At 62.8% G+C, this 56,207-nt stretch carries 53 protein-coding genes and 2 tRNA genes (1 of these 55 running past the window's edge); 23 read left to right on the plus strand and 32 right to left on the minus strand.

The annotated features are described in order from the left end of the window. Window positions 1-324 precede the first annotated feature (324 nt). The 7 genes from JAB8_RS20930 to hisC all read right to left on the minus strand — a co-directional run bounded on the left by JAB8_RS20930 (window position 325) and on the right by hisC (window position 7,304). Window positions 325-1,335, minus strand: a complete 1,011-nt coding sequence (locus JAB8_RS20930; protein ID WP_070291275.1) for a porin — start codon at window positions 1,333-1,335, stop codon at window positions 325-327. Window positions 1,336-1,426: 91 nt separating this feature from the next. Continuing rightward, window positions 1,427-2,242, minus strand: a complete 816-nt coding sequence (locus tag JAB8_RS20935; protein ID WP_070225017.1) for a thiazole synthase — start codon at window positions 2,240-2,242, stop codon at window positions 1,427-1,429. 24 nt (window positions 2,243-2,266) lie between these two features. Continuing rightward, window positions 2,267-3,586 (minus strand): D-amino acid dehydrogenase, encoded by a 1,320-nt coding sequence (locus JAB8_RS20940; protein ID WP_070291276.1) that lies wholly within the window; start codon window positions 3,584-3,586, stop codon window positions 2,267-2,269. 16 nt (window positions 3,587-3,602) lie between these two features. Then, window positions 3,603-4,667: a YeiH family protein gene (locus JAB8_RS20945; protein ID WP_083287284.1), complete on the minus strand. Its 1,065-nt coding sequence runs from the start codon at window positions 4,665-4,667 to the stop codon at window positions 3,603-3,605. A gap of 206 nt (window positions 4,668-4,873) precedes the next feature. Beyond that, a complete protein-coding gene (locus tag JAB8_RS20950) occupies window positions 4,874-5,743 on the minus strand; it encodes an NAD(P)-dependent oxidoreductase (protein ID WP_070291277.1) in 870 nt (289 codons plus the stop codon). A 63-nt stretch (window positions 5,744-5,806) separates the two neighbouring features. Next, a complete protein-coding gene (locus JAB8_RS20955) occupies window positions 5,807-6,244 on the minus strand; it encodes a GNAT family N-acetyltransferase (protein WP_070291278.1) in 438 nt (145 codons plus the stop codon). A gap of 4 nt (window positions 6,245-6,248) precedes the next feature. Continuing rightward, complete coding sequence (hisC, locus tag JAB8_RS20960; protein ID WP_070291279.1) at window positions 6,249-7,304, minus strand: histidinol-phosphate transaminase; 1,056 nt, start codon at window positions 7,302-7,304, stop codon at window positions 6,249-6,251. An 87-nt stretch (window positions 7,305-7,391) separates the two neighbouring features. Between hisC and JAB8_RS20965 the strand changes: the two genes are divergently transcribed. Next, window positions 7,392-7,673, plus strand: a complete 282-nt coding sequence (locus JAB8_RS20965) for a hypothetical protein (protein WP_070291280.1) — start codon at window positions 7,392-7,394, stop codon at window positions 7,671-7,673. A 167-nt stretch (window positions 7,674-7,840) separates the two neighbouring features. Here the strand turns inward: JAB8_RS20965 and JAB8_RS20970 are convergent. From JAB8_RS20970 to JAB8_RS20990, 5 genes are all read right to left on the minus strand, one after another. Further along, window positions 7,841-7,930: transfer RNA gene (locus JAB8_RS20970), tRNA-Ser, on the minus strand. 341 nt (window positions 7,931-8,271) lie between these two features. Further along, a tRNA-Ser gene (locus tag JAB8_RS20975) sits at window positions 8,272-8,361 on the minus strand. A gap of 113 nt (window positions 8,362-8,474) precedes the next feature. Next, window positions 8,475-9,764 carry a serine--tRNA ligase gene (gene serS, locus JAB8_RS20980; protein WP_070225012.1) on the minus strand — a complete coding sequence of 430 codons (1,290 nt, stop codon included), beginning with the start codon at window positions 9,762-9,764 and terminating at the stop codon, window positions 8,475-8,477. 135 nt (window positions 9,765-9,899) lie between these two features. Then, window positions 9,900-10,103: a hypothetical protein gene (locus tag JAB8_RS20985; protein ID WP_070291281.1), complete on the minus strand. Its 204-nt coding sequence runs from the start codon at window positions 10,101-10,103 to the stop codon at window positions 9,900-9,902. A gap of 149 nt (window positions 10,104-10,252) precedes the next feature. Further along, on the minus strand, window positions 10,253-11,674 hold the full coding sequence (locus tag JAB8_RS20990) for a PLP-dependent aminotransferase family protein (protein ID WP_070291406.1): 1,422 nt from the start codon (window positions 11,672-11,674) through the stop codon (window positions 10,253-10,255). Between the two features lie 180 nt (window positions 11,675-11,854). On the opposite strand from JAB8_RS20990, the gene JAB8_RS20995 reads away from it, so the two are divergent. Together JAB8_RS20995 and JAB8_RS21000 are read left to right on the plus strand one after the other, a co-directional pair. Continuing rightward, window positions 11,855-12,145 carry a DUF2917 domain-containing protein gene (locus JAB8_RS20995; RefSeq protein ID WP_070291282.1) on the plus strand — a complete coding sequence of 97 codons (291 nt, stop codon included), beginning with the start codon at window positions 11,855-11,857 and terminating at the stop codon, window positions 12,143-12,145. Further along, window positions 12,142-12,879: an NAD(P)-dependent oxidoreductase gene (locus JAB8_RS21000; RefSeq protein WP_070291283.1), complete on the plus strand. Its 738-nt coding sequence runs from the start codon at window positions 12,142-12,144 to the stop codon at window positions 12,877-12,879. The genes JAB8_RS20995 and JAB8_RS21000 overlap by 4 nt, the downstream gene beginning before the upstream one ends. A gap of 1 nt (window position 12,880) precedes the next feature. Here JAB8_RS21000 and JAB8_RS21005 read toward each other — a convergent pair whose 3' ends face one another. The 3 genes from JAB8_RS21005 to JAB8_RS21015 all read right to left on the minus strand — a co-directional run bounded on the left by JAB8_RS21005 (window position 12,881) and on the right by JAB8_RS21015 (window position 17,294). Then, complete coding sequence (locus JAB8_RS21005; protein ID WP_070225008.1) at window positions 12,881-14,200, minus strand: replication-associated recombination protein A; 1,320 nt, start codon at window positions 14,198-14,200, stop codon at window positions 12,881-12,883. 72 nt (window positions 14,201-14,272) lie between these two features. Beyond that, window positions 14,273-14,902 carry an outer membrane lipoprotein chaperone LolA gene (gene lolA, locus JAB8_RS21010; protein WP_099410692.1) on the minus strand — a complete coding sequence of 210 codons (630 nt, stop codon included), beginning with the start codon at window positions 14,900-14,902 and terminating at the stop codon, window positions 14,273-14,275. Between the two features lie 31 nt (window positions 14,903-14,933). Next, entirely contained in the window at window positions 14,934-17,294 is a 2,361-nt protein-coding gene (locus tag JAB8_RS21015) for a DNA translocase FtsK (protein ID WP_070225006.1), read from the minus strand. Window positions 17,295-17,509: 215 nt separating this feature from the next. Between JAB8_RS21015 and trxB the strand changes: the two genes are divergently transcribed. The 3 genes from trxB (at window position 17,510) to JAB8_RS21030 (ending at window position 19,910) form a co-directional block, all read left to right on the plus strand. After that, window positions 17,510-18,463 carry a thioredoxin-disulfide reductase gene (gene trxB, locus JAB8_RS21020; RefSeq protein WP_034786153.1) on the plus strand — a complete coding sequence of 318 codons (954 nt, stop codon included), beginning with the start codon at window positions 17,510-17,512 and terminating at the stop codon, window positions 18,461-18,463. Window positions 18,464-18,470: 7 nt separating this feature from the next. Beyond that, window positions 18,471-19,145, plus strand: coding sequence for a Smr/MutS family protein (locus JAB8_RS21025; protein ID WP_070291285.1), 675 nt, complete (start codon window positions 18,471-18,473; stop codon window positions 19,143-19,145). 135 nt (window positions 19,146-19,280) lie between these two features. Then, window positions 19,281-19,910, plus strand: coding sequence for a trimeric intracellular cation channel family protein (locus JAB8_RS21030; protein WP_034786156.1), 630 nt, complete (start codon window positions 19,281-19,283; stop codon window positions 19,908-19,910). 144 nt (window positions 19,911-20,054) lie between these two features. Here JAB8_RS21030 and JAB8_RS21035 read toward each other — a convergent pair whose 3' ends face one another. Together JAB8_RS21035 and JAB8_RS21040 are read right to left on the minus strand one after the other, a co-directional pair. Beyond that, entirely contained in the window at window positions 20,055-20,393 is a 339-nt protein-coding gene (locus JAB8_RS21035; protein WP_034758685.1) for a P-II family nitrogen regulator, read from the minus strand. 59 nt (window positions 20,394-20,452) lie between these two features. Then, complete coding sequence (locus tag JAB8_RS21040) at window positions 20,453-22,069, minus strand: NAD+ synthase (protein ID WP_070291286.1); 1,617 nt, start codon at window positions 22,067-22,069, stop codon at window positions 20,453-20,455. A gap of 88 nt (window positions 22,070-22,157) precedes the next feature. Here JAB8_RS21040 and JAB8_RS21045 point away from each other — a divergent pair, with 88 nt between their 5' ends. After that, a complete protein-coding gene (locus JAB8_RS21045) occupies window positions 22,158-23,291 on the plus strand; it encodes a GNAT family N-acetyltransferase (protein WP_070291287.1) in 1,134 nt (377 codons plus the stop codon). Between the two features lie 50 nt (window positions 23,292-23,341). On the opposite strand, the gene ppa is transcribed toward JAB8_RS21045, so the two are convergent. After that, window positions 23,342-23,884, minus strand: coding sequence for an inorganic diphosphatase (gene ppa / locus JAB8_RS21050; protein WP_070225002.1), 543 nt, complete (start codon window positions 23,882-23,884; stop codon window positions 23,342-23,344). A 625-nt stretch (window positions 23,885-24,509) separates the two neighbouring features. On the opposite strand from ppa, the gene JAB8_RS21055 reads away from it, so the two are divergent. Further along, complete coding sequence (locus JAB8_RS21055) at window positions 24,510-26,936, plus strand: membrane-bound PQQ-dependent dehydrogenase, glucose/quinate/shikimate family (RefSeq protein ID WP_070291288.1); 2,427 nt, start codon at window positions 24,510-24,512, stop codon at window positions 26,934-26,936. 102 nt (window positions 26,937-27,038) lie between these two features. On the opposite strand, the gene JAB8_RS21060 is transcribed toward JAB8_RS21055, so the two are convergent. Genes JAB8_RS21060 through hemC form a run of 4 tightly spaced genes read right to left on the minus strand, consistent with a single transcriptional unit; the run spans window position 27,039 to window position 31,155 of the window. Beyond that, window positions 27,039-28,235: a heme biosynthesis protein HemY gene (locus tag JAB8_RS21060; protein WP_071654447.1), complete on the minus strand. Its 1,197-nt coding sequence runs from the start codon at window positions 28,233-28,235 to the stop codon at window positions 27,039-27,041. Window positions 28,236-28,239: 4 nt separating this feature from the next. Then, complete coding sequence (locus JAB8_RS21065; protein ID WP_070291290.1) at window positions 28,240-29,388, minus strand: uroporphyrinogen-III C-methyltransferase; 1,149 nt, start codon at window positions 29,386-29,388, stop codon at window positions 28,240-28,242. Then, window positions 29,385-30,167, minus strand: a complete 783-nt coding sequence (locus tag JAB8_RS21070) for a uroporphyrinogen-III synthase (protein ID WP_070291407.1) — start codon at window positions 30,165-30,167, stop codon at window positions 29,385-29,387. The genes JAB8_RS21065 and JAB8_RS21070 overlap by 4 nt, the downstream gene beginning before the upstream one ends. Then, window positions 30,160-31,155: a hydroxymethylbilane synthase gene (gene hemC / locus JAB8_RS21075; protein WP_275528110.1), complete on the minus strand. Its 996-nt coding sequence runs from the start codon at window positions 31,153-31,155 to the stop codon at window positions 30,160-30,162. Before hemC ends, JAB8_RS21070 begins: the two co-directional genes overlap by 8 nt. A 237-nt stretch (window positions 31,156-31,392) precedes the next feature. Between hemC and ppc the strand changes: the two genes are divergently transcribed. From ppc to JAB8_RS21090, 3 genes are all read left to right on the plus strand, one after another. Beyond that, window positions 31,393-34,242 (plus strand): phosphoenolpyruvate carboxylase, encoded by a 2,850-nt coding sequence (ppc, locus tag JAB8_RS21080; protein ID WP_070291291.1) that lies wholly within the window; start codon window positions 31,393-31,395, stop codon window positions 34,240-34,242. A gap of 177 nt (window positions 34,243-34,419) precedes the next feature. Continuing rightward, window positions 34,420-36,207: a PAS domain S-box protein gene (locus tag JAB8_RS28665; protein ID WP_175445225.1), complete on the plus strand. Its 1,788-nt coding sequence runs from the start codon at window positions 34,420-34,422 to the stop codon at window positions 36,205-36,207. Between the two features lie 63 nt (window positions 36,208-36,270). Continuing rightward, window positions 36,271-37,410: a hypothetical protein gene (locus JAB8_RS21090; protein WP_071654448.1), complete on the plus strand. Its 1,140-nt coding sequence runs from the start codon at window positions 36,271-36,273 to the stop codon at window positions 37,408-37,410. Window positions 37,411-37,475: 65 nt separating this feature from the next. Here JAB8_RS21090 and rpoD read toward each other — a convergent pair whose 3' ends face one another. After that, on the minus strand, window positions 37,476-40,028 hold the full coding sequence (rpoD, locus tag JAB8_RS21095) for an RNA polymerase sigma factor RpoD (RefSeq protein ID WP_070291293.1): 2,553 nt from the start codon (window positions 40,026-40,028) through the stop codon (window positions 37,476-37,478). 569 nt (window positions 40,029-40,597) lie between these two features. Here rpoD and JAB8_RS21100 point away from each other — a divergent pair. From JAB8_RS21100 to JAB8_RS21110, 3 genes are read left to right on the plus strand one after another with little or no spacing between them, the layout of a single operon-like run. Next, window positions 40,598-41,107, plus strand: a complete 510-nt coding sequence (locus tag JAB8_RS21100; protein ID WP_070224995.1) for a ProQ/FINO family protein — start codon at window positions 40,598-40,600, stop codon at window positions 41,105-41,107. 9 nt (window positions 41,108-41,116) lie between these two features. Beyond that, complete coding sequence (locus JAB8_RS21105) at window positions 41,117-41,764, plus strand: 3'-5' exonuclease (protein ID WP_070291294.1); 648 nt, start codon at window positions 41,117-41,119, stop codon at window positions 41,762-41,764. 20 nt (window positions 41,765-41,784) lie between these two features. Next, complete coding sequence (locus JAB8_RS21110; protein WP_070291295.1) at window positions 41,785-42,207, plus strand: SMI1/KNR4 family protein; 423 nt, start codon at window positions 41,785-41,787, stop codon at window positions 42,205-42,207. Window positions 42,208-42,228: 21 nt separating this feature from the next. Here the strand turns inward: JAB8_RS21110 and JAB8_RS21115 are convergent, their stop codons facing one another. Continuing rightward, complete coding sequence (locus JAB8_RS21115) at window positions 42,229-42,576, minus strand: DUF4870 domain-containing protein (RefSeq protein ID WP_070291296.1); 348 nt, start codon at window positions 42,574-42,576, stop codon at window positions 42,229-42,231. Between the two features lie 89 nt (window positions 42,577-42,665). Beyond that, a complete protein-coding gene (locus JAB8_RS21120) occupies window positions 42,666-44,087 on the minus strand; it encodes a PLP-dependent aminotransferase family protein (RefSeq protein WP_070291297.1) in 1,422 nt (473 codons plus the stop codon). A 152-nt stretch (window positions 44,088-44,239) separates the two neighbouring features. On the opposite strand from JAB8_RS21120, the gene JAB8_RS21125 reads away from it, so the two are divergent. The 4 genes from JAB8_RS21125 to JAB8_RS21140 all read left to right on the plus strand — a co-directional run bounded on the left by JAB8_RS21125 (window position 44,240) and on the right by JAB8_RS21140 (window position 47,008). After that, complete coding sequence (locus JAB8_RS21125; protein WP_070291298.1) at window positions 44,240-44,968, plus strand: c-type cytochrome; 729 nt, start codon at window positions 44,240-44,242, stop codon at window positions 44,966-44,968. After that, on the plus strand, window positions 44,965-46,239 hold the full coding sequence (locus tag JAB8_RS21130) for a cytochrome c (protein WP_070291299.1): 1,275 nt from the start codon (window positions 44,965-44,967) through the stop codon (window positions 46,237-46,239). Before JAB8_RS21125 ends, JAB8_RS21130 begins: the two co-directional genes overlap by 4 nt. A 75-nt stretch (window positions 46,240-46,314) precedes the next feature. Beyond that, window positions 46,315-46,605: a type II toxin-antitoxin system HigB family toxin gene (locus tag JAB8_RS21135; RefSeq protein WP_070224988.1), complete on the plus strand. Its 291-nt coding sequence runs from the start codon at window positions 46,315-46,317 to the stop codon at window positions 46,603-46,605. Then, complete coding sequence (locus JAB8_RS21140) at window positions 46,583-47,008, plus strand: helix-turn-helix domain-containing protein (RefSeq protein WP_083287837.1); 426 nt, start codon at window positions 46,583-46,585, stop codon at window positions 47,006-47,008. The genes JAB8_RS21135 and JAB8_RS21140 overlap by 23 nt, the downstream gene beginning before the upstream one ends. A gap of 51 nt (window positions 47,009-47,059) precedes the next feature. Here JAB8_RS21140 and JAB8_RS21145 read toward each other — a convergent pair whose 3' ends face one another. After that, complete coding sequence (locus JAB8_RS21145; RefSeq protein WP_070224987.1) at window positions 47,060-47,695, minus strand: SAM-dependent methyltransferase; 636 nt, start codon at window positions 47,693-47,695, stop codon at window positions 47,060-47,062. A 188-nt stretch (window positions 47,696-47,883) separates the two neighbouring features. Here JAB8_RS21145 and JAB8_RS21150 point away from each other — a divergent pair, with 188 nt between their 5' ends. Then, complete coding sequence (locus tag JAB8_RS21150) at window positions 47,884-48,669, plus strand: head GIN domain-containing protein (RefSeq protein WP_070291300.1); 786 nt, start codon at window positions 47,884-47,886, stop codon at window positions 48,667-48,669. Here JAB8_RS21150 and JAB8_RS21155 read toward each other — a convergent pair. Together JAB8_RS21155 and JAB8_RS21160 are read right to left on the minus strand one after the other, a co-directional pair. Then, a complete protein-coding gene (locus JAB8_RS21155; protein WP_070291301.1) occupies window positions 48,666-49,553 on the minus strand; it encodes a dihydrodipicolinate synthase family protein in 888 nt (295 codons plus the stop codon). The two genes, JAB8_RS21150 and JAB8_RS21155, sit on opposite strands and share 4 nt — an antisense overlap. A 31-nt stretch (window positions 49,554-49,584) precedes the next feature. Next, entirely contained in the window at window positions 49,585-50,400 is an 816-nt protein-coding gene (locus JAB8_RS21160; protein WP_070291302.1) for an aldolase, read from the minus strand. 141 nt (window positions 50,401-50,541) lie between these two features. Between JAB8_RS21160 and JAB8_RS21165 the strand changes: the two genes are divergently transcribed. Continuing rightward, window positions 50,542-51,090, plus strand: coding sequence for an XRE family transcriptional regulator (locus JAB8_RS21165; protein WP_070224983.1), 549 nt, complete (start codon window positions 50,542-50,544; stop codon window positions 51,088-51,090). A 63-nt stretch (window positions 51,091-51,153) separates the two neighbouring features. On the opposite strand, the gene JAB8_RS21170 is transcribed toward JAB8_RS21165, so the two are convergent. Continuing rightward, window positions 51,154-51,696, minus strand: a complete 543-nt coding sequence (locus JAB8_RS21170; RefSeq protein ID WP_070291303.1) for a YaeQ family protein — start codon at window positions 51,694-51,696, stop codon at window positions 51,154-51,156. Window positions 51,697-51,735: 39 nt separating this feature from the next. After that, the gene (gene purU, locus JAB8_RS21175; protein ID WP_070291304.1) at window positions 51,736-52,617 is read right to left on the minus strand and encodes a formyltetrahydrofolate deformylase; all 882 of its coding nucleotides are present in this window, start codon (window positions 52,615-52,617) and stop codon (window positions 51,736-51,738) included. 345 nt (window positions 52,618-52,962) lie between these two features. On the opposite strand from purU, the gene JAB8_RS21180 reads away from it, so the two are divergent. From JAB8_RS21180 to JAB8_RS21190, 3 genes are all read left to right on the plus strand, one after another. Beyond that, the gene (locus JAB8_RS21180; protein WP_070224980.1) at window positions 52,963-53,475 is read left to right on the plus strand and encodes a phasin family protein; all 513 of its coding nucleotides are present in this window, start codon (window positions 52,963-52,965) and stop codon (window positions 53,473-53,475) included. 48 nt (window positions 53,476-53,523) lie between these two features. After that, window positions 53,524-53,907 carry a general stress protein gene (locus tag JAB8_RS21185; protein WP_070224979.1) on the plus strand — a complete coding sequence of 128 codons (384 nt, stop codon included), beginning with the start codon at window positions 53,524-53,526 and terminating at the stop codon, window positions 53,905-53,907. 180 nt (window positions 53,908-54,087) lie between these two features. After that, a complete protein-coding gene (locus tag JAB8_RS21190) occupies window positions 54,088-54,600 on the plus strand; it encodes a M48 family metallopeptidase (protein WP_070224978.1) in 513 nt (170 codons plus the stop codon). A 161-nt stretch (window positions 54,601-54,761) separates the two neighbouring features. Here the strand turns inward: JAB8_RS21190 and JAB8_RS21195 are convergent, their stop codons facing one another. Further along, window positions 54,762-55,355: a PEP-CTERM sorting domain-containing protein gene (locus tag JAB8_RS21195; protein WP_070224977.1), complete on the minus strand. Its 594-nt coding sequence runs from the start codon at window positions 55,353-55,355 to the stop codon at window positions 54,762-54,764. A 349-nt stretch (window positions 55,356-55,704) separates the two neighbouring features. Further along, window positions 55,705-56,207: the 3' portion of a TIGR00730 family Rossman fold protein gene (locus JAB8_RS21200; RefSeq protein ID WP_070291411.1), read on the minus strand. 43 nt of this gene lie beyond the right edge of the window; the window shows 503 of its 546 coding nt (coding positions 44-546); its start codon lies beyond the right edge, outside the window; it ends in the stop codon at window positions 55,705-55,707.

Raw genomic sequence — 56,207 nt, forward strand, 5'->3', positions numbered from 1 at the left:
GGCCAGGGTTTCCACGAACGCTTCGGAAGGCGTCATCTTTTGCGGGCCGGTGGGGGTGGCCGCTGCGGCGGCGGCTTTTTGGTCGGACAAATCGGTCATGGCTCAGTCTCCTTACGGTTTTATAAAAAATCGGTATATTTTGTTCCGATATTTGAAATACGTGTTCAATTTAACGGTTGCGAAATGCGCTGTCAATGAAAATTCATGAAAAATCGGACTGTTTCATTCCTGAATCCGGAATCCGTGACTTAGGCCCATTCCTGAAACAACAATGGCGGCTTATCCGCAACAGACAAGCCGCCATCGCTACCTGCGCCGCCGCGTTTAGAACTTCAGGCGCATGCCGGCCGTGAAGGCGCTCGAGTTATGCCCAGGCAAGGGCACGCTGCCGCCGCTGGAGGCGTCGCCAACGAAGTTGGTGCCAGCGCCATCGTTGCTGATGCGCCCGTACGAGGTGTACAGGTTCGTGCGCTTGGACAAGGCATACGTGTAGCCGATGGCCAGCTGGCGCCCGCCGCGGCGCGCATTCGTGCGGTCATCCTTGCGGATGTACGAGGCCATCACGCTGCCCGCCGCGCCCACGGGAGCCGACGCGCCCAGCATGTAGTTGCGGAAATCCGTGCCCGCATCGTCCTTGTCCGTTTCATAGGCGGCGTGCAGCTTGGCGGGGCCGAAGTCGTAAGTGCCGCCCAGCAAGGTCACTTTCGCCGTGTTCAGCGGCGTGTCCTTGCGGTTGTCGTGCGCCAGGGTCAGCACGAGCGGGCCGTTGGCGTAGTCGATGGAAAAGTCGATGGTGCGGCCCAGCGTATTGCTGTCCGGCTTCTCTCCCAGACCGTACATGATCGATGCCGACAGGCCCTTGACCTTGGGCGTCTCGTACATGATGGAATTTTTCGTGCGCAGGCTGGCCACGCTCATCAGGTTGATCGAGGCGCCCGTCAGGCCCGTCTCGAAGGGGTCGATATTGTCCAGCGCCGTGAACAGCGGGTTGTGCTGCAAGCCCAGGTTCACGGTGCCGAAGCCGCCCGACAGGCCCACGTAGGCCTTGCGCCCGAACAAGGCGCCCTGGCGGTTGGCGCCCGTGTCCACGTCGAGGCCATTTTCCAACAGGAAATTGGCTTTCAAGTTGTTGCCCAGGTCTTCCGTGCCCTTGAAGCCGATGCGGCTGCCCGACTGCACGCCGGTGGCCAGCTTGGTGACGGAACCGTCCGCGCCGCCGTGCTCGGACGTGAAGCCCGCGTCGAGCAAGCCGTACACGGTGACGGACGATTGGGCGCTGGCGTTGCCGGCGAAGAAGGAGGCCAGGATGGCTGCCGCTACGAGTGTGTGTTTCATGTCATCTCCAGGTATTGTGGTTTTTATGGGTGCTTCAAACAGAATCAACAACGGTGCTGCAAACTGCGGTAAATGCGGTAAATGCGGCCACTCAGGCGATCAGCCCGGCCATCGGCGACGAGGGCGAAGCGCTCATGGCGCCCGCTCTCCGGGGCATGCGTCCGGCCAGATAGGCCTCGCGTCCGCCCTGCACTGCCAGTTTCATGGCGCGCGCCATGCGGATCGGCTCGCGCGCCGCCGCGATGGCAGTATTCATCAAGATGCCGTCGCAACCGAGTTCCATGGCGATGGCCGCGTCCGACGCCGTACCCACGCCCGCGTCCACCAGCACGGGCACCTTGGCTTGCTCGATGATCAGGGACAGATTCCATGGATTGAGAATGCCCATGCCCGAGCCGATCAATGACGCCAGCGGCATGACGGCGATGCAGCCGAGGTCTTCCAGCATGCGCGCCTGGATGGGGTCGTCGCTGCAATACACCATCACCTGGAAGCCGTCGCGCACCAGCTGCTCCGCCGCCTTTAACGTTTCCGGCATGTTCGGGAACAGGGTCTTTTCATCGCCCAGCACTTCCAGCTTGCACAACTGGTGGCCGCCCAGCAGCTCGCGCGCCAGTTGCAGAGTGTAGACGGCATCGCGTGCGTTGTAGCAGCCGCCCGTGTTGGGCAGGATCGTGTATTTCGACGGCGGGATGAAGTCGAGCAGGTTCGGCTCGCCCTTTTCCTGGCCGATATTCACCCTGCGGATGGTCACGGTGACGATCTCGGCGCCGCTTTCCTCGATGGCGAGGCGCGTCTCCTCGAAATCCTTGTATTTACCGGTGCCCACCAGCAGGCGCGACTGGTAGGTGGTGCCGGCCAGGGTCAGGCCACTGGCGGGCGGGCGGGGGGTGGCGTCGTCTCTCATCGTGATCTCCTAATAAAGCTGGGGTCAGACCCGGCGGGTCTGACCCCGGAACTCCTCTGCCGCAGACTGCGGTGCCAAGCGTTGCCCGCAAAACGCAAAATCGACTTCCGGCCGCCGTCCCGACACGAGGTCGGCGATCGCCCTGCCCGCGCCGCAGCCCATGGTCCAGCCCAGGGTGCCGTGGCCCGTGTTGAGGAACAGCTGGCGGTAGCGCGTGGCGCCGATGTAGGGGACGTTCGACGGTGTCAGGGGGCGCAGGCCGGCCCAGTAGACGGGATCGCCGTAATCGCAGGCATCGGGGAACAGCGCCTGCACGCGGCGCGTGATGGCGGCGCAGCGCACGGGGTTGAGTTCGCGCGTGTAGCCGTTCAGCTCGCACGTGCCCGCCACGCGCAGGCGCTCGCCCAGGCGCGAAAACACGAGTTTGTGGCCGTCGTCCGTCAGCGATACGCTGGGTGCGGCGGCGGAATCAAGAATCGGATACGTGGCCGAGTAGCCCTTGCCCGGATACAACATCAGCCGGATGCCCAGCGGCTGCAGCAGCGGTGCGGAAAAGCTGCCCATGGCCACCACCACGGCGTCCGCGTATTCCAGCCGGTGGCGCCCCTGCGCATCGATGCATTCCACGCCCGTGATGCGTGCGCCATTCGCACCATCTTCCAGCAGCCGCGTCACCGTCGTGCAGTACTGGAAATCCACGCCGGCCGCCGCCGCGCGGGCGGCCAGCGCCGTGGTAAACAGATGCACGTCGCCCGACTCGTCGCTGGCCGTGAAGTCGCCTCCCACGATACGGCTGCGCGCGTGGCGCAAGGCCGGCTCCAATCGAATCACTTCATCGGCGCTGACGGTATTGCGCGGACAGCCCAGTTCGCGCAGGAGCGCGGCGCCCGCTTGCGATTTATCAAACTCCTGCTCGTCCGTATAGAAATGCAAAATGCCCCGTTCCAGGTGATCATAGGTAATCCCCGTCTCGCGACGCAAGGCTTGCAGGCTCTGGCGGCTGTACTCGGCCAGGGCGACGATCTGGCGCATGTTGCGCGCCACCCTGGACGGCAGGCATTCGCGCAGGTAGTGCAAGGCCCACTGCCATTGCAGCGGGTCCAGGCGGGGACGGAACAGCAGCGGCGCGTCGTCCTTGCCCAGCCAGCTAACGACCTTGCGCAGGGTGGCGGGATTGGCCCACGGTTCCGCGTGCGAGACGGAAATCTGCCCGCCGTTGCCGAAACTGGTTTCCTGCGCGGCGCCCGCCTGGCGCTCGAGCACGCGCACGTCATGGCCCGCCTGGCGCAAATACCAGGCCGATGCCGTGCCGACCACGCCGGCGCCGAGAACGAGGACTTTCATGGCGGGCCCGATGCGCTTAACGCGTCAGCAGGACGGCGATGGCGACGAAGGCGGCGATCCACACGGTCTCCATCACCAGCATGATCACGGGACGCCAACCCAGCGAGGCCAGCGACTGGAACGAAGTTTTCACGCCCAGAGCGGCAATCGCAATGACGAGGCAGGCGCGCGAGGCATTGTTGATCCAGCCATTCACTTCCTGCGGAATCAGGCCCAGGCTGTTCGTGATGACGAGCCAGACAAAGCCGATCAGGAAGAACGGCACCAGCGGCGGCGCATCGACTTCGCTCTTGCCGTCCTTGCGCTTGAACATGATCGACAGGCCCAGCACGACGGGCACGAGGCAGGCGACGCGCGTCAGTTTCACGAAGGTGGCGACGTCGCCCGTATGGTTGCTGACCAGGTAGCCGGCACCCACCACTTGCGCCACGTCATGGATGGTGCCGCCGATGAACACGCCCGCTTCCGTCGGGTCAAAGCCCAGCAGCTTGACCAGCAGCGGATACACGATCATGGCCAGCGTCGACAGCGACGTCACGCCCACCACCGTCAGCAGGGTGAACTTTTCGTTTTCCTTGGTTTGCGGCAGCACGGCCGAGATGGCCAGCGCGGCCGACGCGCCGCAGATGGCGACGGAGCCGCCCGACAAAATACCTTCCGTGATCGGACGTTTCAGCCATTTGGCCAGCAGGTAGCCGAAGCCCAGGGTGGCGATCAGGCCGCCGACGACGATCAATAACGGCGTCACGCCCACGGAAGCAATCTGGTTGAAGGTGATGCGCGCGCCCAGCAGGGCCACGCCCGTGCGCAGCAGCACCTTGCTGCAAAACTCGATGCCGGGCTTGCAGGTGGGATCGGACGCGAGGAAGTGGAAGGCCAGGCCGAAGAACAGCGCGTACAGCAGCTGGGGCCCGCCGTAATTGCTGGAAATAAAGGTCGCCGACAGGGCGATCACCAGCGCGATGGCCACGCCGGGCCAGCTGCGCAGCACGGCGCGGGGACGCCAGATGGCGATGGCGGAAGACAAATAGGGGATGTTCTTGTCGACAACGCGCGTTATCGCTGAGGAGTTAGTTTTCATGCTGGTCCGCTCATAATGTTTTAAAAATTGGGACATTTCATCTCGTTTTTTAATAATACACGATGAGCTAGCGAAGTCCATGCTTTTCCATGAAAATCGAAACCAGATGTTCCGGAAACTGACGTTTTAATGGTATCAGCACCGTAAACGACAAGCGGCGCGGCCCTGGACAGGGACGCGCCGCTGTTTGCCGATTAACTGAAGACTTACTTTTTGTTCAAGCGGGTGATCAGGCTGGACGTGTCGTAACGGTTGCCGCCCGCCTGCTGCACTTCGCCATAGAACTGGTCCGTCAAGGTCGTCACGGGCAAGTCGCTGCCGTTGCGTTTCGCTTCGGCCAGGCAGATACCGAGGTCCTTGCGCATCAGGTCGACGGCGAAACCGAAGTCGAACTTGCGCTCGATCATCGTCTTGCCCCGGTTTTCCAGCTGCCACGATTGCGCCGCGCCCTTGGAAATCACGTCGACGACCAGCGCCGCATCGAGCCCCGCGTTTTCCGCAAAGGCAATGCCCTCGCTCAAGGCTTGCACCAGGCCCGCGATGCAGATCTGGTTGACCATTTTCGTGAGCTGGCCGGAACCGGAAGCGCCCATATAGGTGACGGCGCGCGAGAACAGGGCGATGACGGGCTCGGCCCGTGCATACGCCTGCGCATCGCCGCCCACCATCACGGTCAGCTTGCCGTTTTCCGCGCCCGCCTGGCCGCCGGACACGGGCGCGTCGAGGAAGAACACGCCCTGCTCTTTCGCCGCCGCGTGGATGGTGCGCGCCGCTTCGGCGGACGCCGTCGTATGGTCGATCAGGATGCTGCCCGGCGCCATGGTGGACAGCAAGCCGCCCTCTTCCAGGATCACTTGATACAGGTCGTTATCGTTGCCGATGCAGGTGAAGACGAACTCGGCACCCGCTGCGGCGGCGGCCGGCGTGGCGGCGCTGCTGCCCTTGTATTGCTCCAGCCAGGCGGCCGCGCGGGCCGGGTTGCGGTTGTACACGGTGACGTCGTGCCCGCCCGCCGCCAGATGACCTGCCATGGGGAAACCCATGACGCCCAAGCCGATGAATGCCACTTTTGCCATTTTGTCCGTCCTGTCGATGTGTGAATCCGATTATTGTTGCACAAACAGTCGCCGCCGGCAGCATCAAGGCGCGGGGGCGCGCCGATAATACAGGTCGAACTCTTCCTCGCCATCCGGCACGAAGCCGTGACGCATATAGAAGCGGTTCGCCTCGCTGCCGCGCAAGGCGCCCACGCGCACGCTCTTGCGGGCCGCATCGGCCTCGGCAAACACGCGCGCCAGCACGGACGCACCCATGCCTTGCCGCTGGCATTCCGGCGCCAGGTAGAGGTGGTCGAGCAGCAAATAATCCGCTTGCGGGCGCAACACATAGAAGCCGGCCAGCGCGCCGCCGTGGCGCAACTGCCAGGTGCAGGCGGGGTCGTAGGTGGACAGGAAACGCTGGCGCGCCCGCTGCGGATCATAGCGGCCGATGCGCTCCAGGCTGTCGCGCATGGCGGCCACGCGCAGGCTGGCCAGCGCCTCGCCATCGGCGCTGCTGGCTGGGACGAAGGTCAGCATGGCGTCACAGCACTGCGCGCAAGGCCGCCATCAAGGCGGCGCACTCGGCCGGGTTGCCGATGCTGATGCGCAAATACTGGCTGATGCGCGGTGCATTGAAATGGCGCACGATCACCGACTTGGCGCGCAAGCCGGCCGCCAGTTGCGCCGCATCATGCTGCGGGTGGCGGGCAAAGACAAAGTTGGCCACCGACGGCAGCACCTCGAAGCCCAGCGCCGCCAGGTCCGCCGCCAGCTGTTCGCGGCTGGCGATCACGGCCTGGCGCGTCTGCTGGAAATACGCTTCGTCTTGCAGCGAAGCGACGGCGCCGGCCAGGGCCAGCCTATCCAGCGGATACGAGTTGAAACTGTTCTTCACGCGCTCCAGCGCCTCGATCAGGTCCGCATGGCCGAAGGCGCAGCCGACGCGCAAGCCGGCCAGCGAGCGCGACTTCGAGAACGTCTGCACCACCAGCAAGTTCGGATACCGGTCGACCAGGGCCACGGCGCTCTCGCCGCCGAAATCCACATACGCTTCATCGACCACGACCACGGCGTCGGGATGCTCGCGCAGCAAGGTTTCCACGCCGGCCAGCGGCAAGTCCACGCCCGTGGGCGCGTTGGGATTCGGGAAGATGATGGCGCCGCACGGCCCTTGATAGTCTTCCGGGCGGATGCGCATGGTGTCGTCGAGCGCGACCGTCCGGTAATCGATGCCGTACAGCTTGCAATACACGGGATAGAAGCTGTAGCTGATGTCCGGGAACAGCAGGGGTGCGTCGTGCTTGAGCAAGGCCATGAAGGCCAGCGCCAGCACTTCATCGGAACCGTTGCCGACGAACACCTGCGCGCTGTCGAGTCCGTGGTAGGCGGCCAGGGTTTGCTTCAGTTCGCTGGCCGTGGGATCGGGGTAGAGGCGCAGGCTGTCGTTGGCCGCTTCGCGCAGCGCGGCCAGCACCTGCGGCGACGGGCCGTAGGGGTTTTCGTTGGTGTTGAGTTTCACCAGGTCGGGCAGTTTCGGCTGCTCGCCGGGGACGTAGGGGGTCAGCTCGCTGACGATGTTGCTCCAGAATCGGCTCATTGCTTTTATGGGTGGGGTCGGGATGGGAGGGGGTAGATTAACATAGGCTGAGCGGGGTCAAGGTGGCGGGGGGTGTCGAAGCCAGATATGCAACAGCGCAATAGCCGGACCGTGCACGATACCCTCGGGACACGGTTTGACAGCGCTGAAAGAAGCGCGGAGCATGAAGTGGGTAATGAGGAGGATACTGTCATGAGCGGATGGGGCGACACACAGGAGCGGGATACGGCGGATATGAAAATGGAGCATGCCGATTACGCGACCAAAAGCGATGTGGCTGCGGCCAGATTGGCCATGATTTTATGGTGCGTGGGGACGATGATTGCTACGTCAGCTGTAGTGTTTGCGGTGGCGCGGCTGGTGCACTAGCTTGCGTTGCGTTAGTGGGGTGCTGGCTTTCAAGGCCTGAATGGAGGAAAAAACGCCTTGCGCTGCGCGCTTTGGGCGGTTTTTCTACCTGCATTGATACGTTGGTGGTTTTTTTGGCGTTGCGGGCATAAAAAAAGCTCCCTTGCGGGAGCTTCTCTTATGTATTCTGGCGGAGAGGGTGGGATTCGAACCCACGGTACGATTTAACGTACGCTTGATTTCGAGTCAAGTACATTCGACCACTCTGCCACCTCTCCGTTTACTGCGGTCTATTCGTTCAAACTGGCATGCCTGTTTGAACGAGGCGCTATTTTAGCATGGGTGTTGTTGGGTTGGGTAGGGGTTTATTGGTGATTTGCAACTGAGGGCTGGCAAACCAAAACCTATCTGGGCGATTCGGAGAGCCCCGCGCGAGTATGCGCTCGTCTTCGAACCTGCCGCCTTGGCGCACGCGTAAAAACCAATTGGGCGATTCGGAGGGCCCCGCGCAAATATGCGCGGGGCTTCGAATCCCACGCGTACGCCCCGCAGGGGGCGTACTCCTCTTCGCCGCCACAAATAAAAAAAGCTCCCTTGCGGGAGCTTTCTCTATTTGTTCTGGCGGAGAGGGTGGGATTCGAACCCACGGTACGATTTAACGTACGCTTGATTTCGAGTCAAGTACATTCGACCACTCTGCCACCTCTCCATTTGCTGCGGTCTTTTCCCGCATTGCTGCGAGAAGGCAAGATTATAGCAGCCGCTTGAAAAAATGGAAGGACTATTTTAAGCCTTCCATTGCAGCAAGCTGCCTGGTCTTTTTTACGCCTTCAGATGCGTCAGGCCGCCCATGTACGGGCGCAGCACTGGCGGGATTTCGACGCTGCCGTCCGCTTGCTGGTAGTTTTCCAGCACAGCCACCAGGGTGCGGCCCACTGCCAGGCCGGAGCCGTTCAGGGTGTGGGCCAGTTCCGGCTTGCCGGCTGCGTTGCGGAAACGTGCCTGCATGCGGCGGGCCTGGAAGGCTTCCGTGTTCGACAGGGACGAGATTTCGCGGTAGGTGTTCTGCGCCGGCAGCCATACTTCCAGGTCGAAGGTCTTGCTGGCCGTAAAGCCCATGTCGCCCGTGCACAGCGACATCACGCGGTATGGCAGGCCCAGGCGTTGCAAGATCGTTTCCGCGTGGCCGACCATTTCTTCCAGCACCTGGTACGAGGTGTCCGGGTGCACCACTTGCACCATTTCCACCTTGTCGAACTGGTGCTGGCGGATCATGCCGCGCGTGTCGCGGCCGTAGCTGCCCGCTTCCGAACGGAAGCATGGCGTATGAGCCGTCATCTTCAGGGGCAATTGGTCGAGCGCCAGGATTTCATCGCGCGCGATATTGGTCAGCGACACTTCCGACGTCGGGATCAGGTAGAAGGTCTCGCCCTCGCCTTCCACGCCGCCTTTTTTCACCGAGAACAGATCGGCTTCGAATTTCGGCAGCTGGCCCGTGCCGCGCAGCGAATCGGCGTTGACCATGTACGGCGTATAGCATTCCGTGTAGCCGTGCTCGTCCACGTGCGTGTTGAGCATGAATTGCGCCAGTGCGCGGTGCAGACGGGCGATGCCGCCCTTCATCACGGAGAAGCGCGAACCGGTCAGCTTGGTGGCCACTTCGAAGTCGAGGCCCAGCGGGGCGCCCACGTCGACGTGATCCTTGACTTCAAAATCGAACGTGCGCGGCGTGCCGACCTTGCGCACTTCCACGTTGCCCGACTCGTCCGTGCCTACCGGTGCCGATTCGTGCGGCAGGTTCGGCACGGCCATGATGAATTCGCTCAGCTTGGCTTGCACCAGGGTCAGGGCCGCTTCATCGGCTTTCAGTTCATCGCCCAGGCCGGCCACTTGCGCCATCACGGCCGAGGTGTCTTCCCCCTTGCCTTTCAACATGCCGATTTGCTTGGACAGCGCGTTGCGCTTGCCCTGCAGCTCTTCGGTGCGCGTCTGGATCGCCTTGCGTTCGGCTTCGAGGGCGGTAAAACCTGCCACGTCGAGCTGGAATTTGCGCGTCGCCAGGCGTTCTGCGACGTTGGCGATGTCTTTACGGAGAAGTTGGATATCTATCATGGGTGGATGGCGGTGCCGATGTATCGAAAGCACTCATTGTACCAAGACCCGTTCAGTTCTTTATGAGTTTTGCACTCGCTCTGCCATCGTCATGGCGGCATGGCCGGGCACTCGCGCCCGCTTTACGGCGGATACTTAAATGAAAGCGGCTTTTTCGGCGGCGGTCAGGCGGCGGGCGCTGACGGTGACGACGGGCATCGTGCTGTCGGCGGCCTGGGCGATCAGGGTCGACGTGGCGCTCACCTCCACCGTGTTGGCGCCGGCGGTGGCGAAGCTGCTGCCGATGGCCAGGACGGCGGCGGCGATAAAGGCGATTTCCATGTTTTTCAGTGCGTGCATGATGTGACTCCTGGTTAGTTTGCGTCGTTGACTGCTGCTGGTATGGTGCTACTTTAGCCAACGGCGGCAAACAAGGCCACCGGCTTGCGACCAGCGGCGAAAAACAGGGAGCGAACGGTGAAAAACGGGGACTGAAACGCAAAGAATAGTTACAAGGCCTCATGCACCAGGCGGCCCAGCCGGCCGATCGCCTGCTCGATGCGCGGCGTCCACGCATTGCCGCAATTGAGGCGCAGATAATTGCCGAACTTGCCCGAAGCCGAGAACAGCTGGCCCGGCATATACGCCACGCCGTCCGCAATGGCCTGGCCATGCAGGGCCAGCACATCGACTTGCGGCGGCATCTGCACCCACAGCACGAAACCGCCCTGCGGCTCGGACAGCATGCAGTCGACCGGAAAGCTGGCCGCCACGGCATCGGACATGCGCGCGATGCGCTGCACCAGCGTGCGCCGCATCTTGCGCAGCTGCTGGTCGTAGCTGCTGCCCTCCAAAAAATCGGCCAGTACGGCCTGGAAAAAATGGCTGGTGGCGCCGCTCGACACGGTTTTCAGCAAGGCCACTTCCTGCGCGAAACGCCCGGCCAGCACATAGCCCACGCGCGACGCGGGCGTGATGGCCTTGGAAAACGAGGAACACAGCAGCACATTGCCGCTCGTGTCGTAAGCCTTCACAGGCCACGGGCGCTGCGGCGCAAAGCACAGGTCGCCATACACGTCGTCTTCCACCAGCGGAATATTAAATTCCGACAGCAAGCCCGCCAAGCGCTTCTTGTTGGCTTCCGGCATGACGCAGCCCAGGGGATTGTTCGCGTTCGGCACGAACAGGCACGCCTGCACGAGGCCGGCGCGCAGGGCCAGCTCGAGCGCATCGAGCGACGGCCCCGTCTTTGGGTCGGTGGGGATTTCCAGCGCCTTCATGCCCAGGCTTTCTATCATCTGCAGCAGCACGAAATACGTGGCCGACTCGATGGCGATGGTATCGCCCGGCCTGGCGACGGCGCGCAGGCACAGGCTGATCGCTTCCGTGCAGGAATTCGTCACGACGATCTCGCGCGGGTCCAGCTTGCCCCAGTCCAGCGCCCGGCGCGTGACCTGACGCAAAAAATTGCCTTCGCTGACGTCGTAGCAGCTGACCTTGCTCAATAACGCCGGCTCGCGCCGCGCCACCGCACTGATGGTGCGCTGCATGCGCTTGATGGGCAATATCTCGTCGGGCGGCCAGGCCGTGCCCAGCTGCACGATATCGGGCGCCTCGTTTTCCTTCAGCACGCGCATCAACAGGTTGTTGATGCCGACAAAGGCCGGCTCCTTCAAGTGCTGCGCGTCCGCGCTGCAGGGCCGGCGCGGCGCCCGGTGGCGCACGAAATAGCCGGACTGGGGCCGCGCATCGACCTGCCCCCGGTCTTCCATCAGGCGCAAGGCTTGCATCACCGTGCTGACGGAAATGCGCTTTTGCTGCGCCAGGTGGCGGATCGACGGCAGGCGGTCGCCGGGCGCGAACACGCGCGCGTCGATCAAGGCGCCCAGCTCGTTGGCCAGGTGCTCGTACAGATTCAAAGGCGCATTCATGTTCATCCCTTCAGTATGCGGCTGGCGCGCGCGGCACGCACAGATACAGTTGCCCGTTTTTTTGACAAGCACAGTGTACGATGAAGCGCACTGTATGCATGACAATTTCGGTTTCCTGCATCTGTCATGGTTCAAGCCCAGCGCCTAAGCTGTTCCTGTCCGCACAACAGGAGCGATGCCATGCAAACCGACCACGAATTACGCAGCGAACGCCCCTTGCGCCTGGAAAAAGCGCGCGCCAGGGTCATCGAATGCCTGTCCGGCACGGCCTGGATCACGGCCTATGCCCAGTTCGAGGATTGCGTGCTGCACAGCGGCGAACGCTACACGATACCGAATGACGGCCTGGTGCTGGTCGAAGCCGTGGGGAGCGGGCGCATCCGCGTGCATGGGAGGGCCGCACCGCGCCCCGCCCTGCTGCGCTGGCTGAGCCAGGCACTGCCTCACACACTCGCTACAAGGAATACATGATTCAACAACCTTTGCGCGTCCTCGTCACGGGCGCCGCCGGCATCATCGGCACCGTTTTCTGGAAGCGCCGGCACGGGGAATTCTCCCTGCGCCTGGCCGACCTGCACACGGACGGGCTGACGCAAGCGCCCTGCCCGTCCATGCAGCTCGACGTCAGCGACCATGCCGCCTGCCTGGCCGCCTGCGCCGGCGTTGACGTGGTGCTGCATCTGGCCGGCGTGCCGCATGCAAGCGCCGATTTCGACGCGCAATTGCTGCAGCCGAACATCGTCGGCACGCACAACATCTTCCGCGCGGCACAGGCACAGGGGGTGAAAAGAGTGGTGTTTGCCAGCAGCGCGCAAGCCATCGAGGGCTATCCGCCCGACGTGCAAGTGAATGAGCACATGCCCGCGCGCCCCGCCAACATGTATGGCGCCAGCAAGGCGTTTGGCGAAGGCGTGGCGTCGGCCTTCGCCCACCAGCATGGCATGACGGCGATCGCCGTGCGCATCGCCAACGTGGCGCAGTTTGAGAAAGGTCAACAACACAGCGCGCGCGACATCGCCGCCTTCATCAGCGAACGCGATGTGGTGCAATTGCTGGCCCGCTGCATCGCGGCGGACGTGCCGCCCGGCTACCACGTCGTGCATGGGGTGTCGGACAACCGTTATAAACGGCTATCCATCGACGCGACGCGCCGGCTGGTCGGCTACGCGCCGCAGGATGACGGCTTTACCTTGCTGGGACTGTAATTCAGCCCTTGCCGGCCGGTTTTCCTGCTTTCCTGTCCAGCTCGCGCAGCCAGGCCAGCTTGTCGGCGATTTTACTTTCCAGCCCGCGCGGCACGGGCTGGTACCAGCCCGGCTCCGCCATGCCGTCCGGAAAATACGTTTCGCCGGCCGCATAGGCATCGGGCTCGTCATGCGCATAGCGGTAGGCGTGGCCGTAACCGAGTTCCTTCATCAGCTTCGTCGGCGCATTGCGCAAGTGCACGGGCACTTCCTTCGACTTGTCTTTCTTGACGAAGGCCATGGCCGTATTGAACGCGTTGTAGCCGGCATTGCTTTTCGCGGCGATCGCGAGGTAAATCACGGCCTGGCCCAGGGCCAGCTCGCCTTCGGGCGAACCGAGGCGCTCGTACGTCTCCGCCGCATCATTGACCATCGTCAAGGCGCGGGGGTCGGCCAGGCCGATGTCTTCCCAGGCCATGCGCACGATGCGCCGCGACAAATAGCGCGGGTCGGCGCCGCCGTCGATCATGCGGCAAAACCAATACAAGGCTGCATCCGGGTTCGAACCGCGCACGGACTTGTGCAGGGCAGAAATCTGATCATAGAAATTGTCGCCGCCCTTGTCGAAGCGGCGCGAATTGAGGGTCAGCGCATTGTCGACGAAGGCCGCGTCGATGGTGGTCGTGCCCGTCGAGCTGGCGGCCGTCTCGGCCTGTTCCAGCAAGTTCAAAAAGCGGCGCGCATCGCCATCCGCATAGCCGATAAGGGTGTCGGCCGCCGCTTCGTCGAATGTCAGGTGCGTCAGCGCCGTGCTTTGCGCCTTGGCCAGCAACTGCTTCATCTCGTCTTCGTTGAGCGATTTCAACACATACACTTGCGCGCGCGACAGCAGCGCCGAGTTCACTTCGAAGCTGGGGTTTTCGGTGGTGGCGCCGATGAACGTCACCAGGCCCGACTCGACAAAGGGCAGCAAGGCATCCTGCTGCGATTTATTAAACCGGTGGATTTCGTCGACGAACAATAAAGTGTGCTTGCCGAACTGGTCCAGGCTGTGGCGGGCCTGGTCCATGGCCGCGCGAATATCTTTCACGCCCGCAAACACGGCCGACAGGGCGATGAATTCGCTGTCAAACGCGTTTGCCATCAGGCGCGCCAAGGTCGTCTTGCCCACGCCGGGCGGTCCCCACAAGATCATCGAATGGGCCTTGCCCGCCTCGAACGCCAGGCGCAGCGGCTTGCCGACGCCCAGCAAATGCGTCTGGCCGATGACTTCGTTCAGGGTAGCAGGCCGCAAGGCTTCGGCCAGCGGCTGGCGCGGTGCGGTGGAAAAAAGATCCGCCATAATATGTACCGGGTAAGAATGCAAAGGCCCCGCATGGTGCGAGGCCGGTCAAAAAAACAGCACGTGAAAAACTTAGTTGTTGATCACGTCCGCGCCTTTAGGCATCACGAATTTGAAATGGTTCGCAGACAGTGCCGGATTCTTCTGAAAATTCTTGAACGCCAGCACCGACGTCTGCCCGAACGAGTCGCGCAATTCCATCGCTTCGGGCACGCCGTTGCGCAGGCCGATGGTGATTTCGTCGAAGGTCGTGTCCTTCGCTTTCGGCGTCGCCTTCAGCCATTCCAGGCCATCGCGCGTGCCCGCTTCGGCCAGGGTGAAATTCTTTTCCAGGTCGTTGCTGCCAAACAAGATGGCGGCCGGCGAGGAACCGAGCGCGTCGCCCAGTTTCTTGACCGTCACCTGGCTCAGGTCCTTGTCATAGATATACAACTTGTCGCCGTCCGCTTGCAGCAACTGCTCGTACGGCTTCAGGTAGGTCCAGATGAACTTGCCTGGGCGCGCGAACTCGAACGTGCCGCTGGCTGGCGTCGACACTTTCGCCTTGCCGCTGGCGTCCGCCTTCTTGACTTGCCGCTGCACGAACTCGCCCTTGGCCGACTTGGTGCCGGCCGCAAAGCTCTTGAATTGCTCGAGGGCACTGGCCGAGGCGCTGGCCGCGAACAGCATACTGCAGGCGACGCTGGCCGCGCCGATGATCATTTTTGCTGCGAAAGTCGTATTCTTCATTCCGTTACCCTTGTTCACTACTCGCCGCCGGCACCAGGATTTCCCGGTTGCCATTGGATTGCATGGTTGAAACCACCCCGCTCTGCTCCATCTGCTCGAGCAGACGGGCCGCGCGGTTGTAGCCGATGCGCAAATGACGCTGCACCAGCGAAATTGAGGCGCGGCGGTTTTTCAGCACCACCGCCACCGCCTGGTCGTACAGGGCATCGGCCTCGCCGCCGCCCTCGCCCGGCGCGCCGCCTTCGGCGCCATCGCCTTCCAGGGTGCCGCCTTCGAGGATGCCCTCGATGTAATTCGGTTCGCCCTGCAGCTTCAGATGGCTGACGACCCTGTGGACTTCTTCATCGGACACAAACGCGCCGTGCACGCGCATCGGCAGGCCGGTGCCGGGAGGCATGTACAGCATGTCGCCCATGCCCAGCAGGGTTTCCGCGCCCATCTGGTCGAGAATGGTGCGCGAATCGATCTTCGACGAGACCTGGAAGGCGATACGCGTCGGGATATTCGCCTTGATCAGCCCCGTGATCACGTCTACAGATGGGCGCTGCGTGGCCAGAATCAAGTGCAGACCGGCGGCACGCGCCTTTTGCGCGATACGCGCGATCAATTCCTCGACTTTTTTACCCACCACCATCATCAGATCGGCCAGCTCGTCGATGATGATGACGATGGTCGGCAGTTTTTCCAGCGGCTCGGGCGAATCCGGCGTCAGGCTGAACGGATTCGGGATATGTTCTTCGCGCTTTTTCGCGTCGGCAATCTTCGCGTTGTAGCCAGCCAGGTTACGCACGCCCATCTTGCTCATCAGCTTGTAGCGGCGCTCCATCTCGTTCACGGCCCAGTTCAGCGCGTGGCCCGCCTGGCGCATGTCCGTCACGACGGGCGCCAGCAAGTGCGGGATGCCTTCGTAGACGGACATTTCCAGCATCTTCGGATCGATCAAAATCAGGCGCACGTCGAGCGGATCGGACTTGTACAGCAGCGACAAAATCGTCGCATTGATGCCGACGGACTTGCCGGAACCGGTGGTGCCGGCCACCAGCAAGTGGGGCATCTTGGCCAGGTCGGCCACGACGGGCTTGCCGGCGATATCCTTGCCCAGCGCAATCGTCAGGCTGGACACGCCATCGTTGTAGACCTTGGAGCCGAGGATTTCCGTCAGGCGCACGATCTGGCGCTTGCTGTTCGGCAATTCCAGCGCCATGTAATTCTTGCCGGGAATGGTTTCCACCACCCTGATCGACGTCAGCGACAGCGAACGGGCGAGGTCGCGCGCCAGGCCCACGATCTGGCTGCCCTTCACGCCCGTGGCCGGCTCGATTTCATAGCGCGTCACGACGGGGCCGGGGTAAGCGGCCACTACCTTGGCATCCACGCCAAAGTCCGACAATTTCTTTTCGATCAGGCGGCTCGTAAATTCCAGGGTTTCCACGGACACCGTTTCCACCACGGGCGGCGCTTCGTCGAGCAAGGACAGCGGCGGCAGCTTGCCATCGCCCAGGTTCTCGAACAGATGCGCCTGGCGTTCCTTTTCCACGCGCTCCGATTTCACCACGGTCACCACCTGCGGCTCGATCTTCACGGGCGGCGCGGCCACGTGCTTTTCCACGTGCTTGGCCCGTTCGATGACCACCACTTCGTCGCGGCGCACGGCGGCCACTTCGCCCTGACGGCGGTCTTCGCGGTCCTGGTAGCGCAGCACGAACCAATTAAATGCGTCTTCGATCGCGCCGCCGATGCGTTCGGCCACTTGCAACCAAGAAACGTGGAAGAACAGGCTGAAACCGAGGCCGAACAGCAGCAACAGTAATAAAGTAGCGCCGGTGAAACCGAAAGCCACGTGGGCCGAATGCCCCACCAGCTGGCCCAGCACGCCGCCCGGATCGCGCGGCAGCTGCACGTGCAGGCTTTTCGCCATGCGCAGGTATTCGAGCCCCATGCTACCGATCAGCATGATGGAAAAGCCGACGATGCGGATCAGCATCTCGACATGGTGCTCGCGCTCCACCTCTTCCTCTTCCAGCAGGAAGCGCTTACTCAGCCGGCGATAGCCATTCCACACCGTGCGCAGCAGCCACACGCACCACCACCAGGCGGAAAAGCCGAAGATATACAGCAACAGATCGGAAAAGGTCGCGCCGAGCTTGCCGCCCAGGTTGGCCACCTTGTCGACATTGGTGGCGTGCGACCAGCCGGGGTCGAGCTTGTTGAAGCTGGCCAGTATCAGCACGAAATACAGGGCAAACGCGGCCAGCGCGAACCAGCGCGCCTCGGACAGCAGCCGTACCAGCCGGTTGGGCAAGGGCCGGCGTTCGACCGGTTTTCGGGTGTAGCTATTTTGATTGGCCTGGGCTGGTTTAGTCATTCTGGGAAGCGCTGCAAGGTGAAAAATGTTTCTGAAAGGGAATTTCCCATAATAAGGAAGTATTCTAAGCCATATATGCCCCGGACGGCCCCACGATTCGTCGCTACAGGCGGCTTGGTCTATAATCGAGGATTGCTTGCGCAAGCGCAATACAGCCTTGTTCTTCGCGCGTATGCCCCCAATTCGGATAGACCCCACTCATAGAGAAGCCTCCCATGACCACTACCAAACACGCCCGCGTTTTGATCCTCGGCTCCGGCCCAGCCGGCTACAGCGCCGCCGTCTACGCCGCCCGCGCCAACCTGAACCCGATGCTGGTCACCGGCGTGGAACAAGGCGGCCAGTTGATGACCACCACCGACGTGGAAAACTGGCCCGGCGACCCGATGGGCGTGCAAGGCCCGGACCTGATGCAGCGTTTGCTGCAGCATGCCGAGCGTTTCAATACGGAAATCGTGTTTGACCACATCCACACCACTTTCCTCAATGAAAAGCCGATCCGCCTGAAGGGCGACAGCCACGAATACACGTGCGACACCCTGATCATCGCCACGGGCGCGTCCGCGCAATACCTGGGCTTGCCGTCGGAAGCGGAATTCATGGGCAAGGGCGTGTCCGCCTGCGCCACCTGCGATGGTTTCTTCTACCGCAACCAGGAAGTGGCCGTCGTCGGCGGCGGCAATACGGCCGTCGAGGAAGCGCTGTACCTGTCGAACATCGCCAACAAAGTCACGCTGATCCACCGCCGCGACAAGTTCCGCGCCGAAGCGATCCTGATCGACCGCCTGAACGCCAAGGTTGCCGAGGGCAAGATCGTGTTGAAATATAACCACACTCTGGACGAAGTGACGGGCAACGAAGGCGGCGTAACGGGCCTGAACATCAAATCGACCATCGACGGCAAGGTCGAAGCACTGAGCGTGCATGGCGTCTTCATCGCCATCGGCCACAAGCCGAACACGGGCATCTTCGAAGGCCAGCTGGAAATGCACAACGGCTACATCAAGACCAAGACGGGCCTGGAAGGCATGGCCACGGCCACCAGCGCACCGGGCGTGTTTGCCGCCGGCGACGTGCAAGACCATATCTACCGCCAGGCCATCACCAGCGCCGGTACGGGTTGCATGGCAGCACTGGACGCCCAGCGCTACCTGGAAGGCCAGGAGTAAGCGTCGCATGGCGTCGATGAAAGACTTTGCCGACCTGAAAGCGGTCAGCAAGCAGCTCAAGGAGCAGGCCGATGCGCGCGCGCAAGCCGCGGCTGAGCGCGCGCAACAGGTCAAGGTGCAGGCCGTGGAAAGCAATCTGTTCAAGGCCAGCATCGGCGGCGTCAAGCGCCTGCCCGAGTCGGACCGCTACGTGCCCAGCCTGCCCAAGGCGGGCGCGGCAAGCGTCCAGCAGCCCGCGCGCAAGTTGTCCCCGGAAGAGGACGACGCGGCCGTGCTGCGCGAGTCGCTGTCGGACTTGTTCGAGGTCGACCATTATCTGGAAAACGATCCGGCCCTGAACTACGCCCGCCCCGGCGTGGGACCGGACGTGGTCAAGAAGATGCGCAAGGGCCACTGGCCCATCCAGGATGAGCTGGACTTGCACGGCTTGCGCCGCGACGAGGCGCGCGACGGCATCGGCGCCTTCTTGAACCAGGCGACGCGGCGCAAGCTGCGCTGCGTGCGCGTAATCCACGGCAAGGGTTTTGGCTCGAAAGGCCAGGAACCGGTCTTGAAATCGATGGTGCACAGCTGGCTCGTGCAAAAGGAGGAAGTCATCGCCTTTTGCCAGGCGCGCCGCTCCGAAGGGGGCGATGGCGCGCTGGTGGTATTGCTTTCTTCCGCGCTGCAGCCCATCCGCTAGGATAGATAGCAAGAAATTACAATTCAGTAACAAGTTACACCCTGCACACGGCCCCGTTTGTCACCATTCGGGGCCGTGTCATGTTAACCTGTGACAATTATTTCCTGCTTAGCGTCTCGTGCACGCGCTCCACCCATGATGCCACCCCAATTGCCGCCTGGCTCGCTGATCAAGATCATTGAGGTCATCGCCATCCTGGTGGGCGCGTTTTCCGGCTTCATCGAAGCGCGGCGCAAGCGCATGGACCTGGTCGGCGTATTCGTCGTGGCCTTCATCACGGCGTTCGGCGGCGGCACCTTGCGCGACATCCTGCTCGACAAGCGGCCTTTGTTTTGGGTTTCGCACCAGGAATACGCGATCCTGATCTTCGTTCTGGCCCTGACGGCCGCGCCCCTGATCCAGCATTTGCGGCAGATCGTCTCGGAACGCCTGATCGTCATCGCCGACGCCATCGGCCTTGGCATGTTCGCCATCGCCGGCGTGGCCGAAGCCATGCGCGCCGGCATGCCGATCTTCATCGCGTCGATGATGGGAGTGATTACGGGGATTTTCGGCGGCGTGATGCGCGACATCGTCTGCAACGAAGTGCCGATGGTGTTTCGCGACGGCAAACCGTACGCCATCTGCGCGTTCTTCGGCTGCTGGGCTTACTTATTGCAGATGCACTTCGGCGCCGAGCACGACTTCGCGCTATGGACCAGCGCCAGCGGCATCACGATACTGCGCCTGATCTGCTGGAAATTCGACATGCGGCTGGGGCGCTGATGCGCAATCCGGCAGCTTGGGTGGCTCAGCAGCGTCGGCTTACGCGCTGGCGCGCTAAGCCGACCTACGCGTATCAACGTGCATCAGGCCGTAGGTCGGATCAGGCTCGAAGAGCCGTAATCCGACAACATTGTTGGCTTGGATTTACACCGCGTCCGGACCCGTCTCGCCCGTGCGGATGCGGATGACCTGCTCCACGTCGCGCACGAAGATCTTGCCGTCGCCGATCTTGCCCGTGCGGGCCGCCTTGATGATGGCGTCGACCACCAGTTCCGACACGCTGTCGTCCACCACCACTTCGACTTTGACTTTCGGCAAGAAGTCGACCACGTACTCGGCGCCACGGTACAGCTCGGTATGGCCCTTCTGGCGGCCAAAGCCCTTCACTTCCGTCACGGTCAAGCCCGTCACGTTCACGTCGGCCAGCGCCTCGCGTACTTCGTCGAGCTTGAATGGTTTGATGATGGCGGTAATCTGTTTCATGGCTTTCTCCTTATTGATAATCGTCAGTTCTTCATTAGCTGGCTTAACGGAACCCCGCCTTACTCGTAAAACTTCGAGGTAATCGGGTAGCGCCAGTCGCGGCCGAAGCCACGGTGCGTGACGCGGATGCCCACCGGCGACTGGCGCCGCTTGTATTCATTGATCTTGATCAGGCGCGTGACCCGGGCCACATCGGCCGGCGGGTAGCCAGCCTCGATAATCTCGGCGATCGGCCGGTTTTCTTCCATGTACAGCTGCATGATGCCGTCGAGTACGTCATACGGCGGCAAGGAATCCTGGTCCAACTGGTCGGCGCGCAGTTCGGCCGACGGTCCCCGCGTCAGTATGCGCTCGGGAATCACGCTTGAGATGCCGTTGCGGTACGCGCACAGGCGGTACACGAGCGTCTTGGCAATATCCTTGATCACGGCAAAGCCGCCCGCCATGTCGCCGTACAGCGTGCAATAGCCGACCGCCATCTCGCTCTTGTTGCCCGTCGTCAAGACGATGCTGCCATGCTTGTTCGACAGGGCCATCAGCAGGGTGCCGCGGATGCGCGCCTGGATGTTTTCTTCCGTCGCGTCTTCCGCCAGTCCCGCGAACTCGTCCGCCAGGGTGGCGCGGAAGGCGTCGAAAGTTTGCTTGATCGGAATTTCATCGTAGCGCACATCGAGGCGTTTTACCATGTCGCGCGAGTCGATCCACGAGATATCGGCCGTAAATTGCGACGGCATCATGACGGCGCGCACCTTGTCGGCGCCCAGCGCATCGACGGCGATGGCCAGGGTCAGCGCGGAATCGACGCCGCCCGACATGCCGATCAGCACGCCCGGAAAGCCGTTCTTGACTATATAGTCGCGCACGCCCAGCACCAGCGCCTGGTACACCTGCGCCTCGGTGGTCAGCGGCGTGGCCAGCGGCTGCGGCACGGGCGTGGCGCCGTCGAACTCGACCAGTTGCAGATCTTCCTCGAAATGGCGCAGCTGGGCGCAAATCGTGCCGGCCGCATCCATGACAAACGAATCGCCGTCGAAAATCAGTTCATCCTGGCCGCCGACCAGGTTGGCGTACACGAGAGCCATGCCTTGCGCGCTGACGTTCTTGCGCATGGTTTCGTAGCGCAGATGCTGCTTGTTCATATGGTAGGGCGAACCGTTCGGCACCAGCAGCACTTGCGCGCCGGCCGCGCGGGCGCGCATCGGCGCATGCTCGAACCACGTGTCTTCGCAGATATTGATGCCGAAACGCACGCCCTTCACGCCAAACACGAAAGCCTGGTCCGACGACGTAAAGTAGCGTTTTTCATCGAACACGGTGGTGTTCGGCAAGTCGTGCTTGCGGTAGGTGCCCAGCACTTCGCCATTGAGCAGCACGGAGGCGGCATTGTGGCGCACGCCCTTCTCGTCCTGCAGGGGCACGCCCACCACCACGTGCAAATCCTTGAACTGGGCCAGGTCGCGGGCCAGCTCGGCAAACGCCTGCTGCGTTTTTGCGTAGAATGCATTGCGCAGTAATAAGTCCTCGGGTGGATAGCCGACCAGCGACAGTTCCGGCGTGAGCACGATATCGGCGCCCGCTTCAAAGGCGCGGCGGGAAAGGTCGAAGATCTTGGCACGGTTGCCGGCCAGATCGCCGACCGTACTATTCATTTGAGCAATTGCGACTTTGACTGTCATGATGATGGATATTTTCGTTCTATTAAACAAGACAGGGGCACACAGGCCGATGGTGGCGCCCCGAGAGTGATGAATGCACACTACAACAATGAATTATCGCACGGCTATCGTCACTACCCTGGCTGAAATTGGCGAAGCGGCCTGGTCTGAACTGCTGGCGCGCCAGGCGGATAGCAATCCCTTCCTCTCGTATGCCTTTTTGCACGCGCTGCACGAGTCCGGCTGCGCCAGCGCGGACACGGGCTGGCAACCGAATTACCTGGTGCTGTGGCAAGGAGACACGCTGGCCGCCGCCCTGCCCCTGTACCTGAAAATGCACTCGTATGGAGAATACGTGTTCGACTGGGCCTGGGCCGATGCCTATCAGCAGCATGGCCTCGAATACTACCCGAAACTGCTGTCCGCTATTCCCTTTACGCCCGTCAGCGGCACGCGTTTGCTGGCCCGCGATGGCGAAGCGCGCGCCGCCCTGCTGGCCTTCCTGCAGGCCCAGCAGCAGGCGGCCGACGTGTCGTCCTGCCATATCCTGTTCCCGCCGGAAAGCGAGGCGCGCCAGCTGGCCGAGGCTGGCTACCTGATGCGCAGCGGCGTGCAGTTTCACTGGCTCAATCCCGGCTACGCGGATTTCGAGCAATTCCTCGCCACCCTGGAACACAAGAAACGCAAGAATATCCGCGCCGAGCGGCGCAAGGTGCGGGAAGCGGGCGTGACCATGCGCCAGGTGCGCGGCATGGACGCCACGGACGCGGACTGGAAGCTGTTCCACCGCTGCTACAGCAATACCTATGCGGAACACCGCTCCTCGCCCTATCTGTCGCTGGACTTCTTCCGGCGCATAGGCGCGACCATGCCGCAGAACATTCTATTGGTGATCGCCGAGCGCGAAGGCCGGGCCATCGCCGCCTCGCTGGTGATCCACACGGCCGACACCCTGTATGGCCGCTACTGGGGCGCGCTCGAGCATGTGCCGTGCCTGCACTTCGAGACGGCCTACTACCAGCCGCTGGAATTTTGCATCGCCAACGGCATCGCCACCTTCGAAGGGGGCGCCCAGGGCGAGCACAAGATGGCGCGCGGCTTCCTGCCGCAAAAGACCTGGTCCGCCCACTGGCTGGCGCACCCGGCCTTTGCCGACGCCGTGCAGCGCTTCCTCGAGCGCGAACGGGGCGGCATCGATGCCTATCTCGATGAGTTGAACGAACACAGTCCGTTTCGCGCATAAAAAAACGCTCCCGGCCATGACTGGCGGGGAGCGTTTTTTAACTGATGCTGTTAGGCTTTTGCAGCATCTGCCTTGTAGGCGGCGACGCCGCCCAGGATTTCTTCCTTGGCCACGTCAGGGCCATACCAGCCGTCGATCTTGACCCATTTGCCTTTTTCCAGATCTTTGTAGTGCTCAAAGAAATGCTGGATCTGGCGCAAACGCAGTTCGTTCAAGTCTTCCGGCTTTTGCCAGTGGCTGTAGATCGACAGGACCTTGTCGACTGGCACGGCCAGCACTTTCGCGTCTTCGCCCGACTCGTCGGTCATTTTCAGCACGCCGATAGGACGGCAGCGCACGACCACGCCCGGGATCAGCGGGAACGGGGTGATGACCAGCACGTCGACCGGATCGCCGTCCGGCGACAGGGTGTTCGGCACGTAGCCGTAGTTGCACGGGTAATGCATGGCGGTACCCATGAAGCGATCGACGAAGATCGCGCCGCTTTCCTTGTCGACTTCGTACTTGATCGGATCGGCATTCATCGGGATTTCGATGACGACGTTGAAATCGTTCGGCAGGTCGCGGCCGGAAGAGACGTTATTCAAACTCATGGGGTTCCTCATTAGCGGATGGTGTTTTAACCGCGCAATTATAGCGAAGTACAGGCAGCTTGTGCGATGCAGCAGCGGCGCGCCGGCGTTTTGCGCGTCCAGCCAGCAACACTCGCCAGCACGGCCGTCCGGCACGCGCAAGCTGCTGCCGAGAGAATAAACAGGCCATTGGGAATAATAAGTAGAAACACTTAAGCATTACTACGGTCGACCCCGAGTTAATACCTGAAATATCGTCATATTTTCATTTCAATATCACCATCCAGCGGACATGGTTATCATAACCGGCATTGCATTTATTGCAGCCACTTATAACAACTGTGTCAGGCTTATTCTCCCCGAACTGCCAGCGCGTGATGGCGCGGCCGTCTCACCATCGATGGCCGTCAAGCCTGCCAGCCCGGAAACTCCCTCATCCAGCATAATCTTTGCGCTTATTTGAAGCATTTATTTGATTCAAATGACGGCCTGGCCAAAAAATGGCGCGACCAGAAGACAATCATCAATTCTGATAAACTGTCACATTCTGGTGATTCCAAACTTTGTATATTCTGCAATCGACGCCTTCCCTGAATTCAATATGGCGCTTTCAACGCGCCACCGATAAATCCTTGCAAAAAGGAATATGATGATTCCCTCTTTCCGGCCCGGGCCTTTATTAAAGGTCACCGGCGTTATTTTCATTCTGTTTGGCCTCGCCCTGCTGGGCGGCGGCATCTGGCTGGCCACGCTCGGCGGCTCCTGGTACTACCTGCTGGCCGGCATAGGCATGCTCGTCGCCGGCGTGCTGGTGTTCCAGGGCAAGCGCAGCGCGCAAGCTTTCCTCGCCTTCTTGCTGACCGCCACCCTCATCTGGTCCGTCATCGAAGTGAAATTCGACTGGTGGCAATTGCTGCCGCGCCTCGACATCTGGTTTGCCGCCGCCGTCTGGCTGTTGCTGCCCTTCGTCAGCCGCCGTCTGGCGCCACCCGCCGCGGCGAAACAGGGGCAATTGGGACGCACGGCCCTGTCCGCCGCCGTGGTCCTGACCGTCATCGCCGGCGTCATCGCCCTGTTCCAGGACTACCATGACCTGCATGGCGACGTGCCGGCCGAAAACATGGCCGCCACCGCCAGCGGCGATCTGGCGCCCGGCGTCGAGCACAACGACTGGTCCGCGTATGGCCGCTCCGGCTATGGCGACCGCTACGCCCCGGCCGCGCAGATTACGCCGGCGAATATTTCCGGCCTGAAAGAAGCCTGGACCTATCATACGGGCGACTTCAAGGGTCCGAACGATCCGGGCGAGATCGCCAATGAAGTGACGCCGCTGAAGGTCAATGACATGCTGTACCTGTGCACGCCGCACAATATCGTCATCGCCCTGAACCCGGACACGGGCAAGGAAATCTGGCGCCACGATCCGAAGATCAACCGCGACGCAGCCAGCTACCAGCACATGATCTGCCGCGGCGTCGCCTACTGGGACGTCAACGCGGGCCGCGCGAAGAACAACCCGGCCCCCGAAGCGGCCGGCATGGAATGCCCGCGCCGCATCCTGGCGCCGACCATGGACGGCACCATGATCGCCGTCAACGCCGATACGGGCGAGTCGTGCAAGAGCTTTGGCAACAACGGCGTCGTCAACCTGTATAAAAACATGGCCATGATCAAGCGCGGTTTCCTGATGCCCACCTCGCCGCCCGCCGTCTCGCAGAAAATGGCCGTGATCGCCGCCAGCGTGACGGACAACCATTCGACGGAAGAACCGTCGGGCGTGATCCGCGGCTACGATCCCGTCACGGGCAAGCTGATGTGGAACTGGGACCCGGCCACGCCGGAAGATACCAAGCCCTTCCCTGAAGGCAAGAACTACACCAACAACTCGCCCAACTCGTGGGGCGTGGCCAGCATCGATGAAAAGCTGGGCATGGTCTACATCCCGATGGGCAATGAAACCCCCGATACCTGGGGCGGCAACCGCAACAAGAATGGCGAGAAATTCAATAGCGCCATCGTCGCGCTGGACCTGGCGACCGGTAAAGTGCGCTGGGTCTACCAGACCGTGCACCACGATATCTGGGACATGGATATCGGCGGCCAGCCTAGCCTGGTCGACATCGACACGCCGAAAGGCAAAGTGCCGTCCGTCGTCGCCACGACGAAACGGGGCGACATCTATGTGATCGACCGCCGCGACGGCAGCCTGGTCGTGCCGGCGCCGGAAAAACCCGTACCGACGAGCAATCCAGCCGCCGGCGACACCCTGTCGCCCACGCAGCCGTTCTCGGCCCTGACCTTCCTGCCTGAACGCAATATCAGCGAAGCGGACATGTGGGGCACGACGCCGTTCGACCAGCTCGCCTGCCGCATCATCTTCAAGGAACGCCGCTATGAAGGCCCGTTCACGCCGCAAACGGCCGGCAAGGGCGCCGTCATCTCGCCGGGCCCGCTGGGCATCTTCGAATGGGGCGGCGCGGCCATCGACCCCGTGCGCCAGTTGTTGATCGTCAACCCTGACTACATGGGCTTCCTGGAAAAACTCGTGCCGCGCGCCGAAACGACGGCCAAGGGCGGCACGGGCGGCGAAATGGGCTTGCAGCCGCAGACGGGCGTCCCGTTTGCCGTGGAAATCAAGGCCTTTTTGTCGCCGCTGGGCTTCCCATGCCAGGCACCGCCGTGGGGCTATGTGGCCGCCGTCGACCTGCGCACCATGAAAAAAGTGTGGATGCACAAGAACGGCACCACGCGCGACAGCGGTCCCGTGCCGATCCCGTTGCCGCTGGGCGTGCCCAGCCTGGGCGGCATGGTCACCACGGGCGGCGGCGTGACTTTCCTCAGCAGCACGCTCGACTATTACATCCGCGGCTACGACGTCAGCAACGGCAAGGTCGTCTGGAAAGCCCGTTTGCCAGCCGGCGGCCAGGCTACGCCGATGAGCTATGTGTCGAACAAGTCGGGACGCCAGTTCGTCGTCGTAATGGCCGGCGGCCACGGTTCGCTGGGCACGAAGATGAGCGATACCCTGATCGCGTATGCCTTGCCCGAAGGCACGGCCGTACCGAAGAAGTAAATAGCAACGCAGCAGCGCACTCCGCCATGGGCTGCGCATAAAAAAAGCCGTTCAGTCTGCACTGAACGGCTTTTTTACGTCTGGAGAAATGGTCTACAAGGCTTACAGGATGGTGGCCAGCGCGCACTGCCGGTAATGGGCGGCGGCCTGTTCCGTCTGCTGCAAGGCGTCGTGCATCTGCGCCAGCTTCAAGTGGGCGTCGCGCACCATCTGCGGCTCGTTGGCGTCCGACAAAGCCTGCTCCAGGTGGCGCTGGGCCTTGCCCCACAGTTTTTGCTTGAGGCACAAGGTACCGAGGGTCAGCGCCAGTTCCGCGTCCAGCGGACGCTTTTTCAGCCATTGCTCGCAATGCTCGATCTGCAGCAGCAAGGCCGGCGTGCCGCTCGGGGCCGCCGCTTCGCGGTAGGCGCGCACGACGCGCTCGTCCCAGTCGGCGGCCAGCGACTCTTCGCACACGAGGCGCGCTTCGTCATGCAGGCCGCGTGCATTCAGGGCCGTGGCGGCGCGGCAGGCGATATACGGCTTGACCCGGTCGGCGCTTGGCACGGTCGACCATACGCGCAGCAAGGATTCCGCATCATGCGACGGGTCGGACAGCAAATGGTCATAAGCCAGTTCGCGCAGGCGCGACGACAGGGCCGGATGCAGGGCGCGGTGCTTGTCGAGCGAACGCACGAGGCGCAGCACTTCCGGCCAGTTCTTCGCCTGCTGCTCGGCTTTCAGCGACCATTGCAGCGCGTGGATATGGCGCGTGCCGCTGGCGTTGAGTTCGCGCACGGCGGCCAGCGCCGCTTCCGGCTGGTGGTCGTCGACCAGCAATTCCGTCACCGTCATCAGACGGGCCGTCTTCAGGCTGGCGTCGCCTTCGACGCGGGCCAGCCAGCTGTCGCGGCGTTCGGACTGGCGCATGCGGTGCGCGGCGCGCGCGCCGATCAGCGCGGCCAGGCCGGCGTTTTCGTCCAGTTCGGCGGCGCGCAGGGCGGCCTTCTCGGCATGGCCGAAACGGCCTTCGAACAGGGCTTTCAAGGCTTCGCGCAAACCCTTGTTGCCATCGCGCTCACGCTTGCGCTGGCGGTAGGCCGCCACTTGCGCCGGCATGCGCACGGTGGCGCGCACGGCGCGCACCAGCAGGTACAGCAGCACGAACAGCACGACCTGCAGCAGCAGGAAGAAGTTCAGCGACAAATCGATGCGGTACGGCGGATAGAACAGCACCACGTTGCCAGGGTTGAAACGGGCCGTCACGGCGATACCGATCGCCGCGGCCATCAGGGCGAGTAACCAGAGAAATAGACGCATGGGCTCAGGACTTCGCTTTGTAGTTGCGCACAGCAGTCAGGCTGTCGGACAAGGTTGGCATTTCGATGGCCAGATTGCTGCCCTGCACCTGGCGCAGCAGGGCTTGCGCCGTCTGCGTGCTCTTGGCGCGGGTGTCGAAATACTTGGCCAGCGCATCCTGCGCGGCGATCAAGTCGTTGCGGAACGCCGTTTCATTGCGCGACAACAAGGCCATGCGGGCATTGAGCAAGCGCAGCTTGACGTTTTCGCGCAAGAAATACGATTGCGTCGGCGACAGCATCAGCGCTTCCGGCGTATCGACCCGGCGGATACGGATCAATTGGCGCACGTCGGCCCACATGTCGCCGCTCCAGGTATTGAAGCCGTCGCGCACCTTTTGCAGCAGCGGTTCCGGCGCCGGCGGACCCACCAGCTTGCCGCTGGCATCGCGCACGGGCTTGGCCTTGCCCGGTTTTTCCGGCGCGGCCGGCAAGGCCGGCGTTTCGTCGGACAGCATCGGCAAGGAATCGACCTGGGCGATCACGGCGTCGAGGCGCAGGGCCACGCCCGTCGAATCGACGCTGGGCAGGGCCTTGAGTTTTTCCATGTCGCGCCCGATGGCGCGGCGGATAGTGATGAATTGCGGCTTGTCGGAACGCGACAGGCTGCGGTCCGCGTTTTGCAGGGCGATCAGCGCGCCGGGCACGTTGCCGGCCAGTTGCAGCTGCTGGCTGGCCGTCGACAGCACTTGCTCGATTTCCGTCAGCGCCCACTCGTCGCGATTCTTCGACAAGTCGTTATACAGTTGTTCCAGGGCCAGCTGCTGGCTTTGCGTTTCGCTCTGGCGGTTTTCCAGCGCACCCACCTTGATTTCCAGCTCTTTCGTGCCTTCTTGCACGGTGCGCGCCAGCACGCCCGTTTCGGCGTTGCTGACATCGCCCTTTTGCAGGCGCTTGGCCACTTCTTCGCGCAGGTTGCGGATCTGCTTGCTGGACGACCAGCTTTGCGCCGCCAGCAGCACGGCCAGCACGATGACGGCGATGCTCATGGGCTTTTGCAGCTGTTCCAGCAAGGTCGGCGCGCGGCCGGCAGGTTGGTCGGCCGCCTGCGGCGCCGTCTTCACGGCGCTGCCAGGCGTTGCATTCGGTTCGGAGAGTGTAGGCATTTCGTTCATGGTCGTGATTGTAACGCGGCGAGCACTCCTGCGTCGCCTGATCCTGTCAGGGTGACACGGGCAAAACCCAGGGCCGCCGCCGTTTGTGCAATGCGGGCGTGCGGCACGATCAGATGTTGCTGTTGCATTTTCACAACAGCCGTCTTTTCAGCATCCAATTCCTCAAGAAGCGCCAGCAAACCGCGCAGCGCTTCCGAGCTGGTGATGATCCAGTCATTATTATGCTGCAACAGCTTTTCCAGGGTCGCCCGCAAGGCCGGCGTCAGCTTGGGCACCTGGCGGCGGTAGGCTGTGACGAACTCGACTTCGGCGCCAGCGGCGCGCAAGCCCTCGGCCAGGTAATCGCGCCCGCCGTCGCCGCGCACGATCAGCACGCGCTTGCCGCGCAGGGCCGGCAAGTCCAGCGCCAGCAATAAATGTTCGGAATCGCTGCGCGCCGTGTCAAACGGGCTGGTGATGGCCGCGTTGGCGTCGGTGACGCCGTGCGCCGCCAGCGCCAGGCGGCTGCCCTCGCCCACCACGGCCAGCGGCACGCCGTCTGGCCAGGCGGACAGGTGCGCAAAGACGCAGTCGATGGCGTTGGGCGAGACGAAGGCCACCAGGTCGTAATCGCTCAGGCGCGCCAGCACGGCTTGCAGCTGCGCGCATTCATCGTCGCCATCGAGCGCGTGGATTTCCAGCAGCGGCAGCAGGGTCACGGGCCAGCCCAGCGCCGCGATCCGGGCGGCCAGCGGCCCCGCTTGCGCCGCGGGCCGCGTGATCACCACGCTGTCAGGCATGCGGCGCCAGGCCTTCATGGTTGTCCGGGGTGACGGTGCACGAGGCGAGGATGCCGGCGGCGTCCTGGCCGCGCAGCAGTTCGGCCACCTGTTCGCCCAGCAGTTCCGGCGCGCTGGTGGGGCCACTGACGTCGGCGCTGGCCATGCGCGCGCCGTCCGGCGTGGCGACCATGGCGCGCAGGCGCATGTTGTCGCCCTCGACGGTCGCGAAGGCGGCCAGCGGAATCTGGCAGCTGCCGCCGAAAATCTTCGAGACCTTGCGCTCGGCCGTGACGGCTTGCGCCGTGTCAGCGTGGTTCAGCGGCGCCAGCAGGCGCACCAGGTCGGCGCCGTCAAGCCGTCCGCTGCGGATCTCGATCGCCATGGCGCCCTGGCCGGCGGCCGGCAGGCTGTCTTCCGGCGCCAGCACGGCGCGGATGCGCGATGCGAGCCCCAGGCGTTTCAGGCCGGCGGCAGCCAGGATAATGGCGGCGTAATCGCCACGGTCCAGCTTGCCCAAGCGGGTGTCGAGGTTGCCGCGCAGGGGCAGAATCGTCAGGTGCGGGTAGCGCGCGGCGATCAGCGACTGGCGGCGCAGGCTGCTGGTGCCGACGACGGCGCCGTGCGGCAGCTCGGCCAGGCTGGCGTAATCGTTGGACACGAACGCGTCGCGCGGGTCTTCGCGCTCGAGGATGGCGGCCAGGGCAAAGCCTGCCGGCAACTCCATCGGCACGTCTTTGAGCGAATGCACGGCCAGGTCGGCGCGGCCCTCTTCCATCGCCACTTCCAGTTCCTTGACGAACAGGCCCTTGCCGCCTACCTTGGACAGGGCGCGGTCCAGAATCTGGTCGCCGCGTGTGGTCATGCCGAGAATTTCAACGCTACACTGCGGATACAGGGCGGCCAGGCGCGCGCGCACGTGTTCGGCTTGCCACATGGCAAGACGGCTCTCGCGCGTGGCGATCACCAGGCGGGGAGGAATATTTTGGGTCAATTCGGATGCTTTCAAAACAAGTTCTTTCGCTGTGGCTGTCGTTGTCGTTGCCAATTCGCCCGTCCGATATCAATTTGTATCGGAATGACGCCCGGCCTCGCTATAATCGTTATCCCTTAGCCTAGAAGGCCAAGTCAGGCTAGCGTCCATGTTGAAGACCACAAATTTTATCATGCGCCCCCTCCCCTCTGCGGCCAAACGCCCGGTGCGATCCACATTCCCTTGCTTTTACACTTACTTTGGTTCTTTATTATGCTCAATGACGCAGTAGCACCAGAAATAGTCCCGGCGGTCGGCTCCGACAAGGACGCGCCGCTGAAAGAAGATATCCGCTTGCTGGGCCGCCTGCTGGGCGACGTGCTGCGCGAACAGGAAGGCGACGCCGTCTTCAATGTGGTGGAAACCATACGCCAGACTTCCGTGCGCTTCCGCCGCGAAGCGGACGCCGACGCGGCGCTGGAACTCGACGCCATGCTCAAGGAACTGAGCCGCGAACAGACGATTTCCGTCGTGCGCGCCTTTTCCTATTTTTCGCACCTGGCCAACATTGCGGAAGACCAGCATCACATCCGCCGCCGCCGCGCCCACCTGCTGGCTGGTTCCCCGGCGCAAAAGGGCAGCGTCAGCTTCGCGCTGAAAAAACTGCGCGCCGCCGGCGTGCCGCGCAAGACCGTCGACACCTTCTTCCAGGACGCCCTGATCGCCCCCGTGCTGACGGCCCACCCGACGGAAGTACAGCGCAAGAGCATCCTCGACGCCGAGCACGACATCGCCCGCCTGCTGGCCGAGCGCGACCTGCCGCAGACGCCGAAGGAACGGCAGGCCAACATGCAGCTGCTGCGCTCGCGTGTGGCCACCCTGTGGCAGACGCGCATGCTGCGCTACTCGAAGCTGACAGTCGCTGACGAAATCGAAAACGCCCTGTCCTACTACCGCATCACCTTCCTGCGCGAACTGCCGGGCCTGTACGACGACATCGAGGAAGACATCGCCGCCGAGTACCCGAACGGCAACGGCACGATCGAGCCGATCAATGCCGCCTACGTGCAGATGGGCAGCTGGATCGGCGGCGACCGCGACGGCAACCCCAACGTCAACGCGGGCACCATGCAGCACGCGCTGGCGCGCCACGCCACCACCATCCTCGACTTTTACCTCGACGAAGTGCACGCGCTGGGCGCGGAACTGTCCGTCTCGACCCTGATGGTGGGCGTGAGCGCCGAACTGCAGGCGCTGGCCGACCAGTCGCCGGACGCCTCGCCGCACCGCAGCGACGAACCGTACCGCCGCGCCCTGATCGGCATCTATGCGCGCCTGGCCGCCACGGCCCGCGCGCTGGGCGCCACCAACATCCTGCGCAAGGAAGTGGGCGCGGCCGCGGCGTACCCTGACGCGGCCGCCTTTGTGGCCGACTTGCGCACCATCGTCGCCTCGCTCGAGTCGCACCACGGCGCGGCCCTCGTGCGCCCGCGCCTGGCCACGCTGGCGCGGGCGGCCGACATCTTCGGTTTCCACCTGGCATCGCTCGACATGCGCCAGACTTCCGACGTGCACGAGCGCGTGCTGGCCGACCTGTTCGCGAAAAGCGGCGTGGCCGCAGACTACACGACCCTGTCCGAGGAAGACAAGCAGGCGCTGCTGCTGAACGAACTGGCCCAGCCGCGCCTGCTGTACTCGCCCTACATCGCCTACGCCACGGAAACGGATTCCGAACTGGCCATCCTGCGCGCGGCGCGCGACATCCGCCAGCGCTACGGCGCGCGGGCCATCCGCAACTACATCATCTCGCACACGGAAACCGTGTCCGACTTGCTGGAAGTACTGCTGCTGCAAAAGGAAACAGGCTTGCTGCGCACCGACTGGCAGGCCGGGGGCGACGGCGACAGCACGTGCGAGCTGATGGTCATCCCCCTGTTCGAGACCATCCCCGACCTGCAGCGCGCGGCCGGCATCATGAGCCAGCTCATGGCCTTGCCGCTGGTCAAGCAATTGATCGCCAAGCAGGGACAGTTGCAGGAAGTCATGCTCGGCTATTCCGATTCGAACAAGGATGGCGGTTTTCTCACGTCGAACTGGGAACTGTACAAGGCGGAACTGGCATTGGTGGCGGATTTCCAGAAGGCCGGCGTCAAGCTGCGCCTGTTCCATGGCCGCGGCGGCACGGTGGGCCGTGGCGGCGGACCCAGCTACGAAGCCATCCTGGCGCAGCCGCCGGGCACCGTCAACGGCCAGATCCGCCTGACGGAGCAGGGCGAAATCATCGCCTCGAAGTTTTCCAACGCGGAAATCGGCCGGCGCAACCTGGAATTGCTGGTCGCCGCGACCCTGGAAGCGAGCCTGGCGCCGCAGGAAGCCAATCCGGCCCGCAACGGCCAGCTGGCGCAATTCGAAGCCGTGATGGCGCAGCTGTCGGACCTCGCCTATCACGCCTACCGCCACCTCGTGTATGAAACGCCGGGCTTTACGGAGTATTTCTTCTCGGCCACGCCGATTGCGGAAATCGCCGAGCTGAACCTCGGTTCGCGCCCCGCCTCGCGCAAGGCCAACCAGCGCATCGAAGACTTGCGCGCCATTCCCTGGGGCTTTTCCTGGGGCCAGTGCCGCTTGCTGCTGCCGGGCTGGTTCGGCTTCGGCAGCGCCATCGACGCGTGGATCAACGATGGCGAGCCAGCGTCGAAGGATGACAGGATCGCCACCCTGCGCGCCATGTACGCCGAATGGCCGTTCTTTGCCACCCTGCTGTCGAACATGGACATGGTGCTGGCCAAGACGGACCTGGCCATCGCGTCGCGCTACGCGGAACTGGTGGCGGACCAGGACTTGCGCGAACGCATCTACAAGCGCATCACGGAAGAGCACGGCAACACCTTGCGCTGCCTGGAGCTGATCACCGGCAATACCGAGCGCCTGGCGGGCAATCCGCTGCTGGCCCGCTCGATCCAGAACCGCTTCGCCTACCTCGACCCGCTGAACCATTTGCAGGTGGAATTGATCAAGCGCAACCGCGCCCTGTCCAGCGCCAGTAAAGTCGATGAACGGGTGCACCGCGGCATCCAGCTGTCGATCAATGGCGTGGCGGCAGGCTTGCGCAACACGGGCTGATCGCGCCGCATTGCCTTCGGCAAGCAGGGGCCGGCACCGCAAGGGCCGGCCCTTTTGCTTTCCAAATGGAAAAATATTCTCAATAAAACAACATTTGGTATTACACTAGCGTCGAATACTTTTCCCACTCCGGCGCCACGTGCACCGCAGCGGCCAACGATGACGCCAGGGACGCGTATGAGCAAATGGTCGATTGAAACGCTGAGTACGGCATGCGCCGCCCTCGTCCTGGTGGTGCTGGGCTGGCTGGCCGGCGCGGCCTGGCAGGAGCTCGACTCCTGGGAACATATCTGGCTGTTGCTGCTGCTGGCGGCAGCTGCCGGCACGGCCATGTGGCTGATGCGCAAGCTGCGCGCCCACCTCGCCAGCACGCGCTTGCAGCTCGATGCCAGCACCATGCGCTACCGCCACCTGAGCGAGACGGCGCAGGACGGCATGTGGCAAACGGATGCGCAAGGCACGATATTGCATCTCAACCAGCGCCTGTGCGACATGCTCGATATGCCTGCGGAAAAGCTGCTGGGCCATAAAATGAGCGAATTCTACGATGAGGCGACCTTGCTGCGCCTGTGTCCGCTGCGCCAGACAGCCACGGATAGCTGCATGGGAGAACTGCAATACCGGCACAGCGACGGTTCGGAACGCTGGGCGATGATCAGCGGCCGCCGCCTGTACGACCAGCAGGGCGCGCTGACGGGCGCGCTCGTGCTGGCCAGCGACATCACCGAACAAAAGCGGGCCGAACATGCATTGAGCGTCGCCCATGCGGAACTGGAAAGCCGCGTGGCCCTGCGCACGGCCCAGCTGCTCGACGTCAATCTCCAGCTATCGGCGGAAATCGCCATGCGCGCGCAAACGGAAGCGGCCCTGGCGCGCAGCGAAGAACGGCTGCAGGACATCATCTCCATGATGCCCCTGTCGCTGTTCCTGAAAGATGCCGATTCGCGCATCGTGCTGATGAACCAGGCCTGCGAGCAGCAATGGGGCGTGCACCAGCAGGACATTTCCGAAGGGCGCGACTTGCAGCATTTCCCCAGCGACCAGAACGTGGGCTTCCACGCGGCGGACCAGGAAGCGTTTGCCAGCCGCAAGGTGGTGATACGCGAAGAACTGGTATGGAATGCGCAGCTGCAGGAAAATCGCCTGCTGCAGACGCACAAGAAACCCATCTTCGATGCCGAAGGGCGGCCGCAGATGATCATCGCCATGGCCATCGACATCACCGACAGCAAGCGCAACGAGGAAAACCTGGAACGCACCCTGGCCCAGCTGCGCGAACTGAGCGACCACCAGCAAACGATCAAGGAAGAGGAACGCCGGCGCATCGCGCTCGACATTCATGACGACCTGGGCCAGAACCTGATGGTGCTGCGCATCGATGTGTCGCTGCTGCACGCGCGCACGGCCAAGACCCATCCGCGCCTGCACCGCCACGCGCAGCGCGTGCTCGACACCATCGACACCACCATCCGCTCGGTGCGCACCATCATCAATGACCTGCATCCCAGCACCCTCGAACTGGGACTGGGTCCGGCGGCCGAATGGCTGCTCCGCCAGATGGAAAGCCGCGGCGCCATCCGCTACCGGCTCACGCTCGACAGCGAGGTGCCGGACCTGGGCCTCGATCAGCGCCAGACCTCGGCCATCTTCCGCGTGCTGCAGGAATCGCTGTCGAACATCGTGCGCCACGCCCAAGCCAGCGAAGTGGAGGTGGCGCTGGAGCAAGATGCGGATTCCATCATCCTGCGCATCAGCGACAACGGCATCGGCATGCAGCCGGGCGACGACGGCAAGCGGGCCGCCTTCGGCCTGAAAAGCATACGCGAACGTGTCCACGCGCTGGGCGGCGAACTGCGCATCGACAGCCAGGCGGGCCGGGGCACGGTGCTGACCATCTACCTGCCCCATGCCGCCAGGCGCGCCATGCCGGCCATGCCCGAACACAAACATTACCAAAAACAGTAACAAATTAGATATGCATTTTTGGCAAATAAAAGTATAGTAAGTTTTTTCCTAGAGGAAACCATCATGCTGACACGGTTCTCCCGCCTCCCCGCCCCATTGCTCGGCCTGTGCCTGCTGGCCGCCGTTTCCAGCGCCAGCGCCACCATTTATGCCGAACGGGGCTTTGGAGAAAGGGATGGCAACGGCAGCATCGCATCCGACCTGAACCCGGCTGGCCTGGTGGCCGGCATCATCATGGAAGAAGAAGGACGGCGCCGCGCCGTGACGTATCAGCATGGCCGCCTCCGCGAGCTGGGCACCCTGGGCGGCGATGAAGGTTTTACCAAGGCCATCAATATCCATGGCGCGGTGGTCGGTTCGGCGCAAACGGCCAGCGGTGCCTGGCACGCCTTCCGCTACGACGTGGCCGGCGGCATGCGCGACCTGGGCACCCTGGGCGGTACCAGCAGCTATGCCACGGCCATCGCACAAGGCGGCCAGGTGGCCGGCTATGCCGACACGAGCGGCGGCGATTTCCACGCCTTTGTGACAAAAGCCGACCACAGCCTGCAAGACCTGGGCACCCTGGGCGGCGCCAGCAGCTATGCCAGCGGCCTGAACAGCCATGGCGTGGTGGTGGGCACGGCCCAGCGCGGCGATGGCTACCGCCGCGCCTTCGTCTACCACCCCGGCGCGGGCATGCGGGAAATCGGCACCCTGCCCGGCGGGCGCATCAGCTCGGCCACCGCCATCAATGACGCGGGCCTGATCGTGGGCGCCTCGGAAACGGAAAAACGCCGCTGGCACGCGTTTGCCTGGGATGGCAAGCGCATGCTGGACCTGGGCGCCCTGATCGGCCAGGGCGACAGCTACGCCACGGCCGTCAACGCGGCCGGGCACGTCGTCGGCAGCGTCAACATCAACGGTTTTGAACCGATGACCTTTGTCTACAAGGAAGGCGTGATGACGGTACGCCGCCGCGACGACGGCCTGTACCTGACCAACAAGATCACGGACGCCGGCCTGGTGGTGGGCGCCGTCTACACAGGGCATAAATTCCAGGCCTTCGCCGTGCCCTCGCAAGCATCGCCGCCGCCGCCGCGCCGCAACCCGCTGGACTGGTTCTTCCTGACCGTCATCGCCGCCGCCTGCGGCGCGGCCCTGTTCCGCGCGCGCCGGCACGTACGCGCCGGCCTGCTGGGACAGCGCCGGAATTTGCTGTAAATCGGCACAGGTAGGGACGAAAAAAAAGAGGCTTGCGCCTCTTTTTTTTATTGCCTGCTGACCGCTTAGTTTTGCGTCAGGAAAGTCTTCAGCTTGTCCGAACGCGAAGGCTGACGCAGCTTGCTCATGGCTTTCGCTTCGATCTGGCGGATGCGCTCGCGCGTCACGTCGAACTGCTTGCCCACTTCTTCCAGCGTGTGGTCGTTCGACATTTCCACGCCGTAACGCATGCGCAGCACTTTCGCTTCGCGCGGCGTCAACGAGTCCAGCACTTCCTTGATCACGTTGCGCATCGAGGCGTGCAGCGCGGCGTCCAGCGGCGCCAACGTCGTGTTGTCTTCGATGAAGTCGCCCAGTTGCGAATCGCCATCTTCGCCCATCGGCGTTTCCATGGAAATCGGCTCTTTCGCGATCTTCATGATTTCGCGCACCTTGTTTTCCGGCATTTCCATCTTGACGGCCAGGGTCGCCAGGTCCGGCTCGCTGCCCGTTTCCTGCATGATCTGGCGCGAGATGCGGTTCATCTTGTTGATCGTTTCGATCATGTGCACCGGCACGCGGATGGTGCGGGCCATGTCGGCGATCGAACGCGTGATCGCCTGGCGTATCCACCAGGTGGCGTAGGTCGAAAACTTGTAGCCGCGGCGGTATTCGAATTTATCGACGGCCTTCAACAGACCGATGTTGCCTTCCTGGATCAAGTCGAGGAATTGCAAGCCGCGGTTGATGTATTTCTTCGCGATCGAAATCACCAGACGCAAGTTGGCGACCGTCATTTCGCGTTTCGCGTGACGCGCGCGCTTTTCGCCGGCAGCCATCTGCTTGTTGATCTTGCGCAAGTCCGCCAGCGGCAGGGCCACGCGCGCTTGCAGGTCGATCATCTTCTTTTGCAGTTCCTTGACGGCAGGCACGTTACGGCTGAGGATGGCGCTGTACGGGTACTTGCAGTCGACTTCGCGGTCGACCCATTCCAGGTCGCATTCATTGCCCGGGAACACCTTGATGAAGTGGGCGCGCGGCATGCCGCATTTGTTCACGCACAGTTCCAGCACGGCGCGCTCGATGTGGCGCACTTCTTCCATCTGGCCGCGCAGGGTGTCGCACAGCTTTTCGACGACCTTGGCCGTGAAGCGGATGCCCAGCAATTCCTGCGAAATGGCTTCCTGCGCCTTGATGTAGGCTTTCGAGTTGTAACCCTCGGGCGCCTTGCGCATCTTGTCGTACTGCGTCGAAATGACGTTGAATTTCTCCAACGCATTCTTTTTCAGCTGGGCCAGTTGCTCGCTGGAGAAACCGGCAGCGCCGCCATTGGCGTCGCCGTCTTCTTCCTCGGCTTCTTCTTCCTCTTCCTCGTCGTCACCGCTGGCGGCGGCGGGAGCGGGCGCGGCGGCTGGCGCCGGGGCATTGCTTTCGTTCAAGTCCACAAAGCCGTCGACCACTTCATCTACCTTGATTTCATCGCGCGCAATTTTTTGCGACAGCGCAACGATTTCGCCGATCGTGGTGGGGCAGGCGGAAATGGCCTGGATCATGTCTTTCAGGCCGCCTTCGATGCGCTTGGCGATCTCGATCTCGCCTTCGCGCGTCAGCAGCGCCACGGCGCCCATTTCACGCATGTACATGCGCACGGGGTCGGTGGTGCGGCCGAAGTCGGAGTCGACCGTCGACAGGGCAGTGGCGGCAGCCGCTTCCACTTCATCGTCGCTGGTGACGGTGGCGACGTTGTCAGTCAACAACAGGCTTTCCGCATCAGGGGCACGCTCGTAGACGGCGATGCCCATGTCGTTGAAAGTGGCGATGATGCCTTCGATCGCTTCCGGATCGATGATGTTTTCCGGCAATTGGTCATTGATCTCGGCGTAGGTGAGGAAACCGCGTTCCTTGCCCATGTTGATCAAGCCCGTGATCTGCTTGCGGCGGCGTTCCAGGTCCGCTGCCGATGCTTCCGGATCGCCCAGCGCGTCCGCCAGGCCGCCCTTGGCCTTGCGGTCGCGCGCTTTCGACACGGCCTTCAGTTCGGCGCGCTCGACGGCGTTCAGTGCTGCCACTTCATCGTTTTCCGGCGTGAATTCGCTCGGCTTGCGGCCGCGGCGGCCTGGCACCTTGACGGTCGGCAGGAAGTAATTCGAGGTATCGATGGCGGCCAGGGCATCGGCGTCCGTGGTCTTGCTGACCACTTGCGCGCCGGTGATGATGGTCACGGGCGCTGCCTCAGGCTTGGCGCGCACGACTTTCGAGCGGGCTGCCGTCACCACCTTGTTCGTGGCGGCGCTTTCGCTGACCTTGCGCGGCGCGGCCGGGGCCTTGGCGCCGGGGGCGACCTTCACGCTTGGCGTTTTGGCCGGTGCGGCTTCGGCCACCTCGGCCACTTCGGCAACGGCGTCGACAGCCGCCGCTGGCGCTTCGGCAGCCGCATCGGCCGGCGGCACGGCAGCCAGGCGCGAGCGGCTTTTCTTCACCACGGTGACGACGGTCGGCGCCGTCGTGACGGTGGCTTCCGGATTCGCTTGCGCATTATCGATGAAGTAAGATAAAGTCGTTTTGGGTACGGCAAGTGGCGCCGCGGCTGGGCGTGGCGCCTTGGCGGACAACGTTAAAGTTTTTGGCGTATTCTTCATGAGATATCTCTTAATGCGAGACCAGATGGTGTCGGCGCGAAGTGAATGATTCCACCTAAGCCTGCGAAACCGGACTCGATGGAGCGTATTGTTGCGGCTGCCGTGTTAACGGCAGCGGCGCCTGTCTATCGGGACGTTCAAAGCCCGCGCATCCGTCATGCGGAGCGGCGGGGCCGAAGCCGGGTCAGATAAATAAGCGATGTACATTGCGGAATGAAAAAAAGCCCGTACCAGAACGGGCTTGAATCTATTGTTGTTCAGTGAAGACACAGCGGAGAGCAAGATTATGCACGAAGGCCAGTTATCTGGATAATTGATAAGCAAAATATCTGATATCAAAAATATCAATAATGATGGCCCTGCACCGCACTGCTCCTATCCCCTGCACACCTGAGCCAGACCATCAAAAACGGGGTCCAGTCATCAGCGCAAGCCGACATTATACACATTTCCCGTATTTCGCGCTGTGTCCGCTGTAGGGCGGACCCGCTTGTTGCAGCGCAAGTTGCCAAAAAAGACAATGCACTTGCCTGTGGCGCGTGCTATGCTCCCCTTTTATAGCCCAACCAATGATGTCGATGACCAGCTCCACGCCAGACCAGCAAGCCACCACTCCTGACACGCCAGTCGATGCAGCCCCAGCGGCGGCACCGGCCGCAGCGACCACGCCGGCGCCTGCCGGCCTGACCGCACGCGCGCTGCTGAAGCAGTTCCAGGAGCAATTCCCGCCATTCCGCGATTGCCTGCCCTTGTCGATCGGTATCGACAAGCAGATCCTGGCGCGCCTGCCGGACCTGGACCGCAAGCTGATGCGCACGGCGCTGGGCATCCACACGGGTTCGCTGCGCTACCTGCGCGTGATGGAAAAAGCCAAGATCCGCTACGACCTCGACGGCACGGCCGGCGCGGAAGTGACGCAAACGCACCGCGACCACGCCACGCAAGTCTTGCAGCAGCGCTTCAAGAAGGAAGCCGAGCGCAAGAAAGCCGAGCGCGACGCGGCGGCCGCCGAAGAAGCGAACCGCTTGCGCCTGGAAAAACTGAATCAGCTGACCGCGAAATTCTCGCGTAAAGGCTGATCCGGTTTCATGGACACAGCTGCCGTACCGCCACTCCCCCCGTATCAAGGCATCGCCCTCGACCACGTCAAGCTGGTACGTACCAGCGATGATGCACAGGCGGCCATGGCCGCCCTGCTGGCAGCGGACGCCATCGGCTTCGATACGGAGTCGAAGCCTACTTTTGTGAAGGGCGAGTCCTCCACGGGGCCGCATCTGATCCAGCTGGCTACCGACGACATCGCCTACCTGTTCCAGGTGGGCAGCACGCCGGCGCCGGCCCTGGCCGAACTCAAAGCCATCCTCGAATCGACCACCACCCTGAAAGTGGGCTTTGGCCTGTCCGACGACGTCAAGCGCCTGCGCAACAAGCTCGGTATCGCGCCAGCCCAGGTGCTCGACCTGTCCGTCGCCCTGCGCGGCGGCCAGCGCAACGACCTGGGCGCGAAGACGGCCGTGGCCAAATTTTTCGGCCTGCACCTGCAGAAATCGAAAAAGATCTCCACCACCAACTGGGCCACGTCGCGCCTGACGGAAAAGCAGATCCTGTACGCGGCCGACGATGCGCAAGTGGCCCTGCGCGTGTACCGCCGCTGGATCGCCGACGGCGGCAAAGTCGCACCGCAAAAGCCCCCGCGCGCCAGCACGCCGCCGGCCCCGCCGCCGGTCGCCGCCTGACCCGGACGCCTTCCCGCAAGATGAGCAAGAACAAGTCCATCGGTACCACGCCTGACGCGATCGCCGCCGCCGAACAGGCGTTGGGGCGTGGGCTGCCCGCGTCCTACGTACAATGGTTATTGGTCAACAATGGCCGCGCGCTGGGCGCCTTAAGCATCTTTCCCGTCTACGACGCGGCTAATGCGCGCAAGACGTGGGAATCGATAGAACGCCATTACCGCACCGACTGGCAAGAGTGGCTCGAGAATGCGGATGACGGCGATGCCGCACCCCTGCTGCCCTTTGCCCAGTTCGGCACGGGCGATTACTATTGTTTTGACTATGCGCAGACGGGTCCATCGGGCGAGCCGGTGGTCGTGCTGTGGTCGCACGAAACAGGGACGGCCACCACAGTGGCGCCCGACTTTGCGTCATTCCTGATACTGCCCGGCCGCCCGGGCTGACACCCGGCGGCCGGCGCAGCCTTATTTGACCAGACGCAAGGTCAGGGGATAGCGGTAAGTGACGCCATTGCTGGCCTTGACGGCAGCGACGATCGAGCACACCAGATTGGCCAGCGCCACGATCCAGAACAGGAACAGGCCGATCAGCACGAACGACAGGATGAAGCAGGCAAAATACCAGATGATCAGGGTGATCTGGAAATTGAGCGCCTCGCGGGCGTTCTCGGCCGAGAATTTATCCGCATCGTCTTTCTTGATCAAGTAAATGATCAGCGGCGCCACCCAGCTGGTGAACAGGCCGCCAACGTGGGACAGAATGGCCAGCGTCGTATCTTGCGTACGACCCAGTTCCGGCTGCGTGTTATCCATTATCATTCCCATCATTCGTTATAGATACTTCAATATAACAGCAATATTTCCTTTTGGAATGAAACACTTGCTGGCGCAAGGACTTTTTTTCATGTGCCGCTTGCCGCCATCTGCGCCAGCCGCCCCAGGGTGGCGATGGCCTCTTCCAGCTGCGGACTCCACGGGTGGCCATAATTGAGGCGGATGCAGTGGCGAAACGCGCGCGTGGCGGAAAAGATGGGGCCGGGCGCGATGCTGATGCCGGCCGCCAGCGCGCTGCGGTGCAAAGCCAGCGCATCGATGCCCGCCGGCATTTCAACCCAGACGAAATAGCCGCCCTGCGGCCGCGTTACCCGCGTGCCGGGCGGAAAATGCACGGCGATCGCTTGCAGCATGGTGTTTTGCTGCGCAGCCAGGGTCAAGCGCAGCTGGCGCAAATGGCGGTCGTAGCCGCCCTGCGCCAGGTAGTCGGCCAGCGCCATCTGCAGGGGGATGGGCGCCGACAGGCTCGTCGTCAGTTTCAAGCGTTCGACCTGTCGCGCATAGCGGCCCGCCACGGCCCAGCCCAGCCGGAAACCAGGCGCCAGGGTCTTGGAAAACGAGCTGCAATGCATGACGAGGCCCGCGCTGTCGTGGCTTTTCGTCAGGCCCGGACGCTGCTTGCCGAAATACAGCTCGCCATACACGTCATCCTCGATCAGCGGCACGCCATGGCGCGCCAGCAGTTCGACCAGCGCGCGCTTCTTTTCCGGCGGCATCAGGCTGCCCAGAGGGTTCTGGAAACTCGTCATCAGCCAGCACGCCTTGGGCCGGTGGCGTTGCAGCAACTCCTCCAGCGCGGCCAGGTCGACGCCGTCACGGGGGCTGGTGGCAATTTCCACCGCCTTCAGTTCCAGCCGCTGCAGCGCCTGCAGGCAGGCATAGAAGCTGGGCGACTCGATCAGCACCGTGTCGCCGGGCCGCGTGACGGCTTGCAGGCACAGGTTCAGCGCTTCCAGCGCGCCATTCGTGATGACGATGTCGTCGCTGGAAACGGGCACGCCGTCAAGCTGGTAGCGCAGGGCGATCTGGCGGCGCAGCTCGACATTGCCCAAGGACAAATCCGTGACGGTGCTCCACGGGTCGAGGCGGCGCATGCTGGCCGACACGGCCCGCGCCAGCCGCTCCATGGGGAACAGCTGCGGGCTGGGAAAGGCCGAGCCGAACGGCACGATATCGCGCGCGCCCGCGGCGCCCAGCACCTCGAACACGAGGTCGCTGACATCGACTGTGGTGCTGGCGTCGAGCGGGTGGGAACTGTCCGGCTCGGGCGCCAGCGCGGCGCGCTGCGGCGCCACGTAATAGCCGGAGCGGGGACGCGAGACGATCATGCCGCGCGCTTCGAGCAAATAATACGCCTGGAACACCGTCGACGGGCTGACGCCCCTGCGCGCATGCTGCTGGCGTACGGAGGGCAATTTATCGCCAGGCAGCAACAACTGCGTGGCTATCATGGCGGCGACTTCTTCCGCCAATTCCTCATATCGTTTCAACCCTGCTCCTCAAACTGATCCGTAGTTTTATTGCACAACTGATCCTGTCACAGTGACAGCACCCGGTATATGCTAGGGTAACAACATCCGGGCAGCAACACCGGCACGGCATATCGACCGACGAGACAGGTTATTTCCCCATGCAACTCCCCATGCTACTGCATTCTCCCCGCGTGCTGGTGCTGGCCCTGGCGATCGCCTGGCCCGGCATGGCGCTGGCCGCGCCCGCCGCGTTGCCATCTGGCCACGACAGCCTGGAGCAGCGCATCAAGGCGTGCACGGCATGCCATGCGCCGAAGGAACGCCACGACGCCTTCTTTCCCCGCATCGCCGGCAAGCCTTCAGGCTACCTGTACAACCAGCTGCTGAACTTTCGCGAGGGACGGCGCCAGTATCCGATGATGAACTACATGGTCGAGCACTTGCCCGACGATTACCTGCGCGAAATCGCCGAGTATTTTGCGGCGCAGCACCCGGCCCCGCCGCCGGCCCAGCCCAGCGGCGCCGGCACGGCAGCCCTGGAACGCGGCAAGCAGCTGGTGCTGCATGGCGACGCGAGCAAGAAGATTCCCGCCTGCATCGCCTGCCACGGCCAGCAGCTGGCCGGCGTGGCGCCCGCCATCCCCGGCTTGCTGGGCTTGCCGCGCGACTATATCAATGCCCAGCTGGGTGCCTGGAAGAACGGCATCCGCCGCGCCCACGCGCCCGACTGCATGGCGCAAGTGGCGCAGCGCCTGTCGGATGCGGACGTGGGCGCCGTCTCGGCTTGGCTGGGCACGCAAGTGGCCAGCGCCGACGCGCGCCCCGCCAGCAGCATCGCCCTGCCCTTGCCCCTGCATTGCGGCGGCGTGCCGGGCTCCGGTGCACAGGTGGCGCCATGAAAAAATGGATGATCGCGATTGCCGGCGTTGCCATCGTTACGGCCGGCGCCAGATTCCTGCTGTGGCCGGCGGACGACATGGGTCCGCCCGCCGTGGCCAGCACCCTGAGCCAGGAGCAGCTGGTCGCGCGCGGCGCCTACCTGGCCAAGGCGGGCGACTGCATGGCCTGCCACACGACGCGCGGCGGCGTACCGTACGCGGGGGGACGGGCCCTGCAGACGCCGTTCGGCAAGGTGCTCTCGCCCAACATCACGGCCGACAAGGAAACGGGCATCGGCAGCTGGACGGCCGACGATTTCTGGCGCGCCATTCACAACGGCAAATCGAAAGACGGCCGGCTGCTGTATCCGGCCTTTCCCTACACCAGCTACACCAAGGTGCAGCGCGAAGACAGCGACGCCCTGTATGCGTATTTCCAAAGCGTGCCGCCGCACAAGCAGGAGAATACGCCGCACGCGCTGCGCTTCCCCTACAACCAGCAGATCGCCCTGGCCGCCTGGCGCGCCCTGTACTTCAAGCCGGGCGTGTACCAGCCGCTGACGGGCAAAAGCATGGAATGGAACCGGGGCGCCTACCTGGTGCAAGGCCTGGGCCACTGCAGCGCCTGCCATAGCAGCCGCACCACCCTGGGCGGCAGCGACGACGGCCTGTCGGGCGGCCTGATCCCCGTGCTGGGCTGGTATGCGCCGTCGCTGACGTCCGACGCGGAAGCGGGCCTGGGCGACTGGGACACGGCGCATATCGTGGAATTGCTGCAAACGGGCGTCTCGCCGCGCGCCACCGTCTTCGGCCCCATGGCGGAAGTCGTGCGGCAAAGCTTGCAACACATGAGCACGGCCGATGTGCAAGCCATGGCCGTCTATCTGAAAAGCCTGCCCGGCCCCGCGCAGCCCGCACCACGGGCGCCGCGCGACACGTCGGAGCAAGCCCGGCAGCAACTGGCGCTGGGCGCAAAACTGTATGAGGCGCAGTGCGCGAGCTGCCACCAGGCCGACGGCAAGGGTGTACCGCCCGGCTACCCGCCGCTGGCCGGCAACCGCGCGCTGACGACGCAGTCGGCCGTGAACGCCATCCGCCTCGTGCTCAACGGCGGCTTCGCGCCCGGGACAAAAGGCAACCCGCGTCCCTACGGCATGCCGCCGTTCGGTCCCGTCATGGATGATGCGGAAGTGGCGGCCGTGGTCACGTATCTGCGCGCATCGTGGGGCAATGATGCGCCGGCGGTGAGCGCTTTAGAGGTGAATAAATACCGCAGCGTGCCGCTGGAGTAATGCCGTTTGACGATTATCTCAAATTGAGATAATCTGTAATCACGGTATCACTTCGTCACGGCATCGCTTCGGCATATGCGCATCGTCGCCAACAAGGCTTTGATCGATTTCGCCAGGAAACATCCCCTGGCGGGCGAGCCCATGCAGGCATGGCGCAAGATCATCGAATCGAGGCCTTTTGCCAATTTCGCCGTGCTGAAGTCGATATTTAACGCCACGGATCGCGTCGGTGATTACTATGTTTTTAATATTGGCGGTAACAAGTACCGGATCATTGCGGCCATTCACTTCAATCGCCAATTGCTGTTCATCCGGGAAGTGTTGACGCACAGGAGTACGACGCATGGAAACCTTGATGCATCGTGAGATGATTACAGAAATCACTGTCCACTATCAGGCCTTGTCCAAACTGGTCCCTCTGCAGGCGATTCCTGATGCGCCCGCTTATGAACAAGCTGTCAGCGTATTGCATCAGCTATTGGACGCGGGGGCGGCCGATGAAAAACACCCGTTGGCGGGGTTGGTTGACAGTATCGGCCGGTTGATAGCCGATTACGATCAGGAGCATTTCCCGGCTGCCCCTGTTTCGCCTGCGGCCACGCTGCGCCAGTTAATGGAACAACATGCACTGACACAGTCCGACGTACCGGAAGTCGGCACCCAAGGCGTCGTCTCTGAAGTGCTCAACGGCAAGCGGGATCTGAATGTGCGGCAAATCAAGGCCCTGGCACAACGATTCGACGTCCCTCCCAGTGTTTTTATTGCGTAATCCAATAAAAAACCGGCTCACGCCGGTTCTTTTCATGTCAAACAGCCGTTCTCAGCGGAACTTGCTCTTGTGCCCCGTTTTGAGGTCCAGCGCATAGCGCACGCCGTTGTCCGTCAGCATGACTTCATCGGGCGGTTCTTCGCCGGCCAGGGCGCCGTCGATCAGGGGCAAGCCTTCGCCCTTGCGCATCAGGTCGTCGCAGCGCTCGTACACGTTGACGCAGCCGGTGGACGCCATCAGCGATTGCACGATGGCCACTTTCCAGGCGTCGACGCCGCCGGCGTTGAATTCGCAGATCAGATAGCCCTGCACGCCGCCAAACAGTTGCACCACCAGGCCCGGCAAGCCCTCGTCTTCACCCTTGATCAGGGTCAGCAGCTGGTTTTCGCCGGCCTTCTTGATGGCTGGCAGTTTTTTCTCGATGGCGGCCTTGACCCTGCGCTTGATCAGCGCGTGGTCGACCGGTTCGTCTTCCTTGAAGCTCCAGATGCGCGCGCGGATCTGCGACTTCGAATTGTAGGCGGCGCGGGCGATAAATTGTTTCGAAGAACTCTGCACGATGGCCGTCGAGCCGGGCTTCATTTTTTCCTGCGGCTTGCCTTCGACTTTTTCAATCGCGGACGCGTAAATCCACGATTGGCCCAGCAAGCTCTTTTCCTTGCCCTGTTTGATGGTGATGATCAGCATGTAATTCCAGTAGTGTGAGCGGCGCGTGCCGGTCGTCGTATGTCCAATACCGGCATGATACCTCATGCCATCCTGTCGCATCCTCCTGCATTCCATGCCGCTGCCGGCGCAGTCTGTCGCAGCGCGCTACGCAGGCGCAGCAGGCTCGCATACCATGGCTGCAGTCCAATTCAAAACAGGGAGCAAGAATGACACCGACACTTTTCCACCGCCGCCGCGTCAGCGCCGCGACCGCCCTGCTGCTGGCCGCCTGCGCGCTGGCCATGCCGGCCGCGCCGGCGCTGGCCTCGCCACTGGACTGGATTTCCGGCAACAGCATCCAGGGCAGCGGGAAGCTGCAAAAACAGACGCGCGATGTGGGCAGTTTCCATGGCGTGGCGCTGAACGTGCCGGGCACGGTCGAGCTGCGTATCGGCAACACAGACAGCGTCACCATCGAAGCCGACGACAATATCCTGCCGCTGATCGAGACAGCCGTGGAAAACGGCACCCTGCGCATCCGCCCCGCCAAGCGCAACGCGAATTTCCGCCAGAGCAGCCTGACCATCGTCATCCAGGCGCGCCAGGTGGAGCGCGTCAGCGTGGGCGGCTCGGGCAACATCACGGCAACGGGCTTGCGGGCCGAGAATCTGCGCTTCGACGTGGGCGGTTCCGGCTCCATCAACGCGCGCGAGCTCGACAGCCGCCAGGTGTCCGTGGCCATCGGCGGCAGCGGCAACTTCAAGGCCAGCGGCAAGACCGAGCAGCTGACGGCCTCCATCGGCGGCTCGGGCAATATCCAGGCGGGCAAGCTGGCCGCGCGCAACGTGCAGGTGAGCATCGGCGGCTCGGGCGAAGCGCAGGTATGGGCCAAGGATGACTTGACCATCAGCATCGGCGGTTCGGGCGAAGTCCGCTACTACGGCGACCCGCGCATCAGCCGCAGCATGCAGCGTTCGAGCAGCATCAAGCGCCTGGGTGCCGCGCCGAATTAGGCCGTCAGGCTGGCCAGCACTGCGGCAAGCGCGCGCGTGGCCGCCTCGCCCAGCGGCTGCAGCGGCGCGCGGGGCGTACCCACATCAAAGCCCCGCAGCGCCAGCCCCGCCTTGACGGTGGGCGGCAAGCCCCCTTTCATCAGGCACTGCAGCAATGGCAATTGCTGGAAGAACAGTTCACGCGCCCGCGCCAGGTCGCCCGCCTGCACGGCCGCATACAGGGCCAGCGGCAAGCCCGCATGCAGGTTGGGCGCGGCCGTGCACCAGCCGCGGGCGCCGGCCGCCAGCGCGGCGAAGGCCAGGGTATTGCTACCGTTGTAGAACGGCAACGCTCCCCCGCTCAGCTGCGCCAGCCGGTGCATGCGCTGGATGTCGCCCGTGCTTTCCTTGACCATCGTCACATTCGGCACCTCGCGCCAGATGCGCACGATCAGCTCGGGCGACATATCGATGCCGCTGGTGGCCGGATTGTTGTACAGCATGATCGGAATGCCCACGACGTCGCCGATGCGCGCCACGTGGCGCACGATTTCTTCCTCGCTCAATTTCCAGTACGACACGGGCAAGACCATCACCGCGGCGGCGCCCTGCTTTTCCGCAAAGCGGGCGCGGCGCATGGCGCCCGCCGTGGTCAGGTCGGAAATGCCCACCACCGTGGGCACGCGCCTGGCGACGGCGGCCAGCGAGGTGGCGGCGACGGCTTCCCACTCCGCGTCCTGCAGGTAGGCGCTCTCGCCCGTGCTGCCCAGCGGGGCGATGCTGTGCACGCCGTCGGCGATCAGGCGCTCGATCAGTTGTTGCAGGCGCGGCAGGTCGACGTCGCCGCCATCGGCCGTGAAGGGCGTGACAGGGTAGGCAATGATGCCGTGAAATGGTGTCTGCATGATGTTCCTTCCTTTAATCAGTGTGTGTGGTTCAGGCCAGGCAGTCGGCGTGCTGGCGCAGGGCGCGCCGCGCGTAATAGGCGAAGGTCACCGTGTCGCGCCGGGCCGTGGAAATCCAGTCGTGCGCCTCGCGCGCCAGGGCAGGGGGCAAGGGCAGGATGGTGCCGGCCGCCATGGCCAGCAATTGCAAACGGGCTGCCCGTTCCATCAGCAAGGCCAGCATGCACGCCTCTTCCACCGTGCGGCCCACCACCAGCTGGCCGTGATGGGCCAGCAGGATGGCGCGCTTGTCGCCCAGGGCGCCGGCGATGATCTCGCCTTCTTCATTTCCTACCGGCACACCCGGCCACGAGGGCAGGAAGGCGCAATCGTCGAACAGGGGGCAGGTATCCATGTGCGACACCTGCAGCGGCTGCTCCAGCATCGACAGCGCCGCCACGTGCGTGGGATGCGTGTGGATGATGCAGGCCACGTCCGGGCGCTGGCGGTAGATCCAGCTGTGGAAACGGTTGGCCGGGTTGGGAATACCCTCGCCGTGCACCACACGCAGGTCATGGTCGACCTCGAGCAGATTGCTGGCCGTGATTTCATCGAAGCCCAGGCCCAGCTGTTGCGTGTAGAACGTGGCGTCCTGGCCGCCACGGCAGCTGATCTGCCCTGCCAGGCCGGAATCATGTCCGCCATCGAACAGGATGCGGCAGGACAGCGCCAGGGTTTGCCGCGCCGACCAGGCACTGTCCTGCGTGACGCTGGCCAGGCGCCGCTCGGCGATGGCCACCAGTTCGTCTTTCGACAAGGCCAGGCTGGCGCCCGGTGCCGCTGCTTCATACTGAGTATTGTGTTGCATCGTTGATCCTTCACTCATGCTGACTACGCTTCCCGGCATGCACGGCAACAGCCGCGCAACCCAATCCAAGGAAACTGAGTGTATTTTAGGACACTTTGTGTCATGAGGTACAATAGTTTTTTTAAATCGACCGATGCAACCATGGCTATGCGTCTGAAACTGCTGAGAAAACACAAGGGCTGGACCCTGGAACAGCTGGCGGAAAAAAGCGGCTTGACGAAGAGTTACTTGTCCAAGGTGGAGCGGGGCCTGAGCGTGCCCTCAATCGCCGTGGCGCTGAAACTGTCGCACGCGATGCAGGTGGACGTGGAGCAGCTGTTCAGCGACAGCCACCGGCAGGCGGCCGTCACCATCACCCGCGCCGGCGATCCGGCCAGCGCGGGCGCGATGCCGCCGCTGCCGCATTTCGCCAGCATCGCCGCCGGCGTGGCACCGAAGAAAATGCTGCCCTTCATGGTGTATCCGGCGGCCGATTTCGCCGCCTCCGCCTTCAAGGAACATGCGGGCGAGGAATTCCTGTTCGTGCACCAGGGCGCGATTGAAATCGAGTTTCCCCAGGAAACCGTGCAGTTGCACACGGGCGACTCCGTGTATTTCAACGCCCTGATTCCGCACCGCACGCGCAGCATTGGCGCGCAGCAGGCGCAGTTGCTGGTCATCGTCAGCAACGACGAAGACGCGGCCCCGTAAAGCGGCGGCGCAATGCAAAAAGCCCGGAGCGATCCGGGCTTTTTGCGTTTCAGACAGCCAACATCAGCGTGCCGGCTTCACCGGTTCGCGGTCGATCAGGACCGTGTTGACGCTGTCGGTCAGCCAGATCTGGCCATCCTGGATCGTGCATTGCAGCTGCATGGTGCGCTGCGCCAGCTTGCTCATGTCTTGCGCCGCCTCGGACGGCAAGTTGATCACGGTCAAGTTCTTCGCCCGTTCCAGTTTATTCGCGATCTGCTTCCACCAGATGTGGCTGGTTGCGCCATAGCTGTAGACGATGACCTGTTCCGAACGGCCGCAGGCCTTCAGGATGCGCTTTTCATCCGGCTGGCCCACTTCGATCCACAGCTGGATGGCGCCCGTCAAATCCTTCTGCCACAGGTCGGGCTCTTCCGTATCGAACAGGCCCTTGGTGAAGGTCAGCGCCTCGTCCGCATGGATGGCGAACGCCAGCAGGCGCACCATCATGCGCTCGTCCGTTTCGGACGGGTGGCGCGCCAGGGTCAGCGCATGATCCTGGTAGTAATTGCGGTCCATGTCGGCGATCTGCAGATCGGCTTTGAAAATTGTTGCTTTGAGGGCCATCGTGTTTCTGTCTCGGTAAAGTAAATAGTGAAGTCGGTATCAGCGGAAAACCACGGTCTTGTCGCCATTTTTCAGGATGCGATGCTCGACGAACCATTTCACGGCGCGCGCCAGCACCACGCACTCGACGTCGCGGCCGATGGCCGTCAGCGTTTCCGCATCCATCGCATGGTCGACGCGCTCGACGTCCTGCTCGATGATCGGGCCTTCGTCCAGGTCGCCCGTGACGAAGTGGGCCGTCGCGCCAATCAGCTTGACGCCGCGGTGGTGCGCCTGCGCATACGGCTTGGCGCCCTTGAAGCTGGGCAGGAAGGAGTGGTGGATATTGATGGCGCGGCCGTCGAGCGCCTGGCACAGGCCGGGCGACAGGATCTGCATGTAGCGCGCCAGTACCACCAGGTCGATCTTGTGCGTGTCCATCAGGTCGAGGATCTTCGCTTCCTGCGCCAGCTTGGCCGCTTCCGGCGCACCGGCCGCCAATGGCAAGTGGTGGAAGGGAATATTGTAGCTGGCCGCCAGCTGGTAGAACTCCATGTGATTCGACACGATGGCGGGAATTTCCACGTTCAGCAAGCCGCTCTTGTAGCGGAACAGCAAATCGTTGAGGCAATGGCCGATCTTCGACACCATCAGCATCACGCGCGGCTTGACGCGCGCATCGTGCAACTGGCCATGGAAGGGGCCATTGCGCTGCATGGCTTGCGACAAGTCGGCGAAGTCGCTGCGCAACTGGGCGTCGCTGACGGCGCCGTCTTCCAGCGCGAAATGCACGCGCATGAAGAACAGCTGGGATTCCTGGTCGCCGAACTGGGCGGAATCGAGGATGTTGCAGCCGTGATCGGCCAGGAAGCCGGACACGCGGTGCACGATGCCGCGCTGGTCCAGGCAGGACAGGGTCAGGATGTATTCGGGATGCGTCATGGTCGCGGAAATAGGTAAAAAAGTAAGGCGATGCTCGGCTCAGCCACGCGCGCCGGCCATCGGCTGCGCTGCCGCGAGCCGGCTATTGTCGCACGGCCGGGCCGGTAAGCCGGCATTTTCCACACAAACAGCATGGCTGCCAGCAGCAGCGAGCTAACTGGCGTTCATTTGATCTAACACAAAGGCATCGCGTTTTTGCGCCTGCCAGCTCCCATTCTCGCGCCAAACCGGTAACTGGCGTGGAACCTGGCACGCCATCCGGCGTCTATCTCTTTGCTTGTTTCACCATACGCCGCATCCGGTGCGCCGGATGTTTTCTGGATCAGCTTTTCATTGAGGTAGAACATGTTCACAAATAGTATTTTCCCCAGTCTCAGCCCGGCTCTGAAGTCCCATCTCGAGGCCCAGTGCAATTTCGCCACGGAACTATCGCGCAAGATGTTCGATACGGCGCAGCAATTGAGCGAGCTGCATCTGCGGCTGGCGCAGGACTTGCTGCACGAGTGGAGCAACGCCAGCCAGCAACTGCTGGGCGCGCGCGACACGGGCGAGTTCATGTCGCTGGCCGCTGGCCAGTTGCAGCCAAGCAGTAACAAGCTGCACCAATACCAGCAGCAGCTCGGCAATCTCGTCGCCAACGCCAATGTCGAGATGAACCGCACGGCAGAGAACCACCTGCCCGAAACGAGCCGCACGGCCGTGGCCTTCGCTGACGAAGTGGTGCGCAAGACAGCGGAAGAAACGGAAAAAGCCACGCAGCGCCAGCGTGAAATGATCGAAAAAATGCACGCCATAGGCCACCGCGACGGCGCGGGCCGCAGCCACGATAACAGCAGGCAATCCGATCAGGCGCATTGAGCGCCTGCACAGACCACTTGACCCCCACTCGACAGCAAGGAGAGCGACATGGCTAGCAATCAAGGTAATGAACAGGGCAAAGGTACTGGCAGCAGCCAGAAAGCCAGCGAATCGGGCAGCGCCAAAGGCACGAGCAAGCGCGGTTTCGCCGCCATGAATGAGGAACAGCAACGCGAAATTGCCAGCAAGGGCGGCCAGGCAGCCCATCAAAAAGGCACGGCGCATGAATTCGACTCGGAAGAAGCACGCCGTGCCGGGCAGAAAGGCGGTGAAGCCGTCAGCCGCAACCGCGAACACATGGCGGAAATCGGCAGGAAAGGCGGCGAAAGCCGGCAATCGGCTCAGCGCGCCAATGAAAACCGCAGCAGCACGGCGGGGCGCAGCGGCGGCACGGGCCGTCAGGGCGGCAAGGACGAAGACGACAAGGGCTGACCGGGCTGCGGGACTTGCCGGGCCGAGCGAGCGGCTTAGCCCGGCAACGCACGGCTTGGCGCGCGAAGGCACGGGGCGGCCCTGGCAGCTCCGTGCAAGGGGTGGCGCAGCGCGGGGCGCGGCGGTATGGTACATTCTCGCCTTACCGACACCTCCGCGCCACGTCCCGCCCTTCCCCGCATGCAGCCATCCCTGAAATACCTGAGCGCCTATTCCGAACAAACGCAAGCGCAAGTGCAGCAACTGATCGCGCAAGACAAGCTGGGCGAAGTGTTATTAAAACGCTACCCGAACGCGCACGATGTGCGCAACGACAAATCGCTGTACCTATATGTGCAGGACTTGAAGAATGAATTCCTGCGCAATGCCGAGCCCATCAACAAAGTGGCGTTCGACAGCAAGATCCATGTGATTCAGCATGCGCTGGGCTTGCATACCTCGATCTCGCGCGTGCAGGGAGGCAAGCTCAAGGCCAAACATGAAATCCGCGTGGCGACCATGTTCAAGGAAGTGCCGCTGGAATTCCTGCGCATGATCGCTGTGCACGAACTGGCGCACGTCAAGGAAAAGCAGCACGACAAGGCCTTCTACAAGCTTTGCACATATATGGAACCGCAGTACCACCAGTACGAATTCGACGTGCGCCTGTACCTGACCCAGCTCGACCTGTCAGGCCAGCGCCTGTGGTCATGAACTGCTGCGGATGACGGCCTGCGCATGAAGTCCACGTGAAAATGCCGCCCGGCATACACTGGGCGGCATTGTTCGAGTGCGCTGGCTAGTCAGCATGGCCGCCCGGTAAAACGGGCGGCTTTTTTACAGGCGCGCCGGCATGGCCGGCACCATGTTCAGGCTCAGGCGGCGTTCTTGCGGCGAAGCATGAAGCCAAGCAGGCCCAAACCGCCCAGCAGCATGCCGTAGGTGGCCGGTTCCGGCACGGCGCTCACGCTGGCGGCGATATTGTCGACCTGGAAGGTATGCAAGGCGCCTTCCTTCCACGTTGCCGACAGCAGATTGCTGAAACCCGTAAACGTGTAGTCGGCGAAGGTGTGGCCGCCGCCGAGGGTGAAGGTCTGGCTCACCGTGCCGCCGCCCACCTGGTGGCCGACGAAGGTCACGTCAAAGGAACCGGGCAAGCTCACGAAGTCGGCCAGGCTGATCGAGCTCAGCGAGAAAGCGCCGCCATCGGCACGGCTCAGGGTCGTCGTCGACAGGAGCGTCGCGCCGAGACCGGCCGAACCGGCGTAGGCGAGGCTATTCTGGTGTGCCGAGCTCAGCAGCCCGAAACTGCTGTCGAAGTTGTAGCCGCCTTCGGAGTAGGACTTGAACACGGAACCGAAGTAGCCGGGTTGTTCCAGCGGATCGAAGCCGATGATGGTGGTTTGTGCGTGGGCGCCGCCAGCGCTGGCCAGAATGGCGGCGACAGCGGTCGCTCGCAAGAGGGTCATAGGTTTCAAAATAGCATCCTTTCGAGATGATGAAGTAGCGTGGTTGTGGCAACTTGAAATGGACCGGCACCTTTTTTTTGGGAGTCTGTACAACGCTCGTCGGTGTCCGATATTCCTAACTTTGAACCATGCCAGTAGACCACAGCCATGCTTAAAAAGCATCTTCATTTTCAAAAAAACATGCTATAACTGCAATTTTTTTGCCATATTTTTATTAATTAACTCATCAGGCCCGATCAATTTTCCCATGCGGAAATAAAAAAGCCATGCAGTGCGTACTGCATGGCCCTTGCAAGCGGCAGGGAAAATAGTTGCCTGGCGGCATACGCACCGCCAGGCGAAAACGGCATTACGGCGCGCACTCCTTCAGGCACTGCACCAGCGCGGCAGGATCGGCGTCGGCATTGAGGAACGCCGCGTGCTGCGGGCGGATGAAACCCTGCTCCTTGCCGTTTTGCACGAAAGCAATCAAGCCATCATAGAAACGGTCGACATTGAGCAGGCCGATGGGCTTGGCATGCAAGCCCAGCTGGGCCCATGTGAGCATCTCGAACAGTTCTTCCAGGGTGCCATAACCGCCGGGCATGGCGATGAAGGCATCGGACAGGCTGGCCATCATCGCCTTGCGCTCATGCATGTCCTTCACGATGAACTGGCGCGTCAAGCCCATGTGGCCCACTTCGCGTTCCACCAGCTGGGTGGGAATCACGCCCGTTACCTCGCCGCCCAGGCGCAGCACTTCATCGGCAATCACGCCCATCAGGCCCACTTTTCCGCCGCCATACACGAGCGAAATATTTTCCGCCACCAGCACGCGCGCCAGTTCGCGCGCCGCCACGGCATAGTCCGGCG

Origin of the sequence: Janthinobacterium sp. HH106 (assembly GCF_001758725.1) — a bacterium.
GTDB lineage: Bacteria > Pseudomonadota > Gammaproteobacteria > Burkholderiales > Burkholderiaceae_D > Janthinobacterium.

Coding starts and splice junctions, on each gene's coding strand:
- JAB8_RS20930 (WP_070291275.1), bottom strand. CDS start 1,335: ATGAAACACACACTCGTAGCGGCAGCCATCCTGGCCTCCTTCTTCGCC.
- JAB8_RS20935 (WP_070225017.1), bottom strand. CDS start 2,242: ATGAGAGACGACGCCACCCCCCGCCCGCCCGCCAGTGGCCTGACCCTG.
- JAB8_RS20940 (WP_070291276.1), bottom strand. CDS start 3,586: ATGAAAGTCCTCGTTCTCGGCGCCGGCGTGGTCGGCACGGCATCGGCC.
- JAB8_RS20945 (WP_083287284.1), bottom strand. CDS start 4,667: ATGAAAACTAACTCCTCAGCGATAACGCGCGTTGTCGACAAGAACATC.
- JAB8_RS20950 (WP_070291277.1), bottom strand. CDS start 5,743: ATGGCAAAAGTGGCATTCATCGGCTTGGGCGTCATGGGTTTCCCCATG.
- JAB8_RS20955 (WP_070291278.1), bottom strand. CDS start 6,244: ATGCTGACCTTCGTCCCAGCCAGCAGCGCCGATGGCGAGGCGCTGGCC.
- hisC (WP_070291279.1), bottom strand. CDS start 7,304: ATGAGCCGATTCTGGAGCAACATCGTCAGCGAGCTGACCCCCTACGTC.
- JAB8_RS20965 (WP_070291280.1), top strand. CDS start 7,392: ATGCAACAGCGCAATAGCCGGACCGTGCACGATACCCTCGGGACACGG.
- serS (WP_070225012.1), bottom strand. CDS start 9,764: ATGATAGATATCCAACTTCTCCGTAAAGACATCGCCAACGTCGCAGAA.
- JAB8_RS20985 (WP_070291281.1), bottom strand. CDS start 10,103: ATGCACGCACTGAAAAACATGGAAATCGCCTTTATCGCCGCCGCCGTC.
- JAB8_RS20990 (WP_070291406.1), bottom strand. CDS start 11,674: ATGAATGCGCCTTTGAATCTGTACGAGCACCTGGCCAACGAGCTGGGC.
- JAB8_RS20995 (WP_070291282.1), top strand. CDS start 11,855: ATGCAAACCGACCACGAATTACGCAGCGAACGCCCCTTGCGCCTGGAA.
- JAB8_RS21000 (WP_070291283.1), top strand. CDS start 12,142: ATGATTCAACAACCTTTGCGCGTCCTCGTCACGGGCGCCGCCGGCATC.
- JAB8_RS21005 (WP_070225008.1), bottom strand. CDS start 14,200: ATGGCGGATCTTTTTTCCACCGCACCGCGCCAGCCGCTGGCCGAAGCC.
- lolA (WP_099410692.1), bottom strand. CDS start 14,902: ATGATCATCGGCGCGGCCAGCGTCGCCTGCAGTATGCTGTTCGCGGCC.
- JAB8_RS21015 (WP_070225006.1), bottom strand. CDS start 17,294: ATGACTAAACCAGCCCAGGCCAATCAAAATAGCTACACCCGAAAACCG.
- trxB (WP_034786153.1), top strand. CDS start 17,510: ATGACCACTACCAAACACGCCCGCGTTTTGATCCTCGGCTCCGGCCCA.
- JAB8_RS21025 (WP_070291285.1), top strand. CDS start 18,471: ATGGCGTCGATGAAAGACTTTGCCGACCTGAAAGCGGTCAGCAAGCAG.
- JAB8_RS21030 (WP_034786156.1), top strand. CDS start 19,281: ATGATGCCACCCCAATTGCCGCCTGGCTCGCTGATCAAGATCATTGAG.
- JAB8_RS21035 (WP_034758685.1), bottom strand. CDS start 20,393: ATGAAACAGATTACCGCCATCATCAAACCATTCAAGCTCGACGAAGTA.
- JAB8_RS21040 (WP_070291286.1), bottom strand. CDS start 22,069: ATGACAGTCAAAGTCGCAATTGCTCAAATGAATAGTACGGTCGGCGAT.
- JAB8_RS21045 (WP_070291287.1), top strand. CDS start 22,158: ATGAATTATCGCACGGCTATCGTCACTACCCTGGCTGAAATTGGCGAA.
- ppa (WP_070225002.1), bottom strand. CDS start 23,884: ATGAGTTTGAATAACGTCTCTTCCGGCCGCGACCTGCCGAACGATTTC.
- JAB8_RS21055 (WP_070291288.1), top strand. CDS start 24,510: ATGATGATTCCCTCTTTCCGGCCCGGGCCTTTATTAAAGGTCACCGGC.
- JAB8_RS21060 (WP_071654447.1), bottom strand. CDS start 28,235: ATGCGTCTATTTCTCTGGTTACTCGCCCTGATGGCCGCGGCGATCGGT.
- JAB8_RS21065 (WP_070291290.1), bottom strand. CDS start 29,388: ATGAACGAAATGCCTACACTCTCCGAACCGAATGCAACGCCTGGCAGC.
- JAB8_RS21070 (WP_070291407.1), bottom strand. CDS start 30,167: ATGCCTGACAGCGTGGTGATCACGCGGCCCGCGGCGCAAGCGGGGCCG.
- ppc (WP_070291291.1), top strand. CDS start 31,393: ATGCTCAATGACGCAGTAGCACCAGAAATAGTCCCGGCGGTCGGCTCC.
- JAB8_RS28665 (WP_175445225.1), top strand. CDS start 34,420: ATGAGCAAATGGTCGATTGAAACGCTGAGTACGGCATGCGCCGCCCTC.
- JAB8_RS21090 (WP_071654448.1), top strand. CDS start 36,271: ATGCTGACACGGTTCTCCCGCCTCCCCGCCCCATTGCTCGGCCTGTGC.
- rpoD (WP_070291293.1), bottom strand. CDS start 40,028: ATGAAGAATACGCCAAAAACTTTAACGTTGTCCGCCAAGGCGCCACGC.
- JAB8_RS21100 (WP_070224995.1), top strand. CDS start 40,598: ATGATGTCGATGACCAGCTCCACGCCAGACCAGCAAGCCACCACTCCT.
- JAB8_RS21105 (WP_070291294.1), top strand. CDS start 41,117: ATGGACACAGCTGCCGTACCGCCACTCCCCCCGTATCAAGGCATCGCC.
- JAB8_RS21110 (WP_070291295.1), top strand. CDS start 41,785: ATGAGCAAGAACAAGTCCATCGGTACCACGCCTGACGCGATCGCCGCC.
- JAB8_RS21115 (WP_070291296.1), bottom strand. CDS start 42,576: ATGGATAACACGCAGCCGGAACTGGGTCGTACGCAAGATACGACGCTG.
- JAB8_RS21125 (WP_070291298.1), top strand. CDS start 44,240: ATGCTACTGCATTCTCCCCGCGTGCTGGTGCTGGCCCTGGCGATCGCC.
- JAB8_RS21130 (WP_070291299.1), top strand. CDS start 44,965: ATGAAAAAATGGATGATCGCGATTGCCGGCGTTGCCATCGTTACGGCC.
- JAB8_RS21135 (WP_070224988.1), top strand. CDS start 46,315: ATGCGCATCGTCGCCAACAAGGCTTTGATCGATTTCGCCAGGAAACAT.
- JAB8_RS21140 (WP_083287837.1), top strand. CDS start 46,583: ATGGAAACCTTGATGCATCGTGAGATGATTACAGAAATCACTGTCCAC.
- JAB8_RS21145 (WP_070224987.1), bottom strand. CDS start 47,695: ATGCTGATCATCACCATCAAACAGGGCAAGGAAAAGAGCTTGCTGGGC.
- JAB8_RS21150 (WP_070291300.1), top strand. CDS start 47,884: ATGACACCGACACTTTTCCACCGCCGCCGCGTCAGCGCCGCGACCGCC.
- JAB8_RS21155 (WP_070291301.1), bottom strand. CDS start 49,553: ATGCAGACACCATTTCACGGCATCATTGCCTACCCTGTCACGCCCTTC.
- JAB8_RS21160 (WP_070291302.1), bottom strand. CDS start 50,400: ATGCAACACAATACTCAGTATGAAGCAGCGGCACCGGGCGCCAGCCTG.
- JAB8_RS21165 (WP_070224983.1), top strand. CDS start 50,542: ATGGCTATGCGTCTGAAACTGCTGAGAAAACACAAGGGCTGGACCCTG.
- JAB8_RS21170 (WP_070291303.1), bottom strand. CDS start 51,696: ATGGCCCTCAAAGCAACAATTTTCAAAGCCGATCTGCAGATCGCCGAC.
- purU (WP_070291304.1), bottom strand. CDS start 52,617: ATGACGCATCCCGAATACATCCTGACCCTGTCCTGCCTGGACCAGCGC.
- JAB8_RS21180 (WP_070224980.1), top strand. CDS start 52,963: ATGTTCACAAATAGTATTTTCCCCAGTCTCAGCCCGGCTCTGAAGTCC.
- JAB8_RS21185 (WP_070224979.1), top strand. CDS start 53,524: ATGGCTAGCAATCAAGGTAATGAACAGGGCAAAGGTACTGGCAGCAGC.
- JAB8_RS21190 (WP_070224978.1), top strand. CDS start 54,088: ATGCAGCCATCCCTGAAATACCTGAGCGCCTATTCCGAACAAACGCAA.
- JAB8_RS21195 (WP_070224977.1), bottom strand. CDS start 55,355: ATGACCCTCTTGCGAGCGACCGCTGTCGCCGCCATTCTGGCCAGCGCT.